Consider the following 57,671-nt stretch of genomic DNA (forward strand, 5'->3'; position numbering starts at 1 on the left):
CGTGCCAGCTGCGCAGGATGCCGTTCACATAGCGCACGGTGCGGCAGTTCTCAGCGTGCAGCAGCGCTTCCTCCACCATATCAGCGCCGAAATGCCATTCCTCCTGCCAGCGGGCGATGGCGGACCGCCGTCGCGCGGTGAAGGCCGCGCGGGCCGAGCACGCGCGGGTCGCGGCGGAACGCACGGCGTCACGCGCTTCGAGCACCGATACCGCGCGCTCGCGGCGCGCCCTCAAACAGGCCGAGAGCGATGTGCGTGCGGCCGCGGCGGATGTGCGGGCCCGTCGCCTGGCGGTGACGGCAGCGCGGGAGGAGATTCCTGCCGCGGCCCAGAAGGATCGCTATCCCCTGACGCGTCTCATGCGCGCGCACGACGCCGTGCTCTCGCAGTGGATGGTCTATGAGACCGACCCAGCGATGCAGATCGCCTACCCGGCGATGAGCGACGGCAAGAACACCGATACGGCGGCGTTCTTCGCGGCGATGCGCGAGGCGCGCGATCGTCGTCCGGCCGGGGACGCGGCGGAAGCCGTGATCGATGTCTCCGCGTTCGGGGCGTATCGGGATGCGGTGCTCGGACTGGAGCGGGCGTTCGCCGTGGCCGAGCACTCCGCGCACGAACTGGCAGCCGGACGCGACCCCCATGCGACACCCCTCTGGCAGGACACGGCGCAGCAGGTCTTCTCCGCGTCCGTGCAGGCGCTCGATAAAGCGGCCGGTGCCGCAGCATCCGCCCTCGCCTCGTGGAACGCGCGACGCGGTGACAAGAACGACGACCAGGATCGGCGCTGAACCGGCCGGTATCCGCGTGGCCGGTCAGCCGTCGAGACGGATCTCGGCGATCACCTCGGCGTACTCGGTCTCGCCGACGGGCGTGAAGCCCACACGGTGGAAGAAGGCCTCGGGGCCGCCGTCACCGGCCTCGTAGATCACGTTGACGTGATTCATACCGCGCTTTCGCGCCTCATCGAGGAGCGCCTCGACGGCGAAGCGTCCGACGCCGCGGCCCTGATCGTCGGCGTCGACGTTGATGCGCCACAGCACCGACTGGAAGTGCTCCTCGGGCGCCTCGGGGTCGAAGCTCGCGCTCACGAATCCGACCACCTCATTGCGATCGAGCACGACGCGCTGCCACGACGTCTGAGGGTTGACCACGGTCGCTGCGATCCCGTAGGAGACCGGAGCGAGGTACTGCTCCTGCCCGGGCTTGAGCGACAGGTTGTTCACGGCGACGATCGTCGCGGCGGAGAGTTCGACCACACGCAGTTCCGACATGCCCCCAGGGTAACCTCTCGCGCGCTTCCGTGGTCGGAAAGATGTCGGAGAACGTCATCGGGGGCACTCAGGTATCTTGGTATCGAGACAAATTTGACTCGTGAACGGAGAATCCCGCGGTGACCGACGACGCAATCATCTACACCTACACGGACGAGGCGCCGGCACTCGCCACCGCTTCGCTCCTGCCGATCGTCCAGGCAATCGCCGGTACGGCAGGAATCGACATCGAGACCCGCGACATCTCGCTGGCCGGTCGCATCCTCGCCGCCTTCCCGCAGCGCCTGAGCGCCGAGCAGGGGGTTTCCGACGCCCTCGCCGAGCTGGGCGGTCTGGCCACGCTTCCCGAGGCCAACATCATCAAGCTGCCGAACATCTCGGCATCCATCCCGCAGCTCAAGGGCGCCATCGCCGAGCTCCAGGCGCAGGGCTACGACGTCCCCGACTTCCCCGACGAGCCCACCACGCTCGACGAGAAGGATGTGCGCGCCCGCTACGACCGCATCAAGGGCTCGGCCGTGAACCCGGTGCTGCGCGAGGGCAACAGCGACCGCCGCGCACCCCTGGCCGTGAAGAACTACGCCAAGAAGCACCCGCACCGCAACAAGCCCTTCGCCGAGGGCTCGAAGACGCGCGTCGCCACGATGGGCCACGACGACTTCAAGTCCAACGAGAAGAGCTGGGTCTCGCCCGGCGACGACGTGCTGACGATCCAGCACGTGGCCGCCGACGGCACGGTCACCGCGCTCAAGGAGAACCTTGCGGTCCTGCCCGGTGAGATCGTCGACGCGACGTTCCTGTCGGCATCCGCCCTCGACGCCTTCCTCGCCGAGACGATCGCCGCGGCGCAGTCCGAGGACGTGCTCTACTCGGTGCACCTCAAGGCGACCATGATGAAGGTCTCCGACCCGATCATCTTCGGCCACGTCGTGAAGGCCTTCTTCGCCGATGTGTTCGCCGAGCACGGTGCGGCGCTCGCCGCGGCCGGCCTCACCGCGAACGACGGCCTCGGCTCGATCCTCGCGGGTCTCGCCGACCTCGAGGGCGGCGAGAAGATCGCCGAGGCGTTCTTCCGTGCGATCCAGAACGGGCCGCGCCTGTCCTACGTCAACAGCGACAAGGGCATCACCAACCTGCACGTTCCCAGCGACGTCATCGTCGATGCGTCGATGCCGGCTCTCGTGCGCAACGGTGGCAAGCTCTGGGGCGCCGACGGCGGCGAGGACGACACGATCGCCGTCATCCCCGACTCCTCCTACGCGGGCGTCTACCAGGCCACGGTCGAGGACGTCATCGCGAACGGCCCGCTCGACCCCGCCACGATCGGCACCGTCCCGAACGTGGGCCTCATGGCTCAGGCCGCCGAGGAGTACGGCAGCCACGACAAGACGTTCGAGATCGCCGCGGCCGGCACCGTCCAGGTCGTCAACGCCGCCGGTGAGGTCGTCCTCTCGCACGACGTGCAGGCCGGAGACATCTGGCGCGGAACGCAGACCAAGGACGTCGCGATCCGCGACTGGGTGAAGCTCGCCGTCACGCGTGCCCGCGCCAGCGCCACCCCGGCCGTGTTCTGGCTCAACGAGGCCCGGTCGCACGACGCTGCGCTCATCGCCAAGGTGAACGAGTACCTGAAGGACCACGACACCGAGGGCCTGACGATCGAGATCCTCACGCCGGAAGATGCCACGCGCTTCTCGCTCGAGCGTCTGCGCCGCGGTGAAGACACCATCTCGGTCACCGGCAACGTGCTGCGCGACTATCTCACCGACCTGTTCCCGATCCTCGAGGTCGGCACGTCGGCGAAGATGCTCTCGATCGTCCCGCTGCTCGCCGGCGGAGGCCTGTTCGAGACGGGTGCCGGCGGATCGGCCCCGAAGCACGTGCAGCAGCTCGTCGAGGAGAACTACCTGCGCTGGGACTCGCTGGGCGAGTTCTTCGCCCTCGCCGCGTCGCTGGAACACTTCGCCGACCGCACGGGCAACGAGAAGGCGCGCGTCCTCGCTGAGACGCTGGATGCCGCGACGGGAACCTTCCTCGAGGAGGACCGCTCGCCGGGTCGCAAGCTCGGCACGATCGACAACCGCGGCAGCCACTTCTACCTGGGTCTGTACTGGGCGCAGGAACTGGCGAAGCAGACGAAGGACGCCGAGCTCGCGGCCGCCTTCGCCCCGATCTCCGCGGACCTCACGGCCAACGAGGAGAAGATCGTCTCCGAGCTCAACGGCGCACAGGGTGCGGCCGTCGAGATCGGCGGCTATTACCGCCCCGATGCGGCCAAGGTCGCAGCCATCATGCGCCCCTCGCAGACGTTGAACGGCATCATCGACGCCTTGTAAGCGCCCGAATCGGAGAGGGGGCGGATGCTGCGGCATCCGCCCCCTCTCTCGTGCGCCGACGGCGTCGCACTGCGCCGGAAACGGCGAATCGGCGTCCTCCCCTGAGGGAGAACGCCGATTCGGTGGTGGGGCGGGTGTTACCAGTGAACCGAGATCTCGGTTCCGACGGCGCTCCACCAGTAGACGTACTCGGCCTGCCACTCGGGCATGTTGACGCAGCCGTGGCTCATCTGATGGCCGAAGTTGTTGTGCCAGTAGGCGCCGTGGAAAGCGATGTCCGGGGCGAACCAGGTGTTCCACTTGACGTCCTCGGTGCGGTAATCCGCACCGATCATGTCCTGGATCGAGGTGTAGGCGAAGACCGTGAAGTTTCCGGTCGGCGTCGGTGTCGCCGGCAGGCCCGTGGAGACGAGCCAGGATTCGACGACCTTCTCGTTCTCGAAGAGGGTCACGGTCTGCGTCGACAGGTTCAGGTCGATGCGACGGAACAGCTCGGTGGTCTCGAATGCGGTCTCGGAGACGTCGAGGGCGTAGACGGCGTTGCCGGTCTCGAGCTGTTCGGCGAAAGCGGCCGCCGCGCCGGAGACATCGCCGAGCTCTCGGCCGGTGGCTCCCTCGGTGAGGGTGCGCAGATTCTCGCCGGCGGAGTTCGTGACGATCTCGGCGTCGACGGCGGCCCGGTTGATCTTCTCGGGCAGCGTGTCGACCACAGCCTGGATGGCGTCCTGATCGGCGGAGATCGTGATCTCGCCCTCATCGTCGACGATATCGATCCAGGTGGCGGCGACGGCCGCGCTGATCGGGACGGTGCGCTCCTCGCCGACGTAGAAGCCGATGGAGGCGAGCATGCCGTTGAGCTGCTCGGCGGCCGCGGTCGCCTCGTCGTTGCTGATGGCAGCGGGAGCTTCGGTGGCTTCGCCGGAGAAGCTCAGGGATGCTTCGCCATCCGCGACGGTCGAGGCCAGCGCGGTCGTCAGTGCGTCGATGTCGATGCCGGTACCGGCCTCGGCGGCGGTGGTGACATAGGTGCCGCTCGCCTCGTCGAAGACGACGGTCGCGTCGACGGCGTCTTCGAAGGCGGTCGGCAGGAGGCCGCGGAGCGCGTCGTTGGCGACCGTGTGGTCGAGGCTGATCTCGCCGGCGATCGGCTCGGGGCTCCAGTCGCCGATCTTCCACATGGGGTGGGCGCTGAAAGCATGGTCGGCGAGCGCGCGCGCATCGATGGATGCGCCGAGATCGGCGCCCGTGACGACCTGGTCGCCGCCGGCGCCGGTGAGCATGATCTCGGTGCCGGCGACGCGTGAGGCGACGACGTCGGCCGCGGCGGCGGGGGTGAGGCCGCCGACCGGGATGCCGGCGATGGTGGTCCCCGGGGCGATCAGCGTGACTGAGGCGACACCGGCCGCGACGGCGACGGCTGCGACGCCGAGGCCGATCCACAGGCCCGTGCGGCGCTTCTTCGGAGCCGGCTCGCGCGGTGCCCACTGCACCGGACGGTCCTCGTCATTCAGCGCCAGCGTCTCATTCGGCACAGGTGCCTCGGAACCGGAGGAAGCCGGTGCGTCGATGAGGTCAGTCACGAATTCACCCCCCGTGATTTCAATGCGACATGGTCCCTAATATCATACCGGCCGGCGGGTAACGGGGAGGCAACGGTTGGTCTGTGGATAAAAGCAGTGGGCCCCGGGCGCATCGCCCGGGGCCCACTCGAGGAGCGGCTATCAGCTGCAGAGCTCCTGCAGGGCCGTGGCCGACTCGGTCAGCTCGGTGGTGATGCCGGTCATGTCGGAGGCGGCGCTGAGGTCCTGGTCGACGACGACCTTCTGCAGGACATCGCTGAGAGCGACGAAGTTCTCGTGGACCGCGCTCGTGGCGGCCTTGACCTCGGGGTTCGAGACGTTCCCGACGGTCTCGCCGAGCGCGTCGACGAAGACGGCGAAGGAGTCGACGGTGCCCTGCGGGTCTTCCGCGGCAGTGGTCATGTCGAGGCTCGCGAGTTCCGAGCTGGCTTCCTGAAGCTCGGGGAGCACGATGCCGCAGGCATCGGCGACCGACTGGTTCGTGTCGACCTCGTCGGTCGAGCCCTTGAGGTCGTCCGTGGCCCCGTCGGTGGCCGGGCTGGAACAGCCCGCGAGTCCGAGGACGGCGATGGATGCGATGGCGAATGCTGCAATGCGACGGTTCATGTGATTTCCCCCTGTTGTGCGCACCGCGTGATGGCGCGGTTCCGGTCGGCGACAAGTCAAGCACATCACGAGCCGACGGCGTCATGGTCGTGCGGTAACCTCCTCTCACGGGCGCATGCGCCCGTGAGACGAAGCCTGAACGGGGGAGACATAAACCCTGCGGGCAGTTGCTAAATCTTCTTTCGTAAGGTCTACTAACAAACATGCCCGAAACAGGTGGGACACCTCAGAGCGAGCCGGTCGACTACACCGGCGGCGGTCAGCACGCCTTCGGGCCCGACCGCCACCTGCGATCGCGCACCAAGGTTCTCCCGGAGCAGGCACGCGCGCACAACCGCGCACTCGTGCTGCAGACCCTGTATCACGCAGGCTCCATGAGCCGGGCGGACCTCTCCCGGGAAACAGGGCTGACCCGAGTGACCATCTCGGATCTCGTCGCCGAGTTCATCGCCGACGGCATCATCGTCGAACTCGGCGTGCGAGAGACCTCGGGCCCCGGGAAACCGCCGATCCTCATCGACATCGATCGGCTGGGCCACCAGATCATCGGACTCGACCTCTCCGGCACCGATGTGTTCCGCGGCGCCGTGCTCAGTCTCGACGGAGATGTGATCGAAGCCCGCGAGATCGCCCGGCCGGAACGCGCCGACGGCACCGCCGTCTACGCGGCGGTCGTGCAGCTGAGCAGGGAGCTCATCGCGGCATCCACCACGACGCTCCTCGGCGTCGGCGTCGGAACGCCCGGCGTCGTGCGGCCCGACGGCATGGTGCTCAACGCGCCCAACCTCGGATGGGTGGACTTCCCCCTCGAATCACGACTCCACGACGACCTCGCGCTGCCCGTGCTCGTCCGCAACGACGCCAACGCCGCGGTGCTCGCCGAATACACCTTCGGGCGCGCCCGCGCGGACTTCATGCTCATCAAGATCGGCATCGGCGTCGGAGCGGGCCTCCTCTCCGACGCGCAGCCGATGCTCGGCGGCCGCTTCGCCGCCGGCGAGATCGGGCACGTCGCCGTCGGCACCGATGGCGGCCCCCGCTGCATCTGCGGGAACGAGGGGTGCCTGGAGGCCTGGCTGAGCGCCGCCCGACTGCGCGACGAGATCGGTGCTCGCCCCGACGACCGTGACGAGATCCTGCGCGACGCCGGCGCACGGATGGCGATCGCGATCGCGCCCATCATCGGCGCCCTCGACCTGTCGGAGATCGTGCTCTCCGGACCCGTCGACCTGCTGGAGGGCCCCTTCCTCGACGCCGCAGCGACGACGCTGCGCGAACGGACGAGCGGCGGCGCATTCGACGACGTCGTGATCCGCCTCACCGCGCAGGAGGACATCGTGCTGCGCGGCACCGCGGTCATGGTCCTCTCCGGCCAGCTGGGAGTCTCATAGTGGCATCCGCTCTTCCCGGCCGCGACAGCGGCCGACGTCTTCGCGTGGGTCTGGACATCGGCGGCACCAAGGTCGACGCCGTCGTCCTCGGCGACGATGACGAGATCATCGGTCGCGTGCGTCGCCCCTCCGCCTACGGCGACGACGGCGTCATCTCCGATGTGGTTGGCAGCGTCGATCAGCTGATGCGCGAGATCGGCCGGAGCGCGGCGGACGTCGCGAGCGTCGGCGTCGGAATCCCCGGACTCGTCGACACCGATAACGGCCGGGTGCTCCACGCCGTCAACCTCGGCGTCGAATCCCTCGATCTCTCCGCACGCACCGAGGGTGCTCTGGGCGCGCCCGTCATCGTCGAGAATGACGTCAAGGCCGCCACGCGTGGCGCGGCGGCGCTCAGCGGCATCGCCGAAGACGGCTCCATGGCGTACCTGAATCTCGGTACGGGAGTCGCCGCCGGCATCATCATCGGCGGCGAGATCTGGCGCGGCTCCGGCGGAATCGCCGGTGAAGTCGGCCACATCGCCGTCGACCCGCGCGGTCGGGTATGCGGATGCGGGCAGAGAGGATGCATCGAAACGTTCTGCGGGGGCGGGGCGCTCGCCCGCGCTTGGGCGCGGCCCGGCGAATACCCCGTGCTCGATATCCTCGACGCCGCCGACCACGGCGATGACGACGCGCTGATGCTCCGAGCAGGGCTGTTCCACGGCGCTGCCGCGGCCGTGCGCGTGCTCGTTCTCAGCGCCGATGTCGCCACGGTCGTCCTCGGCGGCGGACTCGCCTCTCTCGGCGACCGCCTCCTCGACGGCATCCGGGCCGCACTGCGCGCCGACGCCGCGAACTCACCGTTCCTGAGGTCACTGCACCTCGATGAGAGAATCGAACTGCTCCCGACCGGTTCACCCGCGGCCGCTCTCGGCGCCGCACTGGTCGGAGCGATCCCCCGGAAGAAGGAGAACGCCGTCCATGGCTGAAGTCGTCATCGTCGAGAGCCCCGCCGCCGCCGGCGCACTGGTCGCAGACCAGATCGCCCGCCTCATCGCAGGGCGCCCGGATGCTGTCCTGGGCCTCGCCACCGGCTCGACCCCGCTGCCGCTCTACCAGGCGCTGCAGACGCGTCTCGCCGACGTCGACGTCTCGCAGGTGCGCGGCTTCGCGCTCGACGAGTACGTCGGCATCGACATCGAGCACCCGGAGAGCTACCGCTCGGTCATCACCCGCGAGGTCGTCGAGCCGCTGGGCCTGGACCCCGAGCGCATTCGCGTCCCCAACGGATCCCTTGACGGGATCGAGCACGCCGGAGCCGACTACGAAGCGGCGATCGATGCCGCCGGCGGCATCGACCTGCAGATCCTCGGCATCGGAACCGACGGCCACATCGGCTTCAACGAGCAGGGCTCGTCGTTCGCCTCGCGCACGCGCATCAAGACGCTCACCGAGCAGACCCGCGCCGACAACGCGCGCTTCTTCGACTCGATCGATGATGTCCCCATGCACTGCATCACCCAGGGCCTCGGCACGATCCTGCGCGCCCGTCACCTCGTGCTGCTCGCCTTCGGCGAGGGCAAGGCTCAGGCCGTCGCGGAGGCCGTCGAAGGACCCGTCAGCGCGTTCTGCCCCGGTTCGGCCATCCAGCTGCACGAGCACGTGACCGTCGTCGTCGACGAGGCCGCGGCATCCCGCCTGAAGCTCGCGGACTACTACCGCCACAGCTATGCGAACAAGCCGGCCTGGCAGGGGCTCTGACCCCCACGGCATGATGGCATCGGCCCCGGAAGCGCTCTCGCATCCGGGGCCGATGCCGTTCAGGACTGGATCGTCACATGCGGCCAGGCGATCGGGAGCAGATGCTCGAGGCTGAGAGGGGCCAGCTCGAGTGTGCCCAGATCGGACGGCTCGATCCAGCGCAGCTCGGCGAGCTCCGCCTGCGCGGATACCGAATCCGCGGCGATCGTGAGCGCGAAGGCATCGGCGATGACACGGTGGCCGGGCTCGTTCGCCGCCGCGGAGATGAAGCGGCCGAGCGGCTCCAGCTGCGTCTCGTCGACGTGGAGGCCGAGCTCCTCGTCCAGCTCGCGGACGAGCGTCTGCGCGGGGTTCTCGCCCGGTTCGGGCTTGCCACCGGGCTGCATGAACGCCGTCGTGCCCTGCTTGCGGACCACGAGGATCCGGCCGGCGGAGTCATCGATGATGGCGGCGCTCACACGGATGTCAGGCACGCGTGAGCACCGTGGTCATCGCAGTGCCCGACGCCCGGCGATGAGACCGGCGGCCACCGCCACGACGGCGAAGCCAAGGCCGATCCACGCCTGCTCCATCGACCACCAGGCCAGGGTGACGCCCGCGTAGATCAGCAGTTCGACGGCTGCGCGCACGAACGGGTGCACGCGCAGCACCGGACGCGGCGAGAGGAAGAGGGCCCAGACGAGCAGCACCAGCAGCGGAGCGCCGATACCGAGGACGAGGTTCCAGGGAAGAGCCCACAGGGCAAAGCCCCACAGCGCCAGCGAGGCGATCGCGGCGATCAGAACGACGACACGGATGATGTCGAGCGGAGTGATGGTGGGACGGATGACGCCCGGTGTGGCGTCGGGTGCTTCGGACATGCCCCCAGTCTATTCTGCTGGGGCGGGTCGATCAGAGAGCCAACGAGTCCGCCAGCTGCCACAGGGTGGTTGCTGCCACAGGCGCGTCTGGGTGGTCGGAGTAGTGGAACGAGACTGTTGTGCTCGAAGAGAGAATCTGGAACAGAGAAGGTCGAAGGTCCAGGACGCCACTTCCGTTGTCATCGAGTGTGATGTCATCCGCGCCACCAGACTTGCCGTCGATCAGCGCATGAACCTTTTGTCCGGGCACTCCGCTCACGGCGACCTTGACGTGCGTCACCGTGCCGCTGAACGAAACCGTGACTTCTCCGGTTGTTAAGGCGTCATCGAGCGTTGGTGCTTCGGGGTCTGTAGCCTCATCATCATCGCCACCGGGTGCCGGAGTCTGCTCTTCGTCCTGCCCGCCGTCGCCGCTCGTATCGTCGTCGCCGTCTTCGTCGCCGGGAATGGGATCAGTCGGATCGGGTTCGGGCTCGGGACCCGGCTCGGGATCGGGGGCCGGCTCGGGATCGGCCTCGCCGCCGCCCGGGTTCTCGTCACCCGGGTCCTCGTCGTCGACGGGCGGAGGCGTGGGAGCAGGGCTGGGCGCGGGAGCCGGCGCGGACGGTTGCGGTGCGACCGGGAGCTCGGGAAGCGTCTCACGGTCGCTGTCGGCCGGGGGAGGGGGGAACGTCTGCTCGGGGGAATCCGGTGCGTCGGGGATGTTCGGCTCATCCTCCGGCATCTCAATCACGAGCGACTGGTCGGTTTGGATATCGGGATCGGGGACCACCTCGCTGGAGATCTCCGAGTCGCTCGCCTGGGCCGCGGATGACATCGATGACAGCGGGCTGGCCTCGGTGAATCCGGGCAGGACCACGGCCGCGGCGACGACACCGGCGACGACCAGCGCCGCGGAGCCAACACCGACGAGCGCCCCGATACCGCCCAGCGAACCACCGGAAGCGCCTCCGCCGGACGAACCTGCGGCACCTCCGGCACCGTTCCCCTCGGCGAATATCGCGATTCCCGCGGCACCTCCGGCCTCTCCGGCGACGACGGGACCCGCCACGACGGAGGACGGCATGGCCGCGAGCGCGACGATCGGCGCTCCGCCGCCCTGCAGGCTCGCGGTGTAGGCCGCAGCCCCCGAGACGCCGAGGACGAGGGGGAGCAGGACGAGAGCGAGGCGACTGGAGACGTCTTTCGCCTCGGCGGCGACGATCATGCACCGTGCACAGCTCTCGAGGTGCTCGTCGACGCGCTTGCCGTCGCGGGTGCTGAGGTTTCCGCGCGCGTGAGCCCCGAGGTGCTCGATGGTCCACTGGCACTCGGATCCTTCACCGGCGTTGCGCAGGTGCGCCTGGATCCAGTTCTCGCGCAGCCCTTCGCGGGCGCGGAAGGCGAGCTGCGAGACCGCGCCGGCCTTCATGCCGAGCAGCGGTGCGACCTCGGCGGGCTTCATCTGCTCGATCTCGGTGTACCAGAGCACTTCCTGCCAGCGGGTCGGCAGGCTGCGGAAGGCCTGCGCGGAGAGACCGCGGTCGAGGGCCTCCGTGGTGGCCTGATCGGTGGTTTCGGGGTCGGGAACGGTCTCGAGCTCGTCGATCGCGGTCTCGCGCCGTGCGCGCCCCCACGCGGCGGCGGTGTTGCGGATGCTGGTGAACAGGTAGGCGCGGAAGGAGCCGTTCGGGCCGCCACCCTTGAGCACCGCCTGGTAGATGCGGGTGTATGCCTCTTGGACGAGGTCATCGGCATCGATGCTCGACGTCACCGACCGTGCGACGACGATTCCCGAGGGGTAGTGGCGTCGCCACAGCTCGCCGAAAGCCGCCGTGTCTCCCGAGCGGGAGCGCAGGATCAGGTCGGCGTCAGATGTCGGTTCTGTACTGGTGAGTTCGTCGTTTTGCACTGGTGCCCGTCGATCGTGGGAGGCCGGGTGTGCTCCCACAGGAAGAGTTGCGCGCGGTGTCGGTCGTCATGCGCCCGAGCCATTCTCCCCCGAATCTTCCGTTGAGACCACCCCGACCGAGAGCCTGTGGACAACGGGGAAGAATTTTTCGGGTTTCGCGTAATGAATCGCGGTCATGGCCGTCTCATCAGTCAGAGACAACCACAAGAGCTCCACCGGGGGGAGGAGCTCGGGGCCGGCGAGAGCAGTGAATCATCGGCCGGGTGGGTCAGAAGCCTCGGGGGAGGAGTTGCTGATCCACCCGTTCTCATGCCGGAGGAGAGAAAGGGGCCGTTGCTGTGGGGAGCAACGGCCACCCTTCCTCCTCGCGCCGGTGGCTCAGTCCAGGCCGGAACCGGTCTGCACATGCGCCACGGTGAAATCGGCGCTGAGGATCACGGCATCCCCGAGGTATCCCTCGGCGAGGCGTCCGAGCCGGTCTCCCACGCCGATCGCACGCGCCGGCGTCTCGGTGAGGGCGCGCACCGCCTCGATGAGCGGGACGCCCGCGGCGACCGCGCGCTGAAGGGCGACGTCCTGCGTGAGAGTGGAACCGGCGATCGATCCCGTTTCATCCGTGCGGGCGATGCCATCGGTGACCGTGACCTTGACGGCGCCGAGGTCGTACTTGCCGTCTGCGCTGCCGGCGGCTGCCATCGCATCCGTCACCAGTGCGACGCGACCGGGAGCCGAATCGAAGAGCAGCTTGATGACGTACGGGTCCAGGTGCACGTTGTCGGCGATGCCCTCGAGGACCACCCGGTGATCGGCCGCAGCCGTGAGCACAGGGCCGGGGGCGCGGTGGTGGATGCCGGGCATGGCGTTGAACGCGTGCGTGAGGATGGTCGCACCGGCTTCGAACGCCTCCCGTGCCTGCGCGGCATCCGCGCTGGTGTGACCGACCGCGGCGGCGGCGCCGGCGGCGACGATCCGACGGATCGCCTCGAGCCCTCCGGGGAGCTCGGGGGCGAGGGTCACCTGACGGACCGTCCCGCGGCCGGCGTCGAGCAGCCGCTGCACGTCTTCGGCGACGGGGTGGCGCAGCAGGGTCGGTTCGTGGGCGCCCTTGCGCTCCGGTTCGAGGAACGGCCCTTCCAGATGAGAGCCGAGGATGTCGGCATCCGTCTGCATGAGGTCGGCGATCTCCGCGACGCGGCGCGCCAGGTCATCGACCGGCGCGGTCACCAGCGACAGCACGGAACGCGTCGTGCCGTGGGAACGGTGCATCGCACGGGCGGTGCGGATGGCATCCGTGCCGTCGTCGAATGCGGCACCGGCGCCGCCGTGCGCGTGGATGTCCACGAAGCCCGGAGTCAGAATCGCGCCGTCGCCAGCCAGCGCGGTCGCGTCGATCACCGTGTCGGCGTCGCTCCAGCTCGCACCGGTGCCGGTCGCGACGACGACGCCGTCGGCGAAGCGCACCCACGCATCGGGCGTCTCGACGCCATCCGTGATGAGTCGGGCGGAGTGGATCAGGGTCGTCGTCATCAGTTGCTCCAGTCGATCTCGGCGGGACGGTGCCCACCCCATCCTGCGGCATCCCAGACGGATGCCACGGCGCGCACGCGCGCGCGGAAGGACTCCCAGTCGCGGGATTCCTTCTGCGACCAGCCGATCTCCGCGATCGCCGCGGCCCGCGGGAACAGCAGCTGGTCGATGTCATCCGGCGTCTCGAGCGTCTCCGCCCACAGCGGGCCCTCCACGCCGAGCACGGCTGCTTCGGGCAGGCCGTCGACGATCGTGGTCGGCTCCCATCCGTATGCGGTCTCGAGGTCGATGAGGGCGGCCCAGTCGAGCCCGAGCGGGAAGTCCGCGTCGTACTTCTGGTCGAGGTATGCGGCATCCGACGGCGACATGACCACCGATCCGCCGCGCTCGGCGAACGCGCGCGTGATCCCGGCGACGCGCTCATCAGGGGACAGGCTGCTCCAGTACTGACCGATCGTGCCAGGCGCCACCGGGGCGGAACCCGCCTCGTGCCAGCCGACCGGCGTCTTGCCGAGGTCGGTGACGAGCGTCGTCACCCGGGCGATGAACGCATCGAAGTCGGCCTGCTCGGTGCCGTGCGCCTCGTCGCCGCCGATGTGCAGCAGGGGACCGGGCGTGAGGGCGGCGACCTCGCCGAGCACATCACGCAGGAACTCCCAGGTGGCCTCGTCGTGGATCTTGACCGACGAGTGACCCACGCCCCAGCCCGTGTACGGTTCGCCGGCGACCGGCAGTGCCTGATCGAGCTCGGCGGCCTGCGCGAGCAGCGCCTCGTTCATGACCGGCGCTTCCACGATCTCGGGGTAGGCGAGGCCGATCGCGTGCGTGTGGCCGGGCAGGTCGATCTCGGGGACGATCACGATGTGACGGGATGCTGCGTAGTCGACGATCTCTCGGAAGTCGTCCTGCGTGTAGAAGCCGCCGTCGCGGCCGGAGGCCGCGGTCGCGGAGGCGCGCTCGGTCAGCAGGGGGCGGCTGAGGATCTCGAGGCGCCAGCCCTGGTCGTCGGTGAGGTGCAGGTGCACGTGGTTGATCTTCATCGAGGCGGCGCGGTCGATGAACGCCTTGATCGTGTCGACGCCGAAGAACGTGCGCGCGACATCGAGCATGAGGCCGCGGTACGCGAAGCGCGGGGCATCCGCGATCGAGACGTGCGGCAGCGACCAGTCCTCGCCATCGCCGCTCAGCAGCTGACGCAGCGTCTGGACGCCATGGAAGACGCCCGCCGCGGATCCCGAGATGCGCACCCGATCATCGACGACGAGGTCATAGGCCTCACCCTCGGCGCCGGTGATCACCAGTTCGATATCGCCCGCGCTCGCCGCATCGATGACGACCTCGAGGATCAGTCCGGTGCGCGCGGCGATCGCCTCGCGGAGGACGGATGCCGTGGCATCCGATGCGTCGCCCGCAAGGATTCGGGATGCCGAAGTCAGGGCGAGGGTGCCCGGGAACTCCGTGACGGACGCGGGAAGCGGAACAACAGGAAAGACCATGAACAAAATGTATCGCGCGCAACGCCGCCGCGGCAGGGCGACGAGATTCGGCGCCGCACGAATTCCGCTATGCTCGACCTGTCGCGACTGGCGTCTGGGTGGGTCACCACCGGGGAGCGACCGTTACGGAATTCGACCGCGCGCCTGGGCCGATGACATCCCCCGATGCATTTCATTCCGCAACGAAAGAGGACGACATGACCGATCCGTACTTCACCGCCCCGCTCTCCGAGGTCGACCCCGAGATCGCCGAGGTCCTCGACCGCGAGCTGAACCGTCAGCGCACGTTCCTCGAGATGATCGCCTCCGAGAACTTCGTTCCCGTCTCCGTGCTGCAGTCGCAGGGCTCCGTGCTCACGAACAAGTACGCCGAGGGCTACCCGGGCCGCCGCTACTACGGCGGCTGCGAAGAGGTCGACGTCGCCGAGTCCCTCGCCATCGAGCGGGTCAAGAGCCTGTTCGGCGCCGGCTTCGCCAACGTGCAGCCCCACTCCGGAGCATCCGCCAACGCCGCCGTCCTGCACGCCATCGCGCGCCCCGGCGACACGCTCCTCGGCCTCTCGCTCGACCACGGCGGCCACCTCACCCACGGAATGAAGATCAACTTCTCCGGCCGTCTCTACGACATCGTCGCCTATGGCGTCGACCCCGAGACCTCGCTCGTCGACATGGACGAGGTCCGTCGCCTCGCCCTCGAGCACAAGCCGAAGGTCATCATCGCCGGCTGGTCGGCGTACCCGCGTCAGCTCGACTTCGCGAAGTTCCGCGAGATCGCCGACGAGGTCGGCGCCCTCCTCTGGGTCGACATGGCGCACTTCGCGGGCCTCGTCGCCGCGGGCCTGCACCCGAACCCCGTGCCGCATGCGCACGTCGTCTCCTCGACCGTGCACAAGACCATCGGCGGCCCCCGCTCGGGCTTCATCCTCTCCAACGACGCCGACATCGCGAAGAAGATCAACTCGGCCGTCTTCCCGGGCCAGCAGGGCGGGCCCCTCATGCACGTGATCGCCGCGAAGGCGACCGCGTTCAAGATCGCCGCAACGCCCGAGTTCGCGGAGCGGCAGGAGCGCGTTCTGCGCGGCGCCTCGATCCTCGCCGACCGCCTCACCCAGCAGGACGTCGCGGACGCCGGCATCACGGTGCGCTCGGGCGGCACCGACGTCCACCTCGTACTCGTCGACCTCCGTAACGCCGAGATCGACGGCAAGCAGGCAGAAGACCTGCTGCACGACATCCACATCACCGTCAACCGCAACGCGGTCCCCAACGACCCGCGTCCGCCGATGGTGACCTCGGGCCTGCGCATCGGCACCCCGGCGCTCGCCACCCGCGGATTCGGCGATGCCGAGTTCACCGAGGTCGCCGATGTCATCGCCCTGGCGCTGCAGCCCGGTGCCGACGTCGAGGCGCTGCGCGCCCGTGTCGACGCGCTCGCCGCAGCGTTCCCGCTGTACCCCGAGCTGCAGCAGTAAGCACCGGCATCCGCCATTCGGCACTTCGAGACGGGAGTTCCCGCTCGAGACAGGACGGCCTCGTCCCGCCTCGTCCGGAACTCCCGTCCCACCGACGAACAGGAACATGACATGACCGCGAAGGTCCTCGACGGCAAGGCCGCTTCGGCGGCGATCAAGGACGAGCTCGCCGAGCGCGTCGCAGCGCTCAAGGCGAAGGGCATCACGCCCGGCATCGCCACGGTGCTCGTCGGCGCCGACCCGGCATCCCAGCTGTACGTCGGCATGAAGCACCGGCAGTCCGAGGCGATCGGCATGAACTCGATCCAGCGCGAGCTGCCCGCCGATGCCACGCAGGAGGAGGTCGAGGCGCTGATCGACGAGCTCAACGCGGATGACACCTGCCACGGCTACATCGTGCAGCTGCCGCTGCCGAAGCACATCGACACCGATCGCATCCTCGAGCGCATCGATCCGGCGAAGGATGCCGATGGCCTGCACCCGACGAACCTCGGCCGTCTCGTGCTGAACGTGAACAGCCCGATCGAGACTCCGCTGCCGTGCACGCCGCGCGGCGTCATCGAACTGCTCGTGCGCAACGGCTACGACCTGAACGGCAAGCACGTCGTCGTCGTCGGCCGCGGCGTGACGATCGGACGCCCGATGGGTCTGCTGCTGACCCGTCGCGATGTGAACGCGACCGTCACCCAGGTGCACACCGGCACTCCCGAGATGGGCCCCTACCTGCGCCAGGCCGACGTCATCGTCGCCGGCGCCGGTGTGAAGCATCTCATCCGCGCGGAAGACGTGAAGCCCGGCGCAGCCGTGCTCGACGTCGGCGTCACGCGCGAGACCGACCCCGAGACCGGTAAGAGCAAGGTCTACGGAGACGTGCACCCCGAGGTTGCCGAGGTCGCGGGCTTCGTGTCGCCGAACCCGGGCGGCGTCGGCCCCATGACCGTCGCGCTTCTCATGACGAACGTCGTCGAGACCGCGGAGCGTCTCGTCCGCTGACGACGCTGTCACGACGAAGCCCCCGCGCATCTGCACGGGGGCTTCGTCGTTCATCCGGCGGTATCAGCCGCCCAGCTGACTCTCGACGCCGATGATGCGCGCGTGCTCGTCGAAGCGGAACGTGGCCGTGCCCGAGGCATCCGACACCATCGCCGCGCTGAAGGCCTCATCGACCCACTGCAGATTCCACCCGGCCAGGCGGGCCGCATCCCACAGCGCCGAGCGGGCATCCGTCAGCGTGAGCGCCGGCAGCAGACGCGGGGTCGCGATGACGGCATCCGCCACCGTCGTCGGGGGGATCGGAGCGTCAAGAAGGAAGACAGCACGGGTGCCGCCGCCGACCGGAGCCGAGAAATGGGGGGAGCGGCCGGTGATCTCCGTCGCGATCGTGCCGATCTGCTCGGCCGTGCGCAGGATCCAGGCGTCGAGCTTCTCGCCGTCGGCGGGAGCGTCCTCGGGGAACGCGAGCTCGGGCTGCGCCAGATCGGTCAGCTCGTACTGCGTTCCGTAATCGCGCAGCTGCCCGGCGACACCCGACGGGTCGCCCTGCGGGTGCGCCCACGCCCACAGCATCGAACGCGGTCCCGGTGCGATCGTCGCGATGAGGGTCGGCTTCGTCACCACCTGGTGCGAGGAATCGTCGGATGCCGTGAACGTCAGTGTGCCCGCGCCCAGATCGGCATCCCAGCGGTGATCGCCCAGCGCGTTGACGGCCGTGGCCAGCGCGTCCTGACGATAAGCGGCGAAGAGGGAGGCGCGCTCGGCGAGCGGCTGAAGAGCGGCGAAGGTCATGCCTCCAGTCTGGCCGGAGAACCTATGATCGCGCCACTTGCGGCTAGGGTGAGGCCGAAACGACCACCGGACAAAGGAGTTCACCGTGTCGCAGACACAGGAATCACGCCGTCCCCGCGGCTTGATGCGCCCCATCAACCGCTTCCTCGAGCGGTGGATCCCCTCGGCGCTGACCTTCGCGATCGTCTTGACGCTGATCGTCGCAGTGCTCGCGATGACTCTCACGCGCACGAGTCCGGTCGATGTCGTCCTGGGATGGGGCGATGGTCTTGCGGGCCTGCTCGCCTTCATGACCCAGATGTGCCTGATTCTGCTGCTGGGGTACATGCTCGCGAACACGCGGCCCGTGCAGAAACTGCTCCGGCGCCTGGCCCGCGTCCCGCGCACCGCGGGCTTCGCCTACGTCTTCGTCTTCGTGATCGCGGCGGTCGCGAGCCTCATCACATGGGGACTCGGTCTGATCGTGGGGACCCTCCTCGCGCGCGAGATCGCGGTCGAGGCGCGCAAGAGGGGCCTGAAAGTGCATTTCCCCCTGCTCGTCGCCTCGGGGTACTCCGGTTTCGTCGTCTGGCACATGGGGTATTCGGGATCGGGTCCGCTGACAGCCGCGACGCCGGATTCCTTCCTCGCCCCGAGCCTCGGCGGTGAAGTCCTCCCCATCTCGGAGACGACGTTCTCGACGTGGAACATGCTCGCTGCGCTCGCGGTCATCGTGGTCGTCGCGGTGCTGATGTTCCTCGTGCGCCCCAAGCAGAACGACCCGGTCTACGAACTGCCCGATCGCGTCGGATCGGAGGAGGTCGACGAGTACGACGACGAGGTCGTCACCCCGGCCGATCGCATCGACGCCTCCCGCATCCTGACACTCATCGTGGGCATCGGGCTGGCGATCTACCTGGTCGTCCACTTCGTACGCGGCGGCACGCTGACGCTCGACATCGTGAACTGGTCGTTCCTCGCCCTCATCCTCCTGCTGGTGCGCAACCCGTTCGAGCTGATCCACCTCACCAAGAAAGCCGCATCGAACGTCGGAGAGATCCTGCTGCAGTTCCCGTTGTACGCCGGAATCCTCGGCATCATGAGCAGCTCCGGCCTGATCCAGCTGTTCTCGGACGCATTCGTCTCGATCGCGACGCCGATGACGTTCGGGGTGCTCGCTCTGCTCTCGGCGGGCATCGTCAACTTCTTCGTCCCGTCGGGCGGCGGGCAGTTCGCTGTTCAGGGGCCGATCATGCTCGACGCGGCGAACCAGCTCGGCGTCGACCCGTCGATCGCGGTTATGGCCGTCGCGTACGGCGATCAGTGGACGAACATGATCCAGCCGTTCTGGGCGCTGCCAGTGCTCGCGATCGCCGGGCTGAAGATGCGTGACATCCTGGGATACACCTTCATCACGATGCTCGGATCGGGCGTCGTGATGGCCGCGGCACTGTTCATCGTGAGCCTGTGACTGCAGCGGTGCCGGCCCGGTGACGGGCCGACACCGTCAGTACCCCGCGCGGCCCGGATCCTCGGCCTCGGGAATCCACTCCGCGGCCAGACGCTCCGTGGAGCGGGCGAGGAGCGATACGTCGGCGGCGACCAGCACGAAGTGCGCACCGGCCTCGAGGTAGCGTCGTGCGGTCGCGGGGGAGAACGCGTTCACACCCACCGGCTTCCCGGCGGCGCGCACCGCCGCGATCGTCCGCTCGACCGCGGCGATGACATCCGAATGCTCCTGCTGGCCCAGCAGGCCCAGGGATGCCGCGAGATCGCTCGGCCCGATGAAAACAGCGTCCACGCCGTCGACCTCGGCGATCCGCTGGGCGTTGCGCACCCCGGCATCCGATTCGATCTGCACGGTGAGGGACGTGATCTCATGTGCACGCCGCAGATAGCCGTCGATGCGGTTGAACTGCGCCGCGCGCGCCAGTGCGCTGCCGACGCCGCGCACTCCGAGCGGGGGATATCGGGTGGCGGCGACCGCCCGGGCCGCCTCCTCGGCCGTGTTCACCATGGGCACGAGGATGTTCTGCGCCCCCACGTCGAGGAACTGCTTGATCAGCACCGTGTCGTTGGCCGGCACCCGCAGCACGGGCGTGATCGGGTACGGGGCGGCGGCCTGCAGCAGGGCGAGCGCCGACTCCGGAGTCACCGGGCTGTGCTCCCCATCGATGAGTGCCCAATCCAGTCCGGAACCCGCCACGATCTCCGCGACGAGCGGACTGCCGGAGCAGATCCATGCGCCGACGAGAGGCCGACCCGCTTCGCGCAGACGCTCCCGGAACGACGGTGCCGGCTCTAGACGAAACGACACGTGATCACCCCCATCTCGCGGTAGTCGCACCGCACCTCGTCACCCTTGTGCACCCACATCGGTCGCGTGAAGGAACCCGCGAGGATGATCTCCCCGGCCTCCAGCCGCGCCCCGTGCTGATGGAATTTGTTCGCGAGCCATGCCACACCGGTCGCCGGATGCCCGAGCACCCCGGCCGCGACACCGGTCTCCTTGATCTCGCCGTTGCGTGAGAGCACCCCGGGCACCCAGCGCAGATCGATCTCATCCGGGCGCATCCGCACATCGCCGAGAACCATCGCACCGTACGCTGCGTTGTCGCTGATGGTGTCGACGATCGTGCGTCCCTCCAACTCGATGTGCGAGTTCAGGACTTCCAGGGCCGGAACGGCGTAGTCGATCGCCGCCAGAGCATCATCGAGCGTGCAATCCGGGCCCTCCAGCGGCGCCCTCAGGACGAAGGCGAGCTCCACCTCGATGCGCACATTGGAGAAGTCGTCGAACGGGATCTCGGCGCCCGATGCATAGACGGTGTCATCGAACATGACCCCGTAGTCCGGCTCGCTGATTCCGGTCGCCTGCTGCATCGCCTTCGACGTCAGCCCGATCTTGCGGCCCACCAGGGTGCGCCCCGCAGCGAGGTTCTTATCGCGCCATATGGCCTGGATCGCATACGAGTCCTCGATCGTGGCATCCGGGAAACGAGCCGTGATCCGCGGGATCACCCCGTGTGCTCGGTCGGCCTCGGCGAGCTCGGAAGCGATCCGCTCGCGCTGCTCGGCGGTGAGCGTCACAGCTGATGCCCGAGTTTGTACTCGCCCTGCTTGTACTCCGGTATCGACTCCTCGCCCTCGTCGCGGCGCGTGTAGGAGAAGCCGTCCGCGCCGATCGTGACGGCCATCTCGCTGTCATCGGTGCGGGCGATGACGGGCTGCGGGTTTCCGTCGAGATCGAGCACGAGCGAGGCATCCGTGTACCAGGAGGGGACCACGGGGTTGCCCCACCAGTCGCGGCGCTGATTGTCGTGCACATCCCACGTGACGACGGGGTTATCGGGGTCGCCGGTGTAGTAGTCCTGGGTGTACACCTCGACGCGGTGCCCGTCGGGGTCGCGCAGATACAGGTAGAAGGCGTTCGAGACGCCGTGGCGGCCGGGGCCGCGCTCGATGGCATCCGACCGGCGCAGTGCGCCGAGCTTGTCGCAGATCGCGAGGATGTTGTGCTTCTCGTGCGTCGCGAAGCACACATGATGCATGCGCGGGCCGTCGCCGCCCGTCATGGCTGTGTCGTGCACGGTGGGCTTGCGGCGCATCCACGCGGCGTACACCGTGCCCTCCTCATCCTGGATGTCCTCCGTGACGCGGAAGCCGAGATCCTGCATGTGCTTCACGGCACGCGGAACATCGGGAGTCACCTGGTTGAAGTGATCGAGGCGCACGAGCTCGCCCGGAATGTGCAGGTCGTACCGCCAGGACATCCGCTCGACGTGCTCGGCCTGGTAGAAGAACTCGTAGGGGAATCCGAGGGGATCGACGACGCGCACCGAATCCCCGATGCCGGTGACGAAGCCGTCGCTCCTGCGGCGCACATCGCAGCCGAGCTCGGTGTAGAACGCGACGGCGCGGTCGAGGTCCTCGGGGGTGCGCACACGATAGGAGAAGGCGGCCACCGCGGCGACGGGGCCCTTGCGCAGCACGAGGTTGTGGTGGATGAACTCCTCGGTAGAGCGCAGGTAGATCGACTCGTCGTCCTCGGCCGTGACGTACAGGCCGAGCACGTCGACGTAGAACTGACGGGATGCCGCGAGGTCGGTGACCACGAGCTCCATATACGCGCAGCGCAGGATGTCGGGCGGCGAGGCCTGCGGAGTGGCGATCGGATTGTCGGTCTGGATCGGCGCCTCCTGGCTCACGTAGTAACCGGAGGAGGTCAGGGTCATGTCTTCACGGTTCGTCATGTCAGCGTCCTCACTGCTTTCCGAAAACGGGGTTGTGGACCTCGCCGAGATTGATGTGCACGGCCTGCTGGTCGGTGTAGAAATCGATCGAACGGTAGCCGCCCTCGTGGCCGAGGCCGGAGGCCTTGACCCCTCCGAACGGGGTGCGCAGATCCCGCACATTGTTGGAGTTCAGCCAGACCATTCCGGCCTCGACCGCGGCGGCGAAGTTGTGCGCGCGCTTGAGATCGTTCGTCCAGATGTACGCAGCAAGCCCATAGCGGGTGTTGTTCGCCAGAGCCAGGGCCTCGGCATCATCATCGAACGGCGTGATCGCGACGACCGGCCCGAAGATCTCCTCCTGGAAGATCCGCGCCTCGGGGGACACATCGGCGAACACGGTCGGGGCGACGAAGTTCCCGGTCTCGAAACCCTCCGGGCGGCCGCCGCCGGCGACGAGGCGCCCCTCGCTCCTGCCGATCTCGACGTAGCTCATGACCTTCTCGTAGTGCTCCGGGTGCACGAGAGCGCCGACCTCGGTGGCGGGGTCGTTCGGATAGCCGACCTTCACGCGCTTCGCCTGCGCCGCGTAGCGCTCGACGAACTCCTCGTAGATCGAGCGCTCGACAAGAATGCGGGATCCCGCGGTGCAGCGCTCGCCGTTGAGGGAGAACACTCCGAAGACGGTCGCGTTGATCGCGGCATCCAGGTCGGCGTCGGCGAAGACGACGGCGGGGGACTTCCCGCCCAGCTCCATCGACAGTCCCTTGAGGTGCGGGGCGGCATTGCCGAAGATGATCTGCCCGGTGCGGCTCTCGCCCGTGAACGAGATGAGCGGGACATCCGGATGCTTCACCAGCGCATCGCCGGCATCTTCGCCGAGTCCGTTGACGAGGTTGAAGACGCCCTTCGGCAGCCCCGCCTCTTCGAAGATGCCCGCCCACAGCGAAGCCGACAGGGGAGTGAACTCCGCCGGCTTCAGGACGACGGTGTTTCCGGTCGCGAGCGCGGGGCCGAGCTTCCACGACTCGAGCATGAACGGGGTGTTCCACGGGGTGATGAGGCCCGCGACGCCGATCGGCTTGCGATTGACGTAGTTGATCTGGCGGCCGGGAACCTTGTAGGTGTCATCGGCCTGCGCGACGATCAGATCGGCGAAGAAGCGGAAGTTCTCCGCCGCACGTCGCGCCTGGCCGAGGGCCTGCGTGATCGGCAGGCCCGAGTCGAAGGACTCCAGCTCCGCCAGACGTGCATCGCGGGACTCGACGATGTCGGCGATGCGGTGCAGCACGCGCGATCGCTCACGCGGCAGCATCTTCGGCCACGGCCCCTCGTCGAAGGCGCGCTTGGCCGCGGCGACGGCGCGGTCGATGTCGGCCTTCTTGCCGGCGGCGGCCGTCGTGTAGGTGTCGTTCGTGACGGGGTCGAGCACATCGAAGACATCGCCATCGGTCGAATCGACGAATTCGCCATCGATGTAGTGCCGGATGCGGTCCGGCAGGTCGTGCGGGATGCGGTTATCGGTCATGATTCCTCCGGTATCAGTGCGCGGGTGCGCTGACGGCGTCGTCGGCACGGGTGCGCTCATGGTCGAGATAGGCGTCGAGAGTGGATGCGTGGTGCTGGCGTGCGGCCTGTTCGATCCGTTCGATCGGGGCGCCGCTTTCGATGAGCGCGATGATCTGCTCGTGCTCGCGAACGGAATCGTGCGCGCGGCCGGGCACGAAGCTGAACGTCGAGTCGTGCAGGCGGTTCAATCGCTGCATCTCGAGCGTGACGAGCTCGTGCAGGCGCGGGTTCGGGCACGGCGCGATGAGGGTTTCGTGGAACTCCTGGTTGAGCTGAGTGAACGCCGAGGGGGTGAAGTGCGCGAGCGTCTCGATCATCCGGTCGTTGATGGCACGAGCGCGCGCGATGTCGTCGACCGTGAGATGGGGGGCGGCGAGCGCGGTCGCACTGCCCTCGAGGACCGCGAGCGTCTCCATGCTGTGCCGGTACTGCCGATCATCGACCATGGCGACGCGTGCGCCGATGTTGTGCTCGAACTGCACGAGCCCCTCGGCCTCGAGCTGGCGGATCGCCTCGCGCACCGGCACCGCGCTCATGTCGAGCTCGGCGGCGATGCTGCCGAGTACGAGGCGGTACCCGGGGGTGAAGGTCTGCGCCGCGATGCGCTCCTTGATCCAGTGGTATGCCTGCTGGGATTTGCTCATCGTCTTCATTCGCGGCCTTCGTACTTCGCGCGCCATTCGGCGTTCATCGGGAAAAGTCCATCGACGGGATGCCCCGCCTGCACCTGCGTGGCGATCCACGCATCTTCATCCTCCTGCGCGATCGCGGCGTCGGCGACCTCCTCGGCGAGGTGCGGGGGGATGACGATCACGCCATCGCCGTCTCCGACGATGATGTCGCCGGGCTGGACGGCCGCGCCGCCGCAGGCGATCGTGACATCGACGTCCCAGGGGACGTGGCGACGGCCGAGCACCGAGGGGTGGGCGCCCCGGGAGAACACGGGTAGCCCGATGCGGGCCACTTCGTCGTGGTCGCGGACACCGCCGTCGGTGACGACGCCGTCAGCGCCCCGCGCGACGGCGCGGAGCGCCAGGATGTCGCCGAGCGTGCCGGTCGTGGAGTCGCCGCGGGCTTCGATCACGATGATCTCCCCCTCGCCGACGGCGTCGAACAGCCGCTTCTGCGCGTTGTAGCCGCCGCCGTGGCTGGCGAAGAGGTCCTCTCGTGCGGGGATGAAGCGCAGAGTTCGGGCTGCGCCGACGATCTTCGCATCGGGAAGGTTCGCCGCGACGCCGTCGATGAAGCAGTGGTGGTGGCCGCGCTTGCGCAACTGGGCCGAGAGTCCGGCGGTCGGAGCCTGCTCGAGCTTCGCGCGCAGGTCGGCGGATAGCGCGGGAGCCGTTTCCGGCGTCGTCGGGGGCGTGCCCCAGGCCTCGCTGCGCTGTGTGTCATCGACCGTCGGGAGTGAGCCGAGGCTCGGGTCGAACGGGGTGTCGCCCTGCGTCACGGTCGTGACGAGCCGGCCGGACGTGGGGGCGCCGGGGGCGGAGGGGGCGTCGACCTCGACCTCGACGACATCGCCCGGAACGATGACCGATGAGCCCGCGGGCGTCCCCGTGAGGATGACATCCCCGGTTTCGAGGGTGAAGTGCTGGGAGAGATCGGCGACGAGCTGGGCGAGGGGGAAGACGAGGCCGGCCGAGTCATCGTCCTGGCGCAGTTCGCCGTTGACCCAGGTGCGCACCCGGATGCTGTCGGGGTCGACGTCGTGCGCATCGATGAGGGACGGCCCGAGGGGCGTGTAGCCATCGCCGCCCTTGGAGCGAACGTTCGAGCCCTTGTCATTGGCGCGCAGATCGTAGAGGCCGAGGTCGTTGGCCGCGGTGATGGATGCCACGTGGGACCAGGCATCCTCGAGGGGGACATGGCGGGCCGGGGCGCCGATGATGAGGGCGATCTCTCCCTCGAACGCCAGCAGCTCCGTGCCCGCGGGGCGCTCGACCGTGCCGCCGGATGCCGCGACGGAGCTCGGCGCCTTGAAGAAGTAGGACGGGTGCGCAGGGCGGCGCCCGCGCTGCTCGGCGCGCGAGGCGTAGCTGAGGTGGATCGCGATGATCTTGCCGGGGCGGGGGATCAGGTCGGTCACGTCGGGCGCCTCCTTGCGTCGTCGTCATCACCCTTGTGCGATGTATTCGAAATCGTATATCATCCTGGCGTCAGGGGGCAAGCACACCGACAACCGACAACGACGTCACACAAGGAGCTTCAATGACTGACAAGCCCGGGTTTACTCCGACCGGCACGATCGCCACCGCGGCAGACCGCAGACGCGTGGTCTTCGCGACAGTGGTGGGCACCACCGTCGAGTGGTACGACTTCTTCATCTACGCCACGGCCGTCGGCCTGGTCTTCGGGCAGCTCTTCTTCTCCGCGCTCGGTACGAACACCGTCATCCTCGGATTCGCCACCGTCGGCATCAGCTTCCTGTTCCGCCCGCTCGGAGCATTCCTCGCCGGGCACTTCGGCGACAAGCTGGGACGCAAGCGCGTGCTCATGTGGACGCTGATCCTCATGGGAGCCGCCACGGCACTGATCGGTCTTCTTCCGACTGCCGAGGTCATCGGCATCGGCGCCCCGATCCTGCTCGTCTTCCTCCGTATCCTCCAGGGAATCTCCGCCGGCGGCGAATGGGGCGGCGCGGTACTCATGGCCGTCGAGCACGCGCCCAAGAAGCGGCGCGGCATCTTCGGCGCCTCGCCCCAGATCGGCGTTCCCCTCGGGCTCCTCCTCGCCTCGGGCGTCATGGCGATCATGACCGCGATCGCACCGGGAGACGCCTTCCTCGCATGGGGATGGCGCATCCCGTTCCTGCTCAGCGTCGTTCTGATCCTCATCGGCCACTATGTGCGCCGCAACGTCGAGGAGAGCCCGGTGTTCGCCGAGCTCGCCGAGCGCAAGGAGAAGGCGAACATGCCGATCGTGCAGCTGTTCCGCAAGCACGCACTCCTCGTGCTGATCGCCGCCCTCGTCTTCGCCGGCAACAACGCGGTCGGTTACATGACCACCGGCGGCTACATCCAGGGATACGCCACCGACCCCGAGGGGCCGATCGGTCTCGACCGCGGTCCGGTGCTGTGGGCCGTCACCGGCTCCGCCGTGACCTGGCTGCTCACGACGCTCCTGGCCGGATGGGTGTGCGACCGCATCGGCCGGCGGACGACCTACATCATCGGCTGGGTCCTCCAGCTCGGCGGTGTCGCACTGCTGTTCCCGCTGGTCAACACCGGCAGCGTCGGCGCGCTGTTCGCCGCCCTCGCGATCCTCACGATCGGCCTCGGATTCACCTACGGACCGCAGGCCGCGCTGTACGCCGAGCTGTTCCCGGCATCCATCCGGTTCTCTGGCGTCTCGATCTCCTATGCGATCGGCGCGATCCTCGGTGGCGCGTTCGCCCCGACGATCGCCGCGGCCATCGTGAATGCGACCGGGTCGACGGATGCCGTCACCTGGTATCTCGCCGGCATGACCCTCATCGGTCTCATCGCCACCCTCCTGCTGCGCGACCGCAGCGGGATCCCGCTGGGCCCCGACCATGAGCAGGAGCAGGCCATCAGCCCGATCCGCGGTCTCGCCCGCGCCTGACGATGTGAGCCGCGGGGGCGGATGCCGCGGCATCCGCCCCCGCGAACGACGAAGGAGTACCGATGCAGTTCCACCACCAGGGATACGTCTCGCAGGACCCGCGCACCGTTGCGGCAGCCGGCACCGGCATCGACCGGCCCGTCGACCTGCCGGAGGAGATGGACGTCCTCATCGTGGGGTCCGGCCCCGCGGGCATGCTGCTGGCCGCCCAGATGGCGCAGTTCCCCACCATCACCACGCGCATCATCGAGAAGCGCGACGGCCGACTCGAGCTCGGACAGGCCGACGGCATCCAACCGCGCAGCGTCGAGACCTTCCAGGCCTTCGGATTCGCCGAGCGCATCACCGCCGAGGCCTACAACATCGCCTTCATGAACTTCTGGGGCCCCGATCCCGAGAACCCCGATGAGATCATCCGCACGACCCGCACCGAGGACTACGGCCTCAAGATCAGCGAATTCCCGCACCTCATCGTCAACCAGGCCCGCGTGCTCGACTACTTCGCCGAAGCCGCAGCCGCCGCGCCCGGCCGCATCGTGCCCGACTACGGCGTCGAATTCCTCGGCCTGACCACCCACCCCGACCGCGAGCATCCGGTCGAGGTCCGCATCCGATACACCGTCGGAGAGCGCACGGGCCAGGAGCGCACGATCCACGCGAAATACGTCGTCGGCTGCGACGGCGCACGCAGCGGCGTGCGCGAAGCGATCGGCCGCACCCACGTGGGGGAGTTCGCGGCCCACGCCTGGGGCGTCATGGACGTGCTCGTCAACACCGACTTCCCCGACTGGCGCACCAAATGCGCGATCAACGCGAAGGCCGGGAACATCCTCCACATCCCCCGCGAGGGCGGATACCTCAGCCGCGTCTACGTCGACCTCGGCGAAGTCGCCGCCGACGACGACCACCGGGTGCGCCAGACGCCGATCGAAGCGGTCATCGCCAAGGCCAACGAGATCCTCCACCCCTACACGCTCGACGTGAAGGAGGTCGCGTGGTCGAGCGTCTACGAGGTCGGGCACCGCGTCACCGACGGATTCGACGACGTCTCCGGATCATCCGATCAAACGCCACGTGTCTTCCTCACCGGCGACGCCTGCCACACCCACAGTGCGAAAGCCGGCCAGGGCATGAACGTCTCCATGCAGGACGGCTTCAACCTCGGCTGGAAACTGGGCGCCGTCCTCACCAGGCGCAGCCCGGAGAGCCTGCTGCGCACCTATACCGACGAACGACAGCCCGTCGCCCAGCAGCTCATCGACTTCGACCGCGAATGGTCCAGCCTCATGGCCCGCAAGCCCGAGGAGATCTCCGACCCGCAGGAACTGTCGAACTACTATCTCGGCACCGCCGAATTCCCCTCCGGATTCATGACGCAATACGCACCCTCGATGATCACCGGCACCGATCGGCATCAGGCGCTCGCCGCCGGCTTCCCCCTCGGCAAGCGCCTCAAATCCGCCGAGGTCGTGCGCGTCTGCGACGGCAACATCGTGCACCTCGGGCACCACGCCACGGCCGACGGGCGCTGGCGGGTGTACGCCTTCTCGGATGTCTCGGGGGAGGGCCTGCGCGACTGGGCGGCCAACGCCGCACCCCTGATCGCGGGCATCACACCGGTGGGCGCTGACCCCGATGCCGTGATCGACGCGAAGGCCATCTACCAGCAGGCGTTCGAGGACGTCGTGCTGCTCGACACCCCGGAGCTGTTCCTGCCGAAATCCGGTGCGCTCGGACTCATCGACTGGGAGAAGGTCTACACCGCAACCCCCAACACCTGGACGGACACCGACCTCTTCGATGCGCGCGAGCTCTCCCGCGACGGCGTCGTGGTGGTCGTCCGTCCCGACCAGTACGTCGCCGCCGTGCTGCCGCTGGACGCGATCACCGAATTCGCGGAGTTCCTCGAGGGGGTCTTCCTGCCTGCCCGTTAAACGCGGTCAGCTGTTCACCCGGATGATCTCCTGCTGGTACGGGGCGATCACATCGCCGGAGATGCGCAGATCCAACAGCAGGAAGCGGCGTTGCGCCGGGTCCTCCGTACTCCAGGTGCCCAGGCGTTCGAGATCGGCGAGCGTGCGGACGACGACGCCCTCGGCGCCGACCGCCGCGGCGAGGGAGGCGAAATCGACCTCGGGGATGCGCATCGGCGCCTCGGCGAGGCCCTTGAGACCGTAGAGGTTCACCTCGGCGCCGTAGGCGGCGTCGTTCCAGATCACGGCGCAGCCGCGGCCGCGGGCTGTGCGCACCGCGGATTCGAGGTCGGCGATCGCCATCAGACCACCGCCATCACCGCTGGTGAGCACGATGGTCGAGTCGGGCTGTGCACGGCTCGCTCCCACGACGCTCGGCCAGCCGAGTCCGATCGCCTGGAACGCCGTGCCGACCATCATCACCCGATCGGGCGAGGCCACCGGCCAGTACATGTTCGACCAGCCGAGGAAATGCCCGCCGTCGGAGACCACGTAGCGGTCGGCGGGCAGCAGCTCGCCGATGCGTCGGGCCGCCGAGCGGGGATCGAGACGGCCATCCGGGGCGAGGTCGTCGCCCGGCTCGTAGGTGCGCGCGGTCTCGATATCGACGCTCTCGCGCCACGCCGCGTGCATAACTCCGGAGGGACTGGCGGAAACCGGGGTCGCGGCATCCGAAAGCTGCGGGTTCTGCGGAAAATCTCCTGAGTTGTGCAAGGCGGAGGGCTGGGCGACCCGCTCCACCAGTGCCTCCGCGACCAGCCGCGCGTCGCCGCGCACATAACCGCCCACATGCGGGTGGGTCGCGGCAGGGGCGACGTCGACCTGGAACACCGCGGTCCCCGGTGCGAACAGCTCGCCGAAGCGCATCGTGAACTGGTTCAGCGATGCTCCGAACACGACGGCCACATCGGCCTCGCGCACGGTGCTCATCGCCCCGTCGGCGCCGAACCCGCCCGTGACGCCGAGGTCGTAGGACGCGTTCGGGAAGATCCCTCGGCCCAGTGCGGTGGACGCGGTCAGCGCGCCCGTCGCCTCAGTCAGCTCTCCCAGCGCGGGCCCTGCACCGGCGAGCCACGCGCCGCGGCCGGCGAGCAGGAGCGGGCGCTGCGCCGAAGCGAGCGCTGCGGCGATCTCGTCGAGCATCCCCGACGCGAACTCGCCGTGAACGCCGAGCGGCTCGGGGGCGCGCGGGGCCGACACCGCAGGAACATCACCGGCGTCGACCGCGGCGACGTCGTAGGGGATTGCGAGCACCACGGGAAGGCGGTAGCTCAGCGCGTGCTCGATCGCGATGACGGTGGTCGCGGCGGCGTCCGTGCGCCCGACGGTGTAGGTTCGCGCCCCGACGGCCGAGGCGAGGGCGATCTGATCGACGTCCCAGGGGCGGGGCCCGGAGGTCGGCTCGTCGCCGACGATGAGCACGAGCGGTATGCGCGCCTGCACCGACTCGGCGAGGGCCGTGAGCGTGTTGGTGAAGCCGGCTCCGTAAGTGGCGGTTCCTGCGGCGATGCGGCCGGAGGCGCGGTAGTGGGCGTCGGCGGCGACGACGGCGCCCTGTTCGTGGCGCACCGCGGTGAAGGTCGCGGGGGTCTGACGTTCGAGGGCATCGAGGAAGTAGGCGTTGCCGTTGCCCATCACGCCGAAGACGGCGTCGATCTGCTGGGCGAGGGTGAGGGCGACGTGCGCGGAGACGGAGGGCATGGCTGAGCCTTTCGAGACGGTATCGGTCGATTCCGTATATGTCTCGCGCGGTGCGTCATCGCGCCGGGGCTTCGTGTCCCTTTTTCGAACACCGGCGGGTAGCCGGACCTGACGATGCTATCGCGTTGACGGCCGCGGTCTCAGCATCCTCTATGCTGAGCGGGCTGTTGCTGTTTCGTCGAGCGATCACTCCACAGAGGGAACCACCCATGCACTCTGCCCGGCTGTCCGCTGCTGTCCTTCTGTCTGTCGGTGCGCTGATCCTCAGCGGCTGCACCGTCGAGTCGGAACAGGCTGTTCCGACGCCGAGCGCCGATGCCGAGGTTCCGGCGGCGTATGAGGGTCCGCTGTCGTTCAGCTCCGCTGAGCTGGCGTGGTTGCTGCCGGACGCGGCGGATCTTTCGACGCTGCTTCCGGGAGCCGAGTCCTTCGTGGAGCCGAGTGATTTCCTCGAGGTGATCTCCGATGGCGGCGGAGCACCGTTCAGCCCTGCCATCTGCGAGGCGTTCGTCTATGAACCGACGATGGACGCGGTCGCTGCGCGCGCCGTGAGCTGGACGGGGCCGACCGACGAACCGTCCGGTCGCCTCGTTGCCATGCAGTATCCGAGTGAGAACCGTGCCCAGGAGATGTTCTCCGCTTTCCGTACCGCAGCGGAGAGCTGCGGAGAATTCGATGTCGACGGGCCGGCGGTCTTCGATCAGGTCGTCGATATCGCGGACGGCCAGGTGGATGCTGTCGCCGGTGTCCTGTGCGCACCGGCGGAGGACTGCGGCTGGTGGTCGTCGTTCGTCGCCTACGGAACGGTCGGCAACGCTTTCATCGTGCTTCAGCATCCGGCGACGACCGGCGATGGCCTCGACACTCGGGCGGTCACTGAATTGCTCGTCGAGACGATGCTCTCCGCGGAGGAGAGGCTGATCGGAGAGCTCACGGAGAATCCGCCCGCGGAGGAGGAGGAGGACACTCCCGCCAGCGACGCCTCCGGTCCGTGGGGCGAGTGGACGATCACGCCTGAGGGCATCGGGCCGATCCGTCTCGGCGACACCGTCGAGGATGCGCTCGCCGCGGTTCCCGATGTCGTGGTCTCCACAGACATCCCCGGGGAATGGGCGTTGACCGCCGAGGATGGTGCCCGCGTCGTCCTGCGGTCGTCCGACGGCATCGCCGTGACCTCGGTGATGATCGGCGCCGAGAGCCTGTGGGGCGATGATGAGGTCGTGGATGGAGCGTTGCTCCCGTCGGTCGAAGGCATCCGCGTGGGGGATGCCTTGTCGACGGCGGTATCGGCGTTTCCGCAGGGCACCTTCGTGCATCTGATCGCGCCGGGCCAGAACCGTTATGTCGCGGCGGACCGTTCGGGCAGAACCGTCACCTTCTCCCTTGATCCGGCAACGGGAACGGAACCGGATTCGCGGATCGTGGGCATCATCCTCGGCGGCTCGGACGCGCTGGAGATGCCGGTCTTCGGGTGAGGACGCTCAGCCGAAGCTGATCGTGAAGCCTGCAGCATCCGCGTCGATCCTCATGCCGGTGAGGTCGTCGACGTGGTGAGTCGGTGAGAATTTCGGGGCGTGCGGTCCGACGCCGATGACGGTCATGCCGGCGTCGAGGCCCGCCTGGATGCCGGCGCCGGAGTCCTCGAAGACCACGCAGTCGGCGGGGGCGACGTCGAGGATGGATGCTGCGAGCAGGAAGCCCTCGGGATGGGGCTTGCTGTTCGCCACCCGCTCGGCGGTGATCGCGAGTGCGGGGATGGTGAGGCCCGCTGCCCCCATGCGCGCGGTCATGAGGGCGAGGTTCGCCGAGGTGACGACGGCGTGCGGGAACGGGGCGAGGGACTGAAGGAATCGTGCGGCGCCGGCGATCTCGACGACCCCGTCGGTCTCGATGCTCTCGCGGTCGAGCATCTGCTCGTTCTCGACGATGTTGATCCCGTGGTCGCGGTCGGGGAGCAGCATCGCCATGCTCTGCCACCCCTGCCTGCCGTGCACGGTCTCGAGCACGGTGCGCCAGTCGAGGCCGTGGGGCTCCGCCCATTCCCACCAGAGCCGTTCGACGATGGCCGTGGAGTCGACGAGAGTGCCGTCCATGTCGAGGAGCGCGGCGCGGGCGGTGATCGTGGTCATGCGGCCAGAGTATCCCGATCGGACCGGCCGTCGTCGGACGGGGTATCCTGGTCGCATCCCCCGATGTCCCACCCGGCAATCACGCGCCCGGACGATCTTCGGAGCGCGTTCTCACATGCAAGGAAGCTGATGAACGATTTCGCGGCACATCGCGATGACTGGACGGCCAAAGAAGAGCTCGCCGAGCGGATGATCCCGCTGGTGGGCGCACTGCGACGCGATCATGAAGCGGTGACGTCCCTGCACGGGCATCGACTGCTGGGACTGTCGACGACCGGCGTCATCGAGCTGCACGAGCGCATCGCGCAGCTCGGTCACGAGCAGATCGATCTGGAGGACACGCTCGCGGTCCTCGAGACCCTGCACGACATCGCTCCCGGCGCCTCGTCGATCGACGTGGCCCGGCTCGTCTCGGGCCATGCCGAGCACGGCGGCGATCTGGAGGTCTATCTGCGCGAGGCTCTCGCTCCCGCAATGGGGGCTGAGCCCGCCGAGCCCACGGATGTCGTGCTGTACGGCTTCGGGCGCATCGGGCGTCTGCTCGCGCGCATCCTGATCGCCCACACCGGCGGCGGCAGCGGTCTGCGTCTGCGCGCGATCGTCGTGCGCCGCGGCGCCGAGAACGACCTCGTGAAGCGCGCATCCCTCCTGGAGCGCGACTCCGTGCACGGCAACTTCGCCGGTTCGATCACGGTCGATGAGGAGGCCGAGCAGATCATCGCGAACGGCACCCGCATCCAGGTGATCTACTCCAACGACCCCGGCACGATCGATTACACGGCCTACGGCATCCGCGATGCGATCGTCGTCGACAACACCGGGCGCTGGCGCGATGAGGCGGGCCTGAGCCGTCACCTCGAGTCCGCCGGCGTCGCGCGCGTGCTGTTGACCGCACCCGGCAAGGGCGATCTGAAGAACATCGTGCACGGCATCAACGACGCCACCATCACGGATTCCGACCGCATCGTGTCGGCGGCGTCCTGCACGACGAACGCGATCACCCCGGTGCTCAAGGCGATGGACGAGGCGTACGGGATCGTGCGCGGGCACGTCGAGACCGTGCACTCGTTCACGAACGATCAGAACCTCATCGACAACTTCCACACGGGCGATCGGCGCGGCCGCTCGGCGGTGCTGAACATGGTCATCACCGAGACGGGGGCGGCGAAGGCGGTCGCGCGGGCTCTGCCGGAGCTGGAGGGCAAGCTCACCGGATCCGCGATCCGTGTTCCGACCCCCGATGTCTCGCTGGCCGTGCTGCACCTGACGCTCGAGAACCCGGCGGACCGGGACCAGCTCAACGGCTACCTGCGCCGCGTCTCGCTGCATTCGAGGCTGCGCCAGCAGATCGACTATGTCGAGAGCCCCGAGGTGGTCTCCACAGACTTCGTCGGCTCGCACCGGGCCGGCATCGTCGATGGTCTCGCGACCATCGCGAACGAGAACGACGTCGTGCTCTACGTCTGGTACGACAACGAGTACGGCTACTCCTGCCAGGTGATTCGCGTGCTCGAGGTCATGGCGGGTTCTCATCCGGTCGTGCTGCCTGCCCGTCGCGAGGTCACGCTCGACGCCTGATCGGGACGGATGCCGGGACTGCGCCGGTCCGCACGGGGTTCTCCGTGCGGACCGGCGTGCTCATTCGGAGGCGTGCTTCGCGAGGAAGGCGTAGACCTCGTTCTCGTCGACGCCGGGGAAGGACCCGCGGGGCAGGGGCGAGAACATGTGCGTGTGCACGCGGGCGCTCGGCCAGGCCTTGCCGGACCAGCGCTCGGCGAGAGCCACGGGAGGACGTCGGCAGCAGGCCTCGTCGGGGCAGGTCGACACGGCACGGTCGGAGGTCTCGCGCCCGCGCCACCAGCGGGCGTCATCGAAGGGCACGCCGACGGTCACGGAGTATTCGCCGTCGGTCGCGGATCCTGTCTGCGTGGCGCACCAGAACGTGCCCGAGGGGGTGTCGGTGTACTGGTGGCGCTCGGTGGTGCGGTTCTGCTGGGAGAAGGCGGCACGGGCCTGGAACTTTCGGCACACCGGCTGGCCTTCGACGGCCCCGGTGACGTCCATCGGCAGGGGCAGCCGGTCGTTCTCGTAGACGCGGGTGATCGCGCCGGTGTCATCCACGCGCAGGAAGTGCAGGCGCATGCCGAGGTGCTCGGTCAGGAGATTGGTCATGCGCATGCCTGCCGCTTCGTGGGTGACGCCGAAGGCGTCGCGGAAGTCCTCGACGGCGAGGTTGCGATCCTTCTTGGCCTGCTGGAGGAACGCGAGCCCGGCGGTCTCGGGGATGAGGCAGCAGGCTGCGAAGTAGTTGATCTCGAGGCGCTGCTGGAGGAAGTCGGCGTAATCGGTGGGAGGTGTGTGCCCGAGCAGCCGATGCGCCATCGCCTGCAGTGCCATGGAGCGCAGGCCGTGGCCTCCGGGGATGGATGCCGGCGGCAGATAGATGCGGCTGTTCTCGAGATCGGTGACGGAGCGGGCTGAATGGGGCAGGTCGTTGACGTAGATGAGCTCGAACCCGAGCTTCTCGGCCATGATGATCACCGTGCGGTGGGAGAGGGCGCCGGAGACATGACCGGCCGCCTTGAGCTGCTTCTCGGCGAGCTTCTCGATTTCGCCGATGTAGTTGTTCTGCGCCCGCATGCGCAGGCGCAGCTCGGTGTTCGCCCGACGCGCCTCTTCGGGCGTCGCGATGGTCTCGCGCTCGCGGCGCTGCAGCTCGTGGTGGAGTCCCAGGATCGATTCGATGGTCTCATCGGGCATTCCCTTGGAGACGCGCACCGGTGCGATGCCGAGCTGGCGGAAGACGGGGCTGGCCTGTGCGCGGTCGAGTTCGATCTCCAGCGCGGCCCGGCGGTTCGGCGGTTCTCCGGAGATGAGGTCGGCGACCTCGGTGCCGGTCGCGTGCGCGATCGCCTGGAGCAGGGAGAGCTTCGGCTCGCGCTTGCCGTTCTCGATGAGGCTCAGCTGGGATCCCGCGACGCCGACCTGCGCGCCGAGCTCATCGAGGGTGAGTCCGTGCTGCACGCGATGGTGACGGATGCGGTGGCCCAGAGTCGTCAGATGGATGCCGGAGCTGCTCATTCTTTGAGCATAGTGAAAGAAACGTACTTTTTATAGGAATATTTCGCGGAAAGTCCTGCGGTGCGGTGCTCAGAATGGACACATCATCAAACTCTTCAAGGGAGCAGACATGGCTATGGCAGATACCTTCACCCCGCGTGTACCCGCCGTCTCCGCGGCGCGCACTCTCGGCGCCGCTCCGTCGTATGACACTCCCGCGATGGCGGAGCTCGTCGCCTGGGTCGAGGAGATCCGCGAGCTCACCCAGCCGGCCGCCGTGCACTGGGTCGACGGTTCCGCCGCCGAGAACAACCGGCTGCTGGAGGGGCTCGTCGACGAGGGCAAGCTCATCAAGCTCAACCCCGAGTGGCGCCCCGGCTCCTACCTCGCCCGCTCGCACCCGAGCGATGTCGCCCGCACCGAGGCGCGCACCTTCATCGCCTCCGAGGAGGAGGCGGATGCGGGACCCACGAACAACTGGGCCGATCCGAACGAGATGCACGGGAAGATGACGGAGATCTTCGCCGGATCCATGCGTGGGCGCACGATGTACGTCGTGCCGTTCTCGATGGGTGCCGTCGGCGGCCCGCTCTCCCACATCGGCGTGCAGATCACCGACAGCGCCTACGCCGTGGCATCCATCGGCATCATGACCCGCGTCGGTGACGCCGTCACCCGGCAGATCGCCGAGGGCGCGCCCTGGGTCAAGACCGTCCACTCGGTCGGGGCGCCGCTGGAAGAGGGACAGGCCGACGTCGCCTGGCCCTGCAATGATGACAAGTACATCGTGCACTTCCCCGACACGCTCGAGGTCTACTCCTACGGCTCGGGTTACGGCGGCAACGCGATCCTCGCGAAGAAGTGCTTCGCGCTGCGCATCGCCTCGGTGATCGCACGCGACGAGGGCTGGCTCGCCGAGCACATGCTCCTCATCCGGGTCATCGACCCGAAGGGAACGGCGCACCACGTCGCCGCGGCCTTCCCCTCCGCCTGCGGGAAGACGAACCTGGCGATGCTGCGCCCGACCATCCCCGGGTGGAAGGTCGAGACGCTCGGAGACGACATCGCCTGGCTGCGCCCGGGCGAGGACGGCCGCATGTGGGCGATCAACCCCGAGGCCGGCTTCTTCGGAGTCGCCCCCGGCACGGGGGAGTCGACGAACGTCACGGCGATCGAGACGCTGTGGGGCAACACGATCTTCACGAACGTCGCGCTGCGCCCTGACGGGGACGTCTGGTGGGAGGGGCTGACCGACGCACCGCCGGCGAACCTCATCGACTGGGAGGGCAACGATTGGACGCCGGAGTCCGGACGCCCCGCCGCGCACCCGAACTCGCGCTTCACGGTCGCCGCTGCGCAGTGCCCGCAGATCTCCGAGGACTGGGAGGAGGCCGTTCCCCTCGACGTCATCCTGTTCGGCGGCCGCCGCGCCACGAACGTTCCGCTGGTCGTCGAGGCGACCGACTGGACCCACGGGGTCTTCCTCGGCTCGACGATCTCCTCGGAGCGCACCGCTGCGGCCGAGGGGACGCTGGGCGAGCTGCGCCGCGACCCCTTCGCGATGCTGCCCTTCTGCGGTTACAACATGGGCGACTACTTCGCCCACTGGCTGAAGGTCGGTCGTGGCCTGCGCTTCGACCGTGCGCCGCGCATCTTCCAGGTGAACTGGTTCCGTCGCGGTTCCGACGGCCGGTTCCTCTGGCCCGGATTCGGCGACAACTCGCGCGTCATCGACTGGATCATCCGCCGCATCAGCGGTGATGTCCCCGCCGTTGACAGCCCGATCGGCCGCCTGCCGCGCATCGCGGACCTCAACCTCGAGGGCCTCGACGTCGCGCAGGAGGATCTCGACGAGCTCTTCTCCATCGACGCGGATGCCTGGCTGCAGGAGGCAGCCTCCACCGAGTCGTTCTACGACACCTTCGGCGACCGGATGCCCGCTGCTCTGCGATCGGAGCTGTCGGCCCTGCGCTACCGCCTCGAGCACAGCTCGTAGGCCCACCAGACCCGCGGCGGCGGGATGGCGGGGACATACCCATGGCTGAGTGGTCCCCGTCATCCTGTCGCCGCGTTATGAGCAGGCGCTTCGCGCCCGCATGACCGGACCTGTCCCGGTCGACTGATGTTTCGGGGGATTCGGTCAGTCGATCGGGGCAGGGCCCGAAAATCGGTGGATGCTACGCCAACAGCTGATGGCGGGCGAGATCCCGGTACAGCGGCGTCGATTCGATGAGTTCGGCGTGCGTGCCCTGCCCGACGACTTCACCGGCCTGCAGCACGATGATCAGGTCGCTGTCGATCACTGTCGACAGGCGGTGCGCGATGACCACGAGGGTGCGATCGATGGAGACGGCATCGATCGCCTCGCGCATGCGCTGTTCGTTCACACCGTCGAGCGACGACGTCGATTCGTCGAGCAGCAGGATCGGCGCTGCGGTGAGCAGTGCGCGGGCGATGGCGAGCCTCTGGCGTTCGCCGCCCGAGAGCATGACGCCGTCCTCGCCCACGGGTGTTTCCAGGCCCAGCGGGCTGCGGTCGATCACATCGCCGAGGTTCACGGCGCGCAGCACGCGGTCGCAGTCGGCGTCCGTGGCTTCCGGCGACGCGAGACGCAGATTATCGGCGAGCGTTCCGGCGAGAGTCGGGGCATCCTGCTCGACGTAGCCGAAGTTCGCACGCAGCTCGGCGCGGGGATACGTGCGGATGTCGTGGCCGTCGAGACGGATCGAGCCGCCGTTCGGGTCGTAGAAGCGCTCGATGAGCGAGAGGATCGTGCTCTTGCCGGCACCACTCGGGCCGACGATCGCCACCCGGGCACCCCGGGGCACCGCGAAGGAGACACCGCGCAGCACATCGCGGGCCGTGTCGGGCTCGGCTTCGGCTGCAGCATCGGCGGCCCGCTCCAGATGAGCGTCGACGAGAACGGTGCGCGCTTCGGAGGCGGCCGCCTCGCGAGCGGCGACGACGGCCTCGGGGTAGCGGAAGCGCACATCGTGGAACGACAGCGCCGCGGCACCCGTCTCCTGTGCCGCGGCAGGCAGGGAGGCGGCGATCTCGGCGTCGTCCTGGTCCTCGGTCGGAAGATCCAGGATCTCCTGGATCCGGCCGAGGGCGCCGAGGGCCTGGCTGACCGAGGTGATCGCGCCGAAGGTCGTCGCCAGCGGCATGATCAGCATGAAGAGGAACAGCACGAACGTGATGAGCGAGGCGATCGACAGTGAACCGGCGGCGACGCGGAAGCCTCCCACACCGAGCACCGCGAGCAGCGAGAGCTGCAGGGCGATGCCCGACAGCGGGACGACGAGCGCGGACGCCTGCGCGACGCGGACGCCGAGACCGTAGGCGTCCTTCGCGATCTCCGAGACGGCGGTCGTCTCGCGCTCGGTGGCGCCCGAGGCGCGCACGGTGCGGATCGATCCGACGGCCCGCTCGACCGCCGAGGACAGCTCGCCGACCTTCGTCTGCTGGGCAGCGGATGCGGTGCGGATGCGGCCCGCGAGCAGGATGACGCAGCCCAGCGAGACGCCGACGACCGCGACGATGATGACCAGCAGGATCGGGTCGATGATGAGCATCGCCACGAGAGCCCCGAGGAAGAGGATGGCACTGCCGACGGCATCCGCCAGGCCCTGGGTCAGCACCGCGTAGAGCAGCGTCGTATCGGTGCCGACGCGCGAGACGATGTCTCCCGTGCGGCGAGCGTCGAACTCGCGGATCGGCAGATGCAGGATGCGGGCGATGAGTCGGCGGCGGCTGGAGTGCACGACGGCGGTGCCGGTGCGCTGGAGCAGGTAGTGCTGATAGCCCGAGATGATCGACGACACGATCACGAAGGCGATCAGCAGCCACACGAGGATCCCGAGCGGGGTCGAGGACTGCACGGCGGTGATGACCTGACCGACGAGAAGCGGCTGCGCGAGCGAGGTCGCGGCGCCGAGCACGCTGAGCACGGCGACGACGATCAGCGTGCGTTTGTGCTCGAGGAGGAAGGGGAGGAGCTGACGGAACGTGGCGCGCGGACCATCCTGCGGTGCGCCGCGACCGCGTCGGCGAGCGGGCGCCGTGCGAGACATACGAGACCTCGTTGAAAGGAAGAAGGGTGTGCTCCCACCGTACTCGCTGACGGCTTTGAACCGGCTCGATTAGCCCTCCCGTGCGGCAGGATTGGGGCATGCACAAGCTCGTCCCCGGCGACCGCGTCGCCGTGCTCTCTCCCGCCTTCGCCGCACCCGCCGTGGCGCCCGAACTGCATGAACAGGCGCTGCGGCGCTTCGAGGATCTCACCGGGCTCGTGCCCGTCGAGTTCCCGACGACGCGTCAGCTCGGCGCGAGCGCCGAAGCCCGTGCGGCCGACGTCAATGCGGCGTTCGCCGATCCGAGCATCCGGGCGATCATGGCGACGATCGGCGGCGACGACCAGATCACGCTCGTGCCCCACCTGGATGCTGCCACTGCGCAGGCCGACCCGAAGCCATTCATCGGCTACAGCGACAATACGAACATCCTGAACTGGATGTGGGGTTTGGGCATCGCGGGATACTACGGCGGGTCCACGGCCGTGCACCTCGGCCCCGGCCCCGCGATCGACGAGATCCACGCGCGCTCGCTGCGTGCCGCGCTCATCGACGGCGGCGAGATCGAGCTCACCGAGCCGGGGGAGTCGGAGGACGTGGGGAAGCGATGGGAAGACCGCCGAGCCCTGAGCGAGTACGGCGACCGCATCCCGACACCGGAGTGGATCTGGGCGGGCCCCGCGCGGCGCGTGGAGGGCCGCACCTGGGGCGGCTGCCTCGAGTCGATCGACGCCCTGGCGCTGTCGGGGCGGATGCCATCGCCGGCCGACCTCGATGGAGCGGTCCTGCTGCTCGAGACGAGCGAGGGGCGTCCGCCCGCGACCTGGGCGAAACGGTGGGTGCGCGCGCTGGGCGAGGGCGGGATTCTGGCATCCGTCACGGGTGTCGTCGTCGCCCGCCCGCCGGTGAGTGACTTCGAGTTCCACCCGTCGGCGGAGGAGGCGGATGCCCTGCGCGCAGCGCAGGCCGACGCCATCGTCGAGCAGATCACCCGTTACAACCCGGATGCCGTGGTCTGCGTCGGCGTGCCGTTCGGGCACACGCGTCCGCAGTGGATCGTGCCCTACGGCGGGCGGATGACGCTCGACGGCGCCGAGCGGCGTGTGTTCGCGACGTACTGACGCGCAGAAAGAGGGGGCACGGACCGAACGGTCCGTGCCCCCTCTTTCTGCGAGCGGCGATCAGCGCGAGGCGGAGACTCCGAGGTCGTCCTCGTAGTCGATGTCCTTCGTCTCTGGCGAGAGGAAGAGCGAGACGAGCGTGAGAACGCCCATCGCCGAGAGGTAGACGCCGACGAGCCAGGGCTCGCCGCCCATGGCCTGCCAGAGCTTCAGCGCGATGAGCGGGGCGATCGCCGCGCCGAGGATCGACGAGACGTTGTAGGCGATCGCGGAACCGGAGTAGCGCACGTTCGTCGGGAACAGCTCGGGCAGGATCGCGCCCATGGGGCCGAAGGTGAGCCCCATGAGGGTGAAGCCGAAGATGAGGAACGCCATCGTCAGCGCGCCCGTGAACTTGGCGTCGGCCTGCGGCAGCAGGAACACGTTGAACAGCAGGCCGAACACGATGATCGCGGCGGTCACCCAGATGAGGAGCTTGCGACGTCCGACCGCGTCGGCGATGGGACCGGAGAGCAGGGTGAAGATGCCGAAGAACACGACGCCGATGATCTGCATGAGCACGAAGTCGGTGTAACCGAATCCGAGTCCCGGGTAGAAAGCCGCCGCATCGAAGGCGTTGCCGGCGGCCTCGGCGGATGCCCGTGCCACCTCGATGTCGTCGGTCTTCGTTCCGTAGGTCAGGGTGAAGTTCGTCATCAGGTAGAACAGCACGTACGTGGCCAGCATGATGAAGGTGCCGAGGATGAGCTGCTTCCAGTGGTGGCGGAACACCGTGACGAGCGGCATCTTGCGGATGACGCCCTTCTTCTCGGCCTTCTTGAAGGTGTCGGACTCGACGAGCTTGAGACGCACCCACAGGCCGACGATGACCATGACGGCGGAGAACAGGAACGGAATGCGCCAGCCCCAGGAGAGGAAGGCCTCCGACTGCTGGGCAGCCGTCTCGTGCGGCAGTGACCAGTTGATGACCAGGAACAGCAGGTTCGCGATGATGAAGCCGATCGGAGCGCCCAGCTGGGGGAACGATCCGTACCAGGCGCGCTTGCCCTTCGGTGCGTTCTCGGTGGCGACCAGAGCTGCCCCCGACCATTCGCCGCCGAGGGCGAAGCCCTGTGCGAGACGCAGCACGAGCAGCAGCAGCGGGGCGACCCAGCCGATCGTCTGATAGGTGGGGAGCAGACCGATGAGGAATGTCGCGATTCCCATGGTGAGCAGGGAGGCCACGAGAGTGGCCTTGCGGCCGAACTTATCGCCGAAGTGCCCGAAGACCGCTGCGCCGATGGGGCGGGCGACCATGGCCGCGCCGAACACGGCGAACGAGCTCAGCAGGGCTGCGGTCGGGTCGGCGCTCGGGAAGAAGAGCGCCGGGAAGACGAGGACAGCAGCGGTCGCGTAGGCGTAGAAGTCGTAGAACTCGATCGTGGTGCCGACCAGACTCGCGAGAATGACGCGCGAGCGGGAGTTGGCGGGTTTCGTGGCAGTGCTCATCCGGCGAGTGTACGCCCGCCTGAGCGTTGGCTGGGAATCAGATAACGCCGGATGACGGATCGGCTGATGCCCGCCAGTGGCGGGATCAGCGCCAGAGGACGGCGATCGCGGCGTTCGCGAGCGTCAGGATGCCGACGAGCCAGAACAGCGCCGGCGAGAGGGAGCCGGTCTTGCGCTGCTTGGAGGTGCCGATGCCCAGCAGCGCGCCGATCGCGAGCAGCACGACCAGCTTCACGCCGATCTTCATGTGGAGGTTCAGGTCGGGGCCTGCCGCCATGCCCCAGGGGGCGGCGAGGGCGAGACCGGCGACCGCCGCGATGACCATGCCGTAGGTCATCAGACGCGTGAATTCGCGCTTGCCGCCGAAGGCCTGCACCGCCCACGCCCCGAAGAGCACGGCGAAGCCGATGAGGTGGACGAAAACGACGACGTGGCGCAGGGTCTCCATGCACTCAATCTAGGCAGGACCAGCATTTTTCGCCAGGAAGGCGACCCTCAGCCGCGTAGGGCCTTGACCACCAGAGCCGTGCGCAGCGCAGCATCCGCCGCCTCCGCACCCTTGTCCTCCTTCGAGCCCTCGAGGCCGGCACGGTCGAGGCCCTGCTGCTCGTCGTCGAGGGTCAGCACGCCGAAGCCGACCGGCTTGCCGGCATCGAGGGCGACGCGGGTGAGCCCATCGGTCGTTGCGGCCGACACGTACTCGAAGTGCGGGGTCCCGCCGCGGATGATGACGCCGAGGGCGACAACGGCATCCGCACCGCCGGCGAAAGCCGCCTGAGCGGCTACCGCGAGCTCGAACGAACCCGGCACGCGGACGATGTCGTACTCGGCACCGGATTCGCTGAGCACACGCTCGGAGCCGGCGATCAGCCCGTCGGTGATGACGTCGTGCCAGGTTCCGGCGACGACGACGACCTTCAGGCCTGCGCCGTCGATGGGGCCTGCGGGGGCGGGTGCTCCTGCGCCGCTCATGCGTGATCCTTTCCGTCGGCGAGGGCAGCGGCCAGCTCGGCTTCGCCGATGATGTGGCCCATGCGGTCGCGCTTGGTCTCGAGGTACTGGTGGTTGTTCGCGCCGACGCCGACGATCAGCGGCACCTGTTCGGTGACGTCGAGGCCGAGCTCGCGCAGCTGCTTGACCTTATCGGTGTTGTTCGTCAGCAGGCGGACCTTCGAAACGCCGAGGTCCCCCAGGATGCCGGCCGCCGCGGCGTAGTCGCGCGCATCGGCGGGAAGGCCCAGGGCGAGGTTCGCGTCGAGGGTGTCGAGGCCCTCCTCCTGCAGTGCATAGGCGCGGAGCTTGTTGATGAGCCCGATTCCTCGGCCCTCGTGGCCGCGCATGTAGATGACGATCCCGCCGTCGGCGTCGATGGCCTGCAGCGCCGCATCCAGCTGAGGACCGCACTCGCACTTCTGCGAGCCGAAGGCCTCACCCGTCAGGCACTCCGAGTGCACGCGCACGAGAGCCGTGTCGGTGATCTCGCCCGAGACGACCGCGATGTGATCGGTGCCGGTCACGCGGTCCTTGTACGCCAGGAAGCGGAACGTCCCGTGGTCGGTGGGCACGTTCGCCTCGGCGCGCAGGCTCACGCGGCGGCGGCCCGGGCGATCCGCGGGAGCGGCTCCGTCAGGATCGACGTCGTTCAGGTGCGTGATCAGCTGCTCGATCGTGATGACGGGCACGCCGTCGCGGGCGCCGAGCTCGAGGAGGCCGGGCATGCGCATCATGCTGCCGTCCTCGGCGACGACCTCGGCGATGGCGCCGACCGGGCGGAGACCGGCGAGCTTCATGAGCTCCACTGCGGCCTCGGTGTGTCCGCTGCGCTCCCGCACACCGCCGTCGACGGCGCGCAGGGGGAGGACATGGCCGGGACGGATCAGGTTCGAGGGGGTGGATGACGGATCGGCGAGCACGTTCAGGGTGCGGGCGCGATCCGCGGCGCTGATGCCGGTGGTGACTCCCTCAGCGGCGTCGACGCTGATCGTGTACGCCGTGGAACGGGCATCCTCGTTCGCCTCGACCATGGGCGGCAGGTTCAGGCTGTCGGCGAGGTCGGCGGGCATCGGCGCGCAGATGAAACCGGAGGACCATCGGACCGTCCAGGCCACCCACTCCGGGGTGGCGAGCTCGGCGGAGAGGATGACATCGCCCTCGTTCTCGCGGTTCTCATCGTCGGCCACGAGCACCGGGCGACCGGCGCGCAGGGACTCGAGGGCTTCTTCGATGGTGGCAAGGCTCATCGCGAGCCTCCTTCCGGTGCAGCCCGGAACGCCAGCAGGCGTTCGACGTGACGGGCAAGAATATCGGTTTCGAGGTTGACGCGGTCGCCGACTCGGCGATGGCCGAGCGTGGTCGCGGACAGGGTCTCCGGGATGAGCGAGACCTCGAGCCAGTGGATGTCGGAATCGGCAGGGGAGACGGCGCTGACCGTGAGCGATGTGCCGTCGATCGAGATGGAGCCCTTGTCGACGACGAGGGGCGCCAGATCTGCGGGGATCGCGATGCGCAGCACGCTCCATTCGGCGCCGGGACGAACCTCGGCGACCTCGCCGATGCCGTCGACGTGGCCCTGCACGATGTGCCCGCCGAGGCGGGCGCCGACGGGCATCGCCTTCTCGATGTTGACGACCGTGCCCACGGATGCCGCGGGGAGCGCCGACACATCGAGGGTCTGCTGCATGACATCCGCGTCGAACGTCTCGGCGGTCGAGGCGATGACGGTGAGGCAGACGCCGGAGACGGCGATGGATTCGCCGTGCACCGCATCCTGAACGGCCTTCGGTGCGCGCACCGTGAGGCGCCAGCCATCGCCGGAGGGAACGATCGCGGTGATCACGCCGATCTCCTCGATGATTCCGGTGAACATCAGCGAACTCCTTCTGCCGGGTGGGCGATGGCGAGCAGATCGTCGCCGAGCGGAACCCATTCGTCGATCGTCAGTCGACGGGCGGCATCGATCGATGCGACGCCGATCTCGCCGAGCGCGAGACGCGACCCGCCGAGAAGAACGGGGGCGATGTAGGCGAGCACACTGTCGGCGAGGCCGGCGGCGATGACGGCGCTCGCGAGAGTCGGACCGCCCTCGATGAAGACTCGCTGGATGCCGCGGCCGCGCAGATCATCCATCACGGCGTGCAGATCATGGGTGTCGAAGAACAGCGGCTCGTGAGGATGACGGTGCACCGCGGCATCCGGCGGTGTCTCGCGCGACCCGATCACGACGGGTACCGGCTGATCCGGAAAGAGGGCATCGCCATCGCGCGCGGTGAGCGCGGGGTCATCGGCGAGAAGGGTTCCGGTGCCGATGACGATCGCATCCGCCGCGGCACGGCGGCGGTGCACATCGGCGCGGGCGTCGGGCCCGGTGATCCACTGACTCGTGCCGTCATCGGCAGCGGCGCGGCCGTCGAGGCTCTGCGCCCACTTCACGGTGACGTGCGGGCGGCCGAGCCGCTGGACGGCGAGCCAATCAGCGATGACGGCGGTCGCGGCATCCGCCTGCTCGCCGGAGACGACCTCGATGCCGGCGCTGCGCAAGCGCTCGGCTCCGCCGCCCGAGGCGGCTCCCGGGTCGTCGAGGGCGAAGACCACGCGGCTGACGCCGGCGTCGATGAGCGCCAGTGCACAGGGGCCGGTGCGGCCGGTGTGGTTGCACGGCTCGAGCGTCACGACGGCCGTCGCTCCGCGCGCGGCGCCCACCGGAAGCTTCGATAGCGCATCGACCTCGGCGTGCGCGGTGCCCGACCCCTGATGCCATCCCTCGGCGATCACCTCGCCCGCGGGGGAGAGGATGACCGCGCCCACCTGGGGGTTGAGGCCGCGGGGACCGCGGCGGGCGAGCTCGAGCGCGCGCGTCATCGCGCTGCTTTCTGCCTCTGTCACTGCCATCCGTCGTCCTTCGCTCTGAATCCGGGGTTCGCAGACGGCACGCTCACGCGCATCGTGCTGCCTCCCATCCGGACTAGCGAGATCGCTCTCGCATCACCGTCGGTCCCGGAATTCCACCGGATCGGCGCCTCGGAATACCGAAGCGCTCGCGGACTGTCACCGCCGGTTCGGATTCCCACCGACCCCGGAGCACGTTGATGCCCAGTGTAGTCAACGCCGTTTCGCGGATTTCATTCCGCGTCATCTCCGCATCCCGGAAAATCGCTGATCAGCGCAGCGATGCCCGACGGCCCTGCCCATGCTGCCGCCCGCTCTCAGAGCGTGCTGTGCAGCATGCGGACGGCTCCGATGCGCAGGTTCTCGGGTGCGTCCGGGACATCGCGCAGATGGGCGATCAGAGAATTGCGGAAGAAGCCGTCGAACATCGCATAGGCCTCGGCCGGCCGCACCTGCGGTGTGCTGCCGGACAGCTCGGCGTAGCGGGCGACGACGCTCCACACCATGTCGGTGAGCAGCCCGTCGATCGCGATGATCGTGTCGCGGAAGCCGTTCTGGAACAGTGCCTGGTTGCGGAGGTCGTACCAGAGGCGGTGCTCGGCGCAATCGGCGACCAGCGTGGCGGCGAGCTCGGCGCCGAAGCCCTCCGCGAGCTCCGCGCTCGTGAGCGAGGTCGCGACGACGGCATCGTAGCGGTGCGCGCACTCGACCTTCGACTGCCACACGGCCTGGCCGATCAGGTCGTCCTTGTCGTCGAAGTAGTAGTGCAGGATGCCGAGGGAGAGGCCCGTGTGCGCGGCGATGTCGCGCAGACCGGTGTTCGCGAACCCGCGGTCGGCGATCGTCTCGAGTGCGGCGGCGGCCAGTTCGCGGCGGCGCGCGGCGACCCGATCCGTGCGCACAGCGCGCGACGGGGCGTTCACGACGGCATCCACCATCTGTCCTCCTGGGTATGCCGCCGAGCATACTCCTGGTCTCGACGGATTTCGAGGGGTTCTGGTGCAGGCGTCGGGGCGAAGATCGCAGGCGAAGCCCCAGGTTCGACGTCGGGGGTGCGCAGTAGACTCGACGGGTGACTGTTCCCGGGATTCTGCGCGCCTTGGAAGAGGCCACCCTGTACCGCGACGCCCTCACCTGGGCGCACACCGACGCCGATCTCGGACTCGTCGACGGACTCGACGCTCCGGTGCTCGCGGGGCTGCTCTCCAAGAGGGCGGCGTCCGGGCATCCGGCAGCCCTCCTCGTCATCGCCCCGACCGGTCGCCGGGCCGAATCGTTGGCCGCGGCGCTGGGGTCGCTCACCCCCGAAGCCGAGATCCTCGACTTCCCCGCCTGGGAGACTCTGCCGCACGAGCGGCTGAGCCCGAGCCCCGACACCGTCGGGCGCCGCCTCGACACGCTCCGCCGCATCACCACCTGGACCCGGGAACGCCCGCTGATCGTCGTCGCCTCTGTGCGCGCGGCACTGCAGCCGATCGCGGCGAATCTCGGTGACGCCGCGCCGCTGGCCCTCGCGCACGGCGGCCGCGGACTCGAACTCGACGAGGCTGTCGAGCAGCTCGTCGAACGCGCCTACACCCGCGTCGACATGGTCTCGCGCCGCGGCGAGTTCGCGGTGCGCGGCGGCATCCTCGATGTCTTCCCGCCCACGAGCGAGCACCCGTTCCGCGTGGAGTTCTTCGGCGACGAGATCGACCAGATCCGCGCGTTCTCCGTCGCCGACCAGCGCTCCCTCCCCGGCGATGTCGACCGCGTCGAGCTCGCCGCCACCCGAGAGCTGCTGCTGACCGCCGATGTGCGTGCGAAGGCGGCATCCCTCGTCGCCGGTTTCCCGGCGATCGCCGGGATGCTCGAGAAGATGGCCGAGGGCATCCCCGTCGAGGGAATGGAATCGCTACTCCCCGCCGTCGCCGGCCCGCTGAAATCGCTCGCCGAGTACCTGCCGGCCGGCAGCGCGGTCGCCGTCGTCGATCCGGAGCGCTCCAGCGCCCGGGCGCAGAGCCTCGGCGACACGAACCGTGAGTTCCTGGATGCCGCGTGGAGCGCCGCCACCTCCGGAGCATCCGCGCCCATCGACCTCGGCGCCGGCGACTTCCTGACGATCGCGCGTCTGCGCGAGATCGTGCACGGCCACGACGGCGTGTGGTGGCGCGTGAGCCCGTTCGCCACCGATGACGACGATGCCGCGAACATCGACGCGTCGATCATCCCCTCCTTCCACGGCAACGTCGACGGCGCCATCGAGTTCGTCAGCGCGCGCTTGGCCGATGCCTGGCGGGTCGTCGTCGTGGCATCCGGTTCGGGTCTCGTCGACCGGGCGCGCGATGTGCTCTCCGAGCGCGGGCTCGCGGCCCGCGCCGTCGATTCCGTGACGGGTGCTCCGGATGCCGGGGTCGCGACGCTCGTGCTCGGAACGCTCGAATCGGGCTTCCAGGTGCCGGAGGCGAAGATCGCCGTGCTCACCGACAACGAGTTCTACGGGCGCACGATCGGCGGCGACCAGCGCGTCGTGAAGAAGCTCGCCTCGCGGCGCAAGAACGTCGTCGACCCGCTGCAGCTCAAGAACGGCGACTACGTCGTGCACGCCACGCACGGCATCGCGAAGTTCGTGGAGATGACCCAGCGCGAGGTCTCCACCGGCGGGCGCAACGCCGCGAAATCGACGCGCGACTACCTCGTGCTCGAATACGCGCCGGCCAAGCGCGGATACCCGGGCGACAAGCTGTACGTGCCCACCGACCAGCTCGACCTGCTGTCGAAGTACGTCGGCGGCGAGGCCCCCGTGCTGTCGAAGATGGGCGGCAGCGACTGGTCGGCGGCCAAGAACAAGGCGCGCAAGGCGGTGCGCGACATCGCCGTCGAGCTCGTGAAGCTGTATTCGGCGCGCATGTCGGCCAAGGGCTTCGCGTTCAGCCCCGACACCCCTTGGCAGCGTGAGCTCGAGGAGGCGTTCCCGTTCGCGGAGACGCAGGACCAGCTGCAGACGATCGACGAGATCAAGGCCGACATGGAGCGGCCGATTCCCATGGACCGCCTGCTCTCCGGAGACGTCGGCTTCGGCAAGACCGAGGTCGCGGTCCGCGCCGCGTTCAAGGCGATCCAGGACGGCAAGCAGGTCGCGATGCTCGTGCCGACGACCCTGCTCGTCAAGCAGCACCTCGAGACGTTCACCGAGCGTTTCGCCGGATTCCCGGTGAAGGTCAGGCCGCTGTCGCGCTTCCAGACCGACAAGGAGGCCCGCCTTGTGCTCGAGGGCCTCGTCGACGGTTCGGTCGACATGGTCATCGGCACGCACCGCATCCTCACCGACCAGGTCATCTTCAAGGACCTCGGCCTGATGATCATCGACGAGGAGCAGCGCTTCGGCGTCGAGCACAAGGATGCGCTGAAGAAGCTGAAGACGAACGTCGACATCCTCGCGATGAGCGCGACGCCGATCCCGCGCACGCTCGAGATGGCCGTCACCGGCATTCGCGAGATGTCGACCCTTGCGACACCGCCCGAGGACCGGCATCCGATCCTCTCCTTCGTCGGCCCGCGCAGCGACAAGCAGATCGCCGCGGCCATCCGCCGTGAGATCCTCCGTGAGGGTCAGGTGTTCTTCGTGCACAACCGGGTGCAGTCGATCCAGCGCGTGGCCTCCGAGATCGCCGAGCTCGTGCCGGAGGCGCGCATCGCCGTCGCGCACGGAAAGATGGGCGAGCACCAGCTCGAGCAGGTCGTCGACGACTTCTGGGAGCGCAAATACGACGTTCTCGTCTCGACCACGATCATCGAGACCGGCCTCGACATCTCGAACGCCAACACGATCATCATCGACAAGGCCGACAAGTACGGCCTCTCGCAGCTGCACCAGCTGCGCGGACGCGTCGGCCGCGGGCGCGAGCGGGCCTACGCCTACTTCCTCTACGACGACGCCAAGCCGTTGACCGAGACCGCGGCGGATCGCCTCCAGACGATCGCCGTCAACAATGATCTCGGCTCGGGCATGCAGGTGGCCATGAAGGACCTCGAGCTGCGAGGCGCGGGCAGCATGCTCGGTGCCGAGCAGGCCGGGCACATCGCGGGCGTCGGCTTCGACCTGTACCTGCGCATGGTCGGCGAGGCCGTCGCGACGTTCCGCGGGGAGGACACCGAGGCGGGGACCGAGCTGCGCATGGAGCTGCCCGTGGAGGCGCGGATCCCCGAGACCTACATCGACAGCGAGCGACTGCGCCTGGAGGCCTATCAGAAGCTGTCCGCCGCGGCGGCGGCGACCGCCGCCGACGACGCGATCGACCTCGTCGTCGAGGAGCTCGCCGACCGTTACGGCACGCCGCCCGACGAGGTGGGGGTGCTGGTGGACGTCGCCCGTCTGCGCCGTCGTGCCGCGCGCGCCGGGCTCAGCGACGTCGTCGTGATGGGTTCCAACCTGCGCGTCGCCCCCGCGCATCTGGCCGACTCGATGAAGGTGCGCCTGCAGCGGCTCTACCCGAAGGCGAAGCTCGTCTCCAGCGGGGAGGCGCTCGTCGTGCCGATGCCGATGACGCCCGCCGAGATCGGGGTCGGCCTCGAACCGCTCCCCGAGGACAAGATGCTCGCCTGGGTCGGTCAGCTGCTCACGGCGCTGTTCCCGGAGCCGGTGGCAAGCGCCCCGGCATCCTGATGTCGGCGGATGTCCGCGGGGCGTCAGAAGCGTGGATGCTGTCGCCGGAGCATCCGCCCGGCTAGTCTGTCGGCATGTTGTACGAGCACCTCGGGGCTCGGCCCCGCATCCATGACACCGCCGTCATCGCGCCGACCGCCGTCCTCTCCGGCGACGTCGAGATCGGGCCGCACTGCCAGGTGCTGCACGGGGCGGTGATCACCGCCGAGGGCGGGCCGATCACACTGGGGGAGCACGTGATCGTCATGGAGAACGCGCTCATCCGGGCGACCGCGGCCGACTCGGTGCACATCGGATCGCACACACTCCTCGGCACCCTGGCGAGCATTGCCGGTGCGACGATCGGCGAGGAGGTATTCCTCGCCTCGGGCGCGCGCGTGTTCAACGGTGCGCACATCGGCGCGCGCAGCGAGATTCGCGTGAACGCGATCGTGCAGCGTCGCGCAGCTCTGCCGGAGGGGACAGTCGTGCCGATCGGATGGGTGGCGACGGGCGATCCCGTGCAGCTCTACTCTCCGGACCGCGCCGACGAGATCGCCGCAGCGCAGCCGGAGCTCGACTTCCCCGGTCACGTGTTCGGCGTCGACCGGAACACCCCGGACCGCATGGTGCAGCTCACCGAGCGGTACGGAACATCGCTCGCGCGGCACGCCGACGACCAGCCCGTGTGAGCGGCGTCATTCCGCATGGCATCCGCCCGAGCCCGCTGACACATGCCGGCGGAAAACACGAATGTCGATCGAAACCCGAAGGTTTCGACCGACATTCGTGAAAACGACCGACAGGTGTCGGGAGAAGCCCGGCACCGTCAGAGATCAGTCGATCAGATGACGCCCTGCGCGAGCATCGCCGAGGCGACGCGCTGGAAGCCGGCGATGTTTGCGCCGGCGACGTAGTCGCCCGCCACACCGTACTTCTCCGCGGCGTCGAACGTGGCGCGGTGGATGTCGCCCATGATGGCGCGCAGCTTGTTCTCGCTGTTCTCGAACGACCAGCGCTGACGCGAGGCGTTCTGGCTCATCTCGAGCGCAGAGGTCGCGACACCACCGGCGTTGGCAGCCTTGCCCGGGGCGAAGAGGACCCCTGAGCGCTGGAAGGCTTCGACGGCATCCGGCAGGCACGGCATGTTGGCGCCCTCGGAGACGGCGCGCACGCCGTTCGCGATGAGTGCCTCGGCATCGGCGAGGCTCAGCTCGTTCTGGGTGGCCGAGGGCACGGCGATGTCGACGGGAACCTCCCAGACGCTGCCGTTCTCGACGAAGCGGGCGCTCGGACGACGCTTCGCGTACTCGACGATGCGGCCGCGCTCGGCCTCCTTGATCTGGCGGAGCAGATCGAGGTCGATGCCGGCGTCGTCGACGACGTAGCCCGAGGAGTCGGATGCCGTGACGGCGGTCGCACCGAGCTGGGTGGCCTTCTGAATCGCGTAGATCGCGACGTTGCCCGAGCCGGAGATGCCGACGCGCTTGCCGTCGAGCGACTCGTTGTGAACCGCCAGCATCTCCTGGGCGAAGAACACGGCGCCGTAACCGGTGGCCTCGGTGCGCACCTGCGCGCCGCCCCAGCCGGTGCCTTTACCGGTGAACATGCCGGACTCGTGGCGGTTGGTGATCTTGCGGTAGGTGCCGAAGAGGTAGCCGATCTCACGGCCGCCGACGCCGATGTCGCCCGCGGGGACATCGGTGTGCTCGCCGAGGTGACGGTACAGCTCGCTCATGAACGACTGGCAGAAGCGCATGACCTCGGCCTCGCTCTTGCCGTGCGGGTCGAAGTCGGAACCGCCCTTGGCGCCGCCGATGCCCTGGCCGGTCAGAGCGTTCTTGAAGATCTGCTCGAAGCCGAGGAACTTGATGATCGACAGGTTCACGGAGGGGTGGAATCGCAGTCCGCCCTTGTACGGTCCGAGGACCGACGAGAACTGGATGCGGTATCCGCGGTTCACGTGCAGCTTGCCGGAATCGTCGATCCACGGCACGCGGAACATGATCTGGCGCTCGGGCTCGACGATGCGCTCCAGAATTCCGGCGTCGACGTACTCGGGGTGCTGCTCCAGGACCGGCGCGATCGTGCCGAGCACCTCGTGCACAGCCTGCTGGAACTCGGGTTCGTGCGGGCTGCGCGCCAGAACCGTGTCGAACACGGGCTGGACGGACTCGGTGAGCGGGTGGAATTCTGTGCTGGTTGCGGTCACGCGGGACGGCTTTCTGAATCAAATGGTAAGAGGGCGATCGTGTCGCGCGAGAGGGCGTGCCGATCAGGCACGAGATCTCACCTTACCCCGGGGTTCGGATGCTCTTCACCTCCGGGGTCCGCACGGATCAGTGCGGGTGGGGTCACCCGGTGTTCTGGAGGCCCGCGGCGACGCCGCTGACCGACAGCAGGAGCAGTCGACGTTGTTCGTCTTCCGCACCGGATCCGGTGGCCGCGGTCGTGGTGCGCAGCTCTCGCAACGCCCGCAGCTGCAGCAGCGAGAGGGCGTCGACGTAGGGGCTGCGCAGGGCGACGGCACGCTGCAGGATCGGCTTGTTCTCGAGCAGGTCGGTTCCGCCGGTCAGGCGGATGACCCACTCCTTGGTGAGGCTGAGCTCGTCGAGGACGAGCCGGGCGAGATCGTCGCGGTCGCCGAGGGCGAGGTAGCGTCGGGCGATGCGCTCATCGGTCTTCGCCAGACTCATGGCGACGTTGTCGATCATGGTGCGCAGCAGCGGCCACTCGCGGTAGGCCTCCTGCAGCAGGGCCTCATCGCCGACGGCTTCGAGTGCGGTTCCGAGGCCGTACCAGCCGGCGAGGTTGATGCGCGCCTGCGTCCAGGCGAAGACCCACGGGATGGCACGGAGGTCTTCGAGGGACTCGACGGAGAGGCCGCGGCGCGCGGGACGCGAGCCCAGCGCGAGCAGACCGATCTCCTCCATCGGGGTGACGGTGGCGAACCAGGGGGCGAATCCGGGGGCCTTGACGAGTTCGAAGAAGCGGTCGCGGGATGCGGCATCCATGGTCGCTGCGACGTCGGCGAAGCGCGCCGCCGCACCGCTCGTGCGCTGCTCGACGCCCGGCGAGGAGGCCAGCAGGGTCGCGGCGGCGACCTGGTCGATGTGACGCATGGCGATGGCGGGCTCGCCGTAGCGGGCGAAGATCGTCTCGCCCTGCTCGGTGAGCTTGAACCGGCCGTCGACGGAGTGCGGGGGCTGCGCGAGGATCGCGGAGTTCGCCGGTCCGCCGCCGCGCCCGAGGGCGCCGCCGCGGCCGTGGAACTGGGTCAGTGAGATGCCGGAGTCCTTCGCCCACGAGGCGATCTTCTCCTGCGCCTCGTAGAGCGCGAGGGTCGCGGCGACGGGGCCGACATCCTTGGAGGAGTCGGAGTAGCCGAGCATGACCTCCATGCGGTTCTCGGTCTCGTCGAGGCGATGACGGAACTCGGGGAAGGCGACGACCTCGGCGAGGATGCCGGGCGCGGCCTGCAGATCGGCGAAGGTCTCGAACAGGGGGACCACGTCGAGGACGGGCGCGTCATCGCCCATCGCATGGCGGGCGAGGCGGTGCACGTTGAGGAGGTCCTCGGCCGATGTCGTGAACGACACAACGTAGCGTCCGGCGGCGCGCAGACCGTAGGTGCGCTGGATCTCGGCGACCGCGCGGAACACGTCGAGAACCTCTTCGGCGCGCTCGCTGAGCTCACCGCCCGCCTCGATCTCGGCGAGCGTCTCGCGGTGCACCTGCGAGTGCTGGCGGACCTCGAGCTCGGTCAGGTGGAAGCCGTAGGTCTCGACCTGCCAGATGAGGTGCTGCACGCCGCCGAAGGCGTGCCGCTTCGCGCCCGCGGCGATCAGGGATCCCTGCACCGAGCGGAGGTCTGCGAGCAGCTCCTCCGGGGCGTCGTACCCGCCCTCGAGTCCGAGACGCGTCTCGGCGACCTTGCGGGCGAGGGCCAGCAGCACGCGGCGGTGCGGCTCCTCGGGGGAGCGTGCGGCGATCTCCTCGGCCGTGGTCTCGTCGGTGGCCTGGAACGAGTCCCAGATCGCCACGACGGCATCGCTGGGCGGGGTTCCTTCGGCGTCGAGAGTCAGGCTGCGGCCGATGCGCTCGAGGGCGCGTTCGAGGCCTCGCAGCACGTGCTCGGAGGCGATCTGCGCGGCTTCACGGGTGACGGATGCCGTGACGAAGGGGTTTCCGTCGCGGTCGCCGCCGACCCAGCTGCCCACGCGCACGAAGGCGGGGACGATCGGGGAGCTGGCGCCGGACTCGTCGCCGCGGAGCGCGTCGTCGATGCGGCGGTACACGTGCGGGACGGTGGTGAACAGCGTCTCGTCGAACACCGACATGACGGTGCGGACCTCGTCGGTGGGAGAGGGCTTCTGCGCGCGCAGGGGCGCCGTGCGCCAGAGCGTGTCGACCTCTTCGAGCATGCGTCGACGTGCACGGCGCTGTTCGGCGCCGCCGGAGCTGGCCTGGTCGTGCTGGGTGAGCAGGTCGGACAGGCGCCGGATGCTGGTGGAGACCGCGCGTCGGCGGGCCTCGGTGGGGTGCGCCGTGAACACCGGGTGGAAGCGCAGCTCGGCGAGGCGGCGTCGCGCCTCGTCGTCGCCGACCTCGCGGCGCAGCTGGGCGTAGGCCGTGGCGACCGTGTCGGTGGCGTCCTCGCGGCCGGGCTGCCCGGCGCGTTCGCGCAGGATGCGCACGCGCTGGTGCTCCTCGGCGAGGTTCACGAGGTGGAAGTAGCAGGTGAAGGCGCGGGCGACCTCGTCGGCGCGCTCGATCGAGAACGACTCGGCGATCTCGATCGCGCGTTCGAACGCGTCGGTGCTCTCTTCCTCGTACGCCTGAATGCTCGCCAGGCGCAGCCGCTCGACGTCGTCGAACAGGCCGTCGCTGCCGCATTCGCGCAGCACCTGTCCGAGGATCGCGCCGAGCATGCGCACATCCGCGCGCATCTCGTCGGGAATCCCGCGTCCGGCTTCGAAACGGCCGATGACGCGGATGGCCTCTGTGTTGGTGGGCTCGGGGGTCACACCACGAGGCTAACCCCGCGGAGGGGATGCCCATGACCACGTGACACTGCGTGACGCGCGGCCGCGGCATACGATGGTCACGATGTCTGATAACCGAAATCTCCTGCGCACACAGCAATTCCCCGCGGTTCTTCTGCTCCTGGCGGCGGCCCTCGGCCTGCTGTTGGCGAATCTGCCGACCTTCGGCCCGATCGATGCGGTTCTGGGCTTCCACATCGCGATCCCGGGAACGGGCATCGACCTCTCGATCGCGCACTGGATCTCCGACGGCATCCTCGCGCTCTTCTTCTTCGTCGTCGCGATGGAGCTGCAGTACGAGCTGACCCGCGGCGAGCTGAACTCGTTGAGCAAGGCGGTCCAGCCGGCGATCGCCGCAGCGGGCGGTGTGCTCGTACCGATCGGCATCTACCTGCTGATCGCGGGGGAGGGGGCGACGGCATCCGGCTGGCCCATCCCGACCGCAACCGATATCGCCTTCGCCCTCGGCGTGCTCGCGGTGTTCGGCAAGGGGCTGCCCGCGGCGGTGCGGGTCTTCCTGCTCGCCCTCGCCATCCTCGACGACATCATCGGCATCGTGTTCATCGCCGTGCTTTTCGCGCACGATCTGAACTGGCTCTACCTGCTGCTCGCGCTGGTGGGCGTCGCGGTGTTCGCGGTCCTGTCGCGCCTGCTCCCATCGAAGGCATCCGCCCTCATCGTGGTCGCCATGATCGTCGTCGGCGTCATCGTCTGGGCGCTCGTCCTGCTCAGCGGCATCCATGCCACGATCGCCGGCGTCATGCTGGGGCTCGCGATCGCCCAGGCGCCCTCCATGCCGACCCGTCATGTGCTCGAGCCCTGGGTGAACGGTGCGATCCTGCCGATCTTCGCATTCGCCGCGGCGTTCGTCGTGATCCCTCAGCTGGCACTGTCGGCGCTGTCGCCGGCGTTCTTCGGCGTCGCCCTCGCGCTGCCGGTCGGGAAGATCATCGGCATCACGGCATTCGGATGGGTCGCCGTGCGCGTCGGCAAGAAGGGTGCGCCCCCCGCACTGCGCCTGCCCGACCTGCTCGCGGCGGGAACACTGGGCGGCATCGGCTTCACGGTCTCGTTGCTGCTGGCGAACCTCGCCTTCGCCGACGACGGTGCGACCCGTGATCAGGCGATCCTCGGTGTGCTCGTGGGCTCGCTCATCGCGCTGCTGCTCTCGGCCGTGATCGTCACCTCGCGCGCGGCTTGGCATCGCCGGGTCACCGCCGCGAGTTCTTGACAGGAGGAGGACTCC

The 57,671-nt window shown here is 68.6% G+C and carries 46 protein-coding genes and 2 riboswitches; of the genes, 17 read left to right on the top strand and 29 right to left on the bottom strand.

Annotated elements, in window-relative coordinates:
- The coding region (locus Q0Z66_RS01810) for a DnaD domain protein (protein WP_298037033.1) at positions 1-205 on the bottom strand (205 nt) is incomplete at its 3' end.
- Positions 206-251: 46 nt separating this feature from the next.
- On the opposite strand from Q0Z66_RS01810, the gene Q0Z66_RS01815 reads away from it, so the two are divergent.
- Positions 252-791 (top strand): hypothetical protein, encoded by a 540-nt coding sequence (locus Q0Z66_RS01815; protein ID WP_298037035.1) that lies wholly within the window; start codon positions 252-254, stop codon positions 789-791.
- Between the two features lie 24 nt (positions 792-815).
- Here Q0Z66_RS01815 and Q0Z66_RS01820 read toward each other — a convergent pair whose 3' ends face one another.
- Entirely contained in the window at positions 816-1,274 is a 459-nt protein-coding gene (locus Q0Z66_RS01820) for an N-acetyltransferase (protein ID WP_298037038.1), read from the bottom strand.
- Between the two features lie 119 nt (positions 1,275-1,393).
- Here Q0Z66_RS01820 and Q0Z66_RS01825 point away from each other — a divergent pair, with 119 nt between their 5' ends.
- Complete coding sequence (locus Q0Z66_RS01825) at positions 1,394-3,610, top strand: NADP-dependent isocitrate dehydrogenase (protein WP_298037041.1); 2,217 nt, start codon at positions 1,394-1,396, stop codon at positions 3,608-3,610.
- 137 nt (positions 3,611-3,747) lie between these two features.
- On the opposite strand, the gene Q0Z66_RS01830 is transcribed toward Q0Z66_RS01825, so the two are convergent.
- Both Q0Z66_RS01830 and Q0Z66_RS01835 read right to left on the bottom strand, forming a co-directional pair.
- Positions 3,748-5,190 (bottom strand): L,D-transpeptidase family protein, encoded by a 1,443-nt coding sequence (locus Q0Z66_RS01830; protein ID WP_298037044.1) that lies wholly within the window; start codon positions 5,188-5,190, stop codon positions 3,748-3,750.
- A 141-nt stretch (positions 5,191-5,331) separates the two neighbouring features.
- Positions 5,332-5,796: a hypothetical protein gene (locus Q0Z66_RS01835; protein WP_298037046.1), complete on the bottom strand. Its 465-nt coding sequence runs from the start codon at positions 5,794-5,796 to the stop codon at positions 5,332-5,334.
- Between the two features lie 203 nt (positions 5,797-5,999).
- Between Q0Z66_RS01835 and Q0Z66_RS01840 the strand changes: the two genes are divergently transcribed.
- From Q0Z66_RS01840 to nagB, 3 genes are read left to right on the top strand one after another with little or no spacing between them, the layout of a single operon-like run.
- Positions 6,000-7,187 carry an ROK family transcriptional regulator gene (locus Q0Z66_RS01840; RefSeq protein ID WP_298037049.1) on the top strand — a complete coding sequence of 396 codons (1,188 nt, stop codon included), beginning with the start codon at positions 6,000-6,002 and terminating at the stop codon, positions 7,185-7,187.
- Positions 7,187-8,158, top strand: a complete 972-nt coding sequence (locus Q0Z66_RS01845; protein ID WP_298037052.1) for an ROK family protein — start codon at positions 7,187-7,189, stop codon at positions 8,156-8,158. Before Q0Z66_RS01840 ends, Q0Z66_RS01845 begins: the two co-directional genes overlap by 1 nt.
- Complete coding sequence (nagB, locus tag Q0Z66_RS01850; protein WP_298037055.1) at positions 8,151-8,930, top strand: glucosamine-6-phosphate deaminase; 780 nt, start codon at positions 8,151-8,153, stop codon at positions 8,928-8,930. The genes Q0Z66_RS01845 and nagB overlap by 8 nt, the downstream gene beginning before the upstream one ends.
- A 59-nt stretch (positions 8,931-8,989) precedes the next feature.
- On the opposite strand, the gene Q0Z66_RS01855 is transcribed toward nagB, so the two are convergent.
- From Q0Z66_RS01855 to Q0Z66_RS01875, 5 genes are all read right to left on the bottom strand, one after another.
- Positions 8,990-9,403 (bottom strand): NUDIX domain-containing protein, encoded by a 414-nt coding sequence (locus Q0Z66_RS01855; protein WP_298037058.1) that lies wholly within the window; start codon positions 9,401-9,403, stop codon positions 8,990-8,992.
- 15 nt (positions 9,404-9,418) lie between these two features.
- Positions 9,419-9,790, bottom strand: coding sequence for a YrdB family protein (locus Q0Z66_RS01860; protein WP_298037060.1), 372 nt, complete (start codon positions 9,788-9,790; stop codon positions 9,419-9,421).
- Positions 9,791-9,821: 31 nt separating this feature from the next.
- The gene (locus tag Q0Z66_RS01865; RefSeq protein WP_298037063.1) at positions 9,822-11,681 is read right to left on the bottom strand and encodes a sigma-70 family RNA polymerase sigma factor; all 1,860 of its coding nucleotides are present in this window, start codon (positions 11,679-11,681) and stop codon (positions 9,822-9,824) included.
- A gap of 378 nt (positions 11,682-12,059) precedes the next feature.
- Positions 12,060-13,208 carry an N-acetylglucosamine-6-phosphate deacetylase gene (gene nagA / locus Q0Z66_RS01870; RefSeq protein ID WP_298037066.1) on the bottom strand — a complete coding sequence of 383 codons (1,149 nt, stop codon included), beginning with the start codon at positions 13,206-13,208 and terminating at the stop codon, positions 12,060-12,062.
- Positions 13,208-14,704, bottom strand: coding sequence for a beta-N-acetylhexosaminidase (locus Q0Z66_RS01875; RefSeq protein WP_298037068.1), 1,497 nt, complete (start codon positions 14,702-14,704; stop codon positions 13,208-13,210). The genes nagA and Q0Z66_RS01875 overlap by 1 nt, the downstream gene beginning before the upstream one ends.
- Before the next feature lie 73 nt (positions 14,705-14,777).
- Positions 14,778-14,861: riboswitch (ZMP/ZTP riboswitch) on the top strand.
- 40 nt (positions 14,862-14,901) lie between these two features.
- On the opposite strand from Q0Z66_RS01875, the gene glyA reads away from it, so the two are divergent.
- Together glyA and Q0Z66_RS01885 are read left to right on the top strand one after the other, a co-directional pair.
- Complete coding sequence (gene glyA, locus Q0Z66_RS01880) at positions 14,902-16,176, top strand: serine hydroxymethyltransferase (protein WP_298037070.1); 1,275 nt, start codon at positions 14,902-14,904, stop codon at positions 16,174-16,176.
- A gap of 111 nt (positions 16,177-16,287) precedes the next feature.
- Positions 16,288-17,169, top strand: coding sequence for a bifunctional methylenetetrahydrofolate dehydrogenase/methenyltetrahydrofolate cyclohydrolase (locus Q0Z66_RS01885; protein WP_298037073.1), 882 nt, complete (start codon positions 16,288-16,290; stop codon positions 17,167-17,169).
- 63 nt (positions 17,170-17,232) lie between these two features.
- On the opposite strand, the gene Q0Z66_RS01890 is transcribed toward Q0Z66_RS01885, so the two are convergent.
- Positions 17,233-17,961 carry a DUF6882 domain-containing protein gene (locus tag Q0Z66_RS01890; protein WP_298037074.1) on the bottom strand — a complete coding sequence of 243 codons (729 nt, stop codon included), beginning with the start codon at positions 17,959-17,961 and terminating at the stop codon, positions 17,233-17,235.
- A 124-nt stretch (positions 17,962-18,085) separates the two neighbouring features.
- Between Q0Z66_RS01890 and Q0Z66_RS01895 the strand changes: the two genes are divergently transcribed.
- Complete coding sequence (locus Q0Z66_RS01895; protein WP_298037253.1) at positions 18,086-19,411, top strand: TIGR00366 family protein; 1,326 nt, start codon at positions 18,086-18,088, stop codon at positions 19,409-19,411.
- A gap of 36 nt (positions 19,412-19,447) precedes the next feature.
- Here Q0Z66_RS01895 and Q0Z66_RS01900 read toward each other — a convergent pair whose 3' ends face one another.
- From Q0Z66_RS01900 to Q0Z66_RS01925, 6 genes are read right to left on the bottom strand one after another with little or no spacing between them, the layout of a single operon-like run.
- Complete coding sequence (locus tag Q0Z66_RS01900; RefSeq protein ID WP_298037075.1) at positions 19,448-20,257, bottom strand: HpcH/HpaI aldolase/citrate lyase family protein; 810 nt, start codon at positions 20,255-20,257, stop codon at positions 19,448-19,450.
- Positions 20,242-21,030: a fumarylacetoacetate hydrolase family protein gene (locus Q0Z66_RS01905; RefSeq protein ID WP_298037076.1), complete on the bottom strand. Its 789-nt coding sequence runs from the start codon at positions 21,028-21,030 to the stop codon at positions 20,242-20,244. Before Q0Z66_RS01905 ends, Q0Z66_RS01900 begins: the two co-directional genes overlap by 16 nt.
- Positions 21,027-22,193: a 3,4-dihydroxyphenylacetate 2,3-dioxygenase gene (hpaD, locus tag Q0Z66_RS01910; RefSeq protein WP_298037077.1), complete on the bottom strand. Its 1,167-nt coding sequence runs from the start codon at positions 22,191-22,193 to the stop codon at positions 21,027-21,029. Before hpaD ends, Q0Z66_RS01905 begins: the two co-directional genes overlap by 4 nt.
- A gap of 10 nt (positions 22,194-22,203) precedes the next feature.
- Complete coding sequence (hpaE, locus tag Q0Z66_RS01915) at positions 22,204-23,700, bottom strand: 5-carboxymethyl-2-hydroxymuconate semialdehyde dehydrogenase (RefSeq protein ID WP_298037078.1); 1,497 nt, start codon at positions 23,698-23,700, stop codon at positions 22,204-22,206.
- A 13-nt stretch (positions 23,701-23,713) separates the two neighbouring features.
- A complete protein-coding gene (locus Q0Z66_RS01920) occupies positions 23,714-24,385 on the bottom strand; it encodes a GntR family transcriptional regulator (RefSeq protein ID WP_298037079.1) in 672 nt (223 codons plus the stop codon).
- 5 nt (positions 24,386-24,390) lie between these two features.
- Positions 24,391-25,830, bottom strand: coding sequence for a fumarylacetoacetate hydrolase family protein (locus Q0Z66_RS01925; protein WP_298037080.1), 1,440 nt, complete (start codon positions 25,828-25,830; stop codon positions 24,391-24,393).
- Positions 25,831-25,952: 122 nt separating this feature from the next.
- On the opposite strand from Q0Z66_RS01925, the gene Q0Z66_RS01930 reads away from it, so the two are divergent.
- Together Q0Z66_RS01930 and Q0Z66_RS01935 are read left to right on the top strand one after the other, a co-directional pair.
- Positions 25,953-27,326: an MFS transporter gene (locus Q0Z66_RS01930; protein WP_298037082.1), complete on the top strand. Its 1,374-nt coding sequence runs from the start codon at positions 25,953-25,955 to the stop codon at positions 27,324-27,326.
- A gap of 62 nt (positions 27,327-27,388) precedes the next feature.
- Positions 27,389-29,260, top strand: a complete 1,872-nt coding sequence (locus tag Q0Z66_RS01935) for an FAD-dependent monooxygenase (protein WP_298037083.1) — start codon at positions 27,389-27,391, stop codon at positions 29,258-29,260.
- A 6-nt stretch (positions 29,261-29,266) separates the two neighbouring features.
- On the opposite strand, the gene Q0Z66_RS01940 is transcribed toward Q0Z66_RS01935, so the two are convergent.
- Positions 29,267-31,000, bottom strand: a complete 1,734-nt coding sequence (locus tag Q0Z66_RS01940) for a thiamine pyrophosphate-binding protein (RefSeq protein WP_298037085.1) — start codon at positions 30,998-31,000, stop codon at positions 29,267-29,269.
- A gap of 209 nt (positions 31,001-31,209) precedes the next feature.
- Here Q0Z66_RS01940 and Q0Z66_RS01945 point away from each other — a divergent pair, with 209 nt between their 5' ends.
- Complete coding sequence (locus tag Q0Z66_RS01945) at positions 31,210-32,475, top strand: hypothetical protein (protein ID WP_298037087.1); 1,266 nt, start codon at positions 31,210-31,212, stop codon at positions 32,473-32,475.
- Positions 32,476-32,481: 6 nt separating this feature from the next.
- On the opposite strand, the gene Q0Z66_RS01950 is transcribed toward Q0Z66_RS01945, so the two are convergent.
- A complete protein-coding gene (locus tag Q0Z66_RS01950) occupies positions 32,482-33,129 on the bottom strand; it encodes an HAD-IA family hydrolase (RefSeq protein WP_298037088.1) in 648 nt (215 codons plus the stop codon).
- 129 nt (positions 33,130-33,258) lie between these two features.
- On the opposite strand from Q0Z66_RS01950, the gene Q0Z66_RS01955 reads away from it, so the two are divergent.
- Entirely contained in the window at positions 33,259-34,707 is a 1,449-nt protein-coding gene (locus Q0Z66_RS01955; protein ID WP_298037090.1) for a glyceraldehyde-3-phosphate dehydrogenase, read from the top strand.
- Between the two features lie 60 nt (positions 34,708-34,767).
- On the opposite strand, the gene Q0Z66_RS01960 is transcribed toward Q0Z66_RS01955, so the two are convergent.
- Positions 34,768-36,210, bottom strand: coding sequence for a helix-turn-helix transcriptional regulator (locus tag Q0Z66_RS01960; protein ID WP_298037091.1), 1,443 nt, complete (start codon positions 36,208-36,210; stop codon positions 34,768-34,770).
- 199 nt (positions 36,211-36,409) lie between these two features.
- Between Q0Z66_RS01960 and Q0Z66_RS01965 the strand changes: the two genes are divergently transcribed.
- Positions 36,410-38,185 carry a phosphoenolpyruvate carboxykinase (GTP) gene (locus Q0Z66_RS01965; protein WP_298037255.1) on the top strand — a complete coding sequence of 592 codons (1,776 nt, stop codon included), beginning with the start codon at positions 36,410-36,412 and terminating at the stop codon, positions 38,183-38,185.
- Between the two features lie 181 nt (positions 38,186-38,366).
- Here the strand turns inward: Q0Z66_RS01965 and Q0Z66_RS01970 are convergent, their stop codons facing one another.
- The gene (locus Q0Z66_RS01970; protein WP_298037093.1) at positions 38,367-40,262 is read right to left on the bottom strand and encodes an ABC transporter ATP-binding protein; all 1,896 of its coding nucleotides are present in this window, start codon (positions 40,260-40,262) and stop codon (positions 38,367-38,369) included.
- A gap of 98 nt (positions 40,263-40,360) precedes the next feature.
- Here Q0Z66_RS01970 and Q0Z66_RS01975 point away from each other — a divergent pair, with 98 nt between their 5' ends.
- Positions 40,361-41,383 carry a S66 peptidase family protein gene (locus tag Q0Z66_RS01975; RefSeq protein ID WP_298037095.1) on the top strand — a complete coding sequence of 341 codons (1,023 nt, stop codon included), beginning with the start codon at positions 40,361-40,363 and terminating at the stop codon, positions 41,381-41,383.
- Positions 41,384-41,443: 60 nt separating this feature from the next.
- Here Q0Z66_RS01975 and Q0Z66_RS01980 read toward each other — a convergent pair whose 3' ends face one another.
- The 7 genes from Q0Z66_RS01980 to Q0Z66_RS02010 all read right to left on the bottom strand — a co-directional run bounded on the left by Q0Z66_RS01980 (position 41,444) and on the right by Q0Z66_RS02010 (position 47,694).
- Positions 41,444-42,871 carry an MFS transporter gene (locus tag Q0Z66_RS01980; protein ID WP_298037098.1) on the bottom strand — a complete coding sequence of 476 codons (1,428 nt, stop codon included), beginning with the start codon at positions 42,869-42,871 and terminating at the stop codon, positions 41,444-41,446.
- A gap of 85 nt (positions 42,872-42,956) precedes the next feature.
- The gene (locus Q0Z66_RS01985; protein WP_298037101.1) at positions 42,957-43,319 is read right to left on the bottom strand and encodes a Fe-S protein; all 363 of its coding nucleotides are present in this window, start codon (positions 43,317-43,319) and stop codon (positions 42,957-42,959) included.
- Between the two features lie 47 nt (positions 43,320-43,366).
- Positions 43,367-43,843, bottom strand: a complete 477-nt coding sequence (ribH, locus tag Q0Z66_RS01990; protein ID WP_298037103.1) for a 6,7-dimethyl-8-ribityllumazine synthase — start codon at positions 43,841-43,843, stop codon at positions 43,367-43,369.
- A complete protein-coding gene (ribA, locus tag Q0Z66_RS01995; protein ID WP_298037105.1) occupies positions 43,840-45,111 on the bottom strand; it encodes a GTP cyclohydrolase II in 1,272 nt (423 codons plus the stop codon). The genes ribH and ribA overlap by 4 nt, the downstream gene beginning before the upstream one ends.
- On the bottom strand, positions 45,108-45,737 hold the full coding sequence (locus Q0Z66_RS02000; RefSeq protein ID WP_298037106.1) for a riboflavin synthase: 630 nt from the start codon (positions 45,735-45,737) through the stop codon (positions 45,108-45,110). The genes ribA and Q0Z66_RS02000 overlap by 4 nt, the downstream gene beginning before the upstream one ends.
- On the bottom strand, positions 45,737-46,759 hold the full coding sequence (gene ribD, locus Q0Z66_RS02005; RefSeq protein ID WP_298037108.1) for a bifunctional diaminohydroxyphosphoribosylaminopyrimidine deaminase/5-amino-6-(5-phosphoribosylamino)uracil reductase RibD: 1,023 nt from the start codon (positions 46,757-46,759) through the stop codon (positions 45,737-45,739). Before ribD ends, Q0Z66_RS02000 begins: the two co-directional genes overlap by 1 nt.
- A 50-nt stretch (positions 46,760-46,809) precedes the next feature.
- A riboswitch (FMN riboswitch) is annotated at positions 46,810-46,956 on the bottom strand.
- A 117-nt stretch (positions 46,957-47,073) separates the two neighbouring features.
- The gene (locus Q0Z66_RS02010; RefSeq protein WP_298037111.1) at positions 47,074-47,694 is read right to left on the bottom strand and encodes a TetR/AcrR family transcriptional regulator; all 621 of its coding nucleotides are present in this window, start codon (positions 47,692-47,694) and stop codon (positions 47,074-47,076) included.
- A 134-nt stretch (positions 47,695-47,828) separates the two neighbouring features.
- Here Q0Z66_RS02010 and mfd point away from each other — a divergent pair, with 134 nt between their 5' ends.
- Entirely contained in the window at positions 47,829-51,401 is a 3,573-nt protein-coding gene (mfd, locus tag Q0Z66_RS02015; RefSeq protein WP_298037113.1) for a transcription-repair coupling factor, read from the top strand.
- Between the two features lie 74 nt (positions 51,402-51,475).
- Positions 51,476-52,072 (top strand): gamma carbonic anhydrase family protein, encoded by a 597-nt coding sequence (locus Q0Z66_RS02020; RefSeq protein ID WP_298037116.1) that lies wholly within the window; start codon positions 51,476-51,478, stop codon positions 52,070-52,072.
- Between the two features lie 152 nt (positions 52,073-52,224).
- Here the strand turns inward: Q0Z66_RS02020 and gdhA are convergent, their stop codons facing one another.
- Entirely contained in the window at positions 52,225-53,592 is a 1,368-nt protein-coding gene (gene gdhA / locus Q0Z66_RS02025) for an NADP-specific glutamate dehydrogenase (RefSeq protein ID WP_298037118.1), read from the bottom strand.
- Positions 53,593-53,734: 142 nt separating this feature from the next.
- A complete protein-coding gene (locus tag Q0Z66_RS02030) occupies positions 53,735-56,329 on the bottom strand; it encodes a phosphoenolpyruvate carboxylase (RefSeq protein ID WP_298037258.1) in 2,595 nt (864 codons plus the stop codon).
- 160 nt (positions 56,330-56,489) lie between these two features.
- On the opposite strand from Q0Z66_RS02030, the gene nhaA reads away from it, so the two are divergent.
- Positions 56,490-57,656, top strand: a complete 1,167-nt coding sequence (gene nhaA, locus Q0Z66_RS02035) for a Na+/H+ antiporter NhaA (RefSeq protein ID WP_298037121.1) — start codon at positions 56,490-56,492, stop codon at positions 57,654-57,656.
- The last annotated feature ends 15 nt before the right edge of the window (positions 57,657-57,671 follow it).

Origin of the sequence: uncultured Microbacterium sp., from assembly GCF_947632095.1 — a bacterium.
In the GTDB taxonomy this organism is placed as follows: Bacteria; Actinomycetota; Actinomycetes; order Actinomycetales; family Microbacteriaceae; genus Microbacterium.

What these genes read in the sequence shown, in the direction of transcription:
- Q0Z66_RS01945 (WP_298037087.1), top strand. Translation starts at nt 31,210, where the DNA reads ATGCACTCTGCCCGGCTGTCCGCTGCTGTCCTTCTGTCTGTCGGTGCG.
- Q0Z66_RS01965 (WP_298037255.1), top strand. Translation starts at nt 36,410, where the DNA reads ATGGCGGAGCTCGTCGCCTGGGTCGAGGAGATCCGCGAGCTCACCCAG.
- Q0Z66_RS02000 (WP_298037106.1), bottom strand. Translation starts at nt 45,737, where the DNA reads ATGTTCACCGGAATCATCGAGGAGATCGGCGTGATCACCGCGATCGTT.
- Q0Z66_RS01940 (WP_298037085.1), bottom strand. Translation starts at nt 31,000, where the DNA reads ATGCCCTCCGTCTCCGCGCACGTCGCCCTCACCCTCGCCCAGCAGATC.
- Q0Z66_RS01930 (WP_298037082.1), top strand. Translation starts at nt 25,953, where the DNA reads ATGACTGACAAGCCCGGGTTTACTCCGACCGGCACGATCGCCACCGCG.
- Q0Z66_RS02020 (WP_298037116.1), top strand. Translation starts at nt 51,476, where the DNA reads ATGTTGTACGAGCACCTCGGGGCTCGGCCCCGCATCCATGACACCGCC.
- Q0Z66_RS01890 (WP_298037074.1), bottom strand. Translation starts at nt 17,961, where the DNA reads ATGACCTTCGCCGCTCTTCAGCCGCTCGCCGAGCGCGCCTCCCTCTTC.
- Q0Z66_RS02030 (WP_298037258.1), bottom strand. Translation starts at nt 56,329, where the DNA reads ATGCGCGCGGATGTGCGCATGCTCGGCGCGATCCTCGGACAGGTGCTG.
- Q0Z66_RS01985 (WP_298037101.1), bottom strand. Translation starts at nt 43,319, where the DNA reads ATGGAGACCCTGCGCCACGTCGTCGTTTTCGTCCACCTCATCGGCTTC.
- Q0Z66_RS01935 (WP_298037083.1), top strand. Translation starts at nt 27,389, where the DNA reads ATGCAGTTCCACCACCAGGGATACGTCTCGCAGGACCCGCGCACCGTT.
- Q0Z66_RS01885 (WP_298037073.1), top strand. Translation starts at nt 16,288, where the DNA reads ATGACCGCGAAGGTCCTCGACGGCAAGGCCGCTTCGGCGGCGATCAAG.
- nagB (WP_298037055.1), top strand. Translation starts at nt 8,151, where the DNA reads ATGGCTGAAGTCGTCATCGTCGAGAGCCCCGCCGCCGCCGGCGCACTG.
- ribH (WP_298037103.1), bottom strand. Translation starts at nt 43,843, where the DNA reads ATGAGCGGCGCAGGAGCACCCGCCCCCGCAGGCCCCATCGACGGCGCA.
- hpaD (WP_298037077.1), bottom strand. Translation starts at nt 22,193, where the DNA reads ATGACGAACCGTGAAGACATGACCCTGACCTCCTCCGGTTACTACGTG.
- Q0Z66_RS01895 (WP_298037253.1), top strand. Translation starts at nt 18,086, where the DNA reads ATGCGCCCCATCAACCGCTTCCTCGAGCGGTGGATCCCCTCGGCGCTG.
- hpaE (WP_298037078.1), bottom strand. Translation starts at nt 23,700, where the DNA reads ATGACCGATAACCGCATCCCGCACGACCTGCCGGACCGCATCCGGCAC.
- Q0Z66_RS01955 (WP_298037090.1), top strand. Translation starts at nt 33,259, where the DNA reads ATGAACGATTTCGCGGCACATCGCGATGACTGGACGGCCAAAGAAGAG.
- Q0Z66_RS01970 (WP_298037093.1), bottom strand. Translation starts at nt 40,262, where the DNA reads ATGTCTCGCACGGCGCCCGCTCGCCGACGCGGTCGCGGCGCACCGCAG.
- Q0Z66_RS01950 (WP_298037088.1), bottom strand. Translation starts at nt 33,129, where the DNA reads ATGACCACGATCACCGCCCGCGCCGCGCTCCTCGACATGGACGGCACT.
- nhaA (WP_298037121.1), top strand. Translation starts at nt 56,490, where the DNA reads ATGTCTGATAACCGAAATCTCCTGCGCACACAGCAATTCCCCGCGGTT.
- ribA (WP_298037105.1), bottom strand. Translation starts at nt 45,111, where the DNA reads ATGAGCCTTGCCACCATCGAAGAAGCCCTCGAGTCCCTGCGCGCCGGT.
- Q0Z66_RS01820 (WP_298037038.1), bottom strand. Translation starts at nt 1,274, where the DNA reads ATGTCGGAACTGCGTGTGGTCGAACTCTCCGCCGCGACGATCGTCGCC.
- Q0Z66_RS01960 (WP_298037091.1), bottom strand. Translation starts at nt 36,210, where the DNA reads ATGAGCAGCTCCGGCATCCATCTGACGACTCTGGGCCACCGCATCCGT.
- ribD (WP_298037108.1), bottom strand. Translation starts at nt 46,759, where the DNA reads ATGGCAGTGACAGAGGCAGAAAGCAGCGCGATGACGCGCGCGCTCGAG.
- Q0Z66_RS01980 (WP_298037098.1), bottom strand. Translation starts at nt 42,871, where the DNA reads ATGAGCACTGCCACGAAACCCGCCAACTCCCGCTCGCGCGTCATTCTC.
- Q0Z66_RS02010 (WP_298037111.1), bottom strand. Translation starts at nt 47,694, where the DNA reads ATGGTGGATGCCGTCGTGAACGCCCCGTCGCGCGCTGTGCGCACGGAT.
- glyA (WP_298037070.1), top strand. Translation starts at nt 14,902, where the DNA reads ATGACCGATCCGTACTTCACCGCCCCGCTCTCCGAGGTCGACCCCGAG.
- Q0Z66_RS01860 (WP_298037060.1), bottom strand. Translation starts at nt 9,790, where the DNA reads ATGTCCGAAGCACCCGACGCCACACCGGGCGTCATCCGTCCCACCATC.
- Q0Z66_RS01975 (WP_298037095.1), top strand. Translation starts at nt 40,361, where the DNA reads ATGCACAAGCTCGTCCCCGGCGACCGCGTCGCCGTGCTCTCTCCCGCC.
- Q0Z66_RS01840 (WP_298037049.1), top strand. Translation starts at nt 6,000, where the DNA reads ATGCCCGAAACAGGTGGGACACCTCAGAGCGAGCCGGTCGACTACACC.
- Q0Z66_RS01875 (WP_298037068.1), bottom strand. Translation starts at nt 14,704, where the DNA reads ATGGTCTTTCCTGTTGTTCCGCTTCCCGCGTCCGTCACGGAGTTCCCG.
- nagA (WP_298037066.1), bottom strand. Translation starts at nt 13,208, where the DNA reads ATGACGACGACCCTGATCCACTCCGCCCGACTCATCACGGATGGCGTC.
- Q0Z66_RS01920 (WP_298037079.1), bottom strand. Translation starts at nt 24,385, where the DNA reads ATGAGCAAATCCCAGCAGGCATACCACTGGATCAAGGAGCGCATCGCG.
- Q0Z66_RS01835 (WP_298037046.1), bottom strand. Translation starts at nt 5,796, where the DNA reads ATGAACCGTCGCATTGCAGCATTCGCCATCGCATCCATCGCCGTCCTC.